Origin of the sequence: Kitasatospora sp. NPDC058162 (genome assembly GCF_042884005.1) — a bacterium.
In the GTDB taxonomy this organism is placed as follows: Bacteria; Actinomycetota; Actinomycetes; order Streptomycetales; family Streptomycetaceae; genus Kitasatospora.
The window spans coordinates 57,307-98,202 of the sequence record NZ_JBHVUS010000028.1 but is presented as its reverse complement, the minus strand read 5'-3'; the positions used below and the strand labels follow the sequence as shown (position 1 = coordinate 98,202).

The window sequence follows — 40,896 nt, the reverse complement described above, 5'->3', positions numbered from 1 at the left end:
GCCGTGGCCCCCCCCGGGGGCGCCGGCGCACCTCCCCGGCGATGTGGGGGGTGGCCCCCGGGGGCGCGACCCGGCTCTTCGCATGGTGCCGGTCGGGCACTGCCGGTCAGGCGTTTCGACGGTGGCACCGCGCCTTCACCGTGACACCCCGCCCCGGAGCGACCGGAGCGGCCGGAGTGTCGCAAGGGTTTCCTTCAATTCGTTTCCCGCCACGCTGGGCCGCGCTCATGCATTTCCGGTACGTAGGCGAGGACGGCGTGGGCACGGTCCCGGGAGACGGCACCGTGCCCAGGCGTGGGCCCCGGCACGGCCCGGGCGGGCCGTGCCGGGGCGACGCGGTGCGCTACCGCCGGCGGGCGGTGATCAGGCGCTGCAGGACGATGAAGACGAACAGCAGGGCGCCGATGACGATCCGGGTCCACCAGGAGCTGAGGGTGCCCTGGAAGCTGATGATGGTCTGGATCAGGCCGAGCACCAGCACGCCGAGCAGGGTGCCCAGCAGGTAGCCGGAGCCGCCGGTGAGCAGGGTGCCGCCGATCACCACGGCGGCGATCGCGTCGAGTTCCAGGCCCACCGCGTGCAGGCCGTAGCCGGAGAGCATGTAGAAGGTGAGCAGGACGCCGCCGAGCGCGGAGCAGAAACCGCTGATCGCGTAGACGGTCGTCTTGGTCCGCTGCACCGGCAGGCCCATCAGCAGCGCGGACTGCTCGCTGCCGCCGAGCGCGTACACGTTCCGCCCGAACCGGGTGTAGTGCAGGACCACGAAGGCGACGGCGACCACCAGCAGTGCGATGACCGCGCTCGGTGAGACGAACAGGTCGCCGAGCGGGATCCGGGTCTGCGCCATGGCGGTGTACTGCGGGTCGGTGATGGAGATCGACTCGACGCTGATCGTGTAGCACAGGCCGCGGGCCAGGAACATGCCGGCCAGGGTGACGATGAACGGCTGGATCTCGAAGACGTGGATGATCCAGCCCATCAGCCAGCCGCCCGCGGTGCCCATCAGCAGGACCAGCGGGATCACCAGCAGCGGCGGCCAGCCGTGCTTCTCGACCAGCCAGGCGGAGACCATGGTGGACAGCGCCACCACCGCGCCTACCGACAGGTCGATGCCGCCGGTCAGTACGACGAAGGTCATGCCGACCGCGACGACCAGCAGGAAGGCGTTGTCGATCAGGAGGTTGAGCACGACCTGGCCGGAGAAGAAGCCGTCGTACTGCGCCGACCCGACGGTGAACATCGACACCAGCAGGACGGAGGTGACCAGCAGCGGGACCTGTCCCCGCACTCTGGTCAGCAGGGCGTTGGCGTTCACGCGCCGACCTCCCGGTTGGTGGTGGTGACAGGATTGGTCCGGGCTCCGCTCCGACGTCCGGCGCCGCCGCGCCTGGCGACCTTGGCCCGGAAGTTCGGCGACTGGATCAGGCAGACCGTGATCACGACGAACGCCTTGAAGACCAGGGTGGTCTCCGGCGGGATGCCGATGGTGTAGACGGTGGTGGAGAGGGTCTGGATGATCAGCGCGCCGAGGACCGTGCCGCCGATCGAGAAGCGGCCGCCGTTGAGCGAGGTCCCGCCGATCACCACCGCGAGGATGGCGTCGAGTTCGATCCACAGACCGGCGTTGTTGCCGTCGGCGGCCGAGACGTTCGAGGACACCATCAGGCCCGCCAGTGCCGCGCACAGCGCGCTGAACACGTAGACCAGGGCGACCAGGCGCATCGCCCGGATGCCGACCAGCCGGCTGGCCACCGGGTTGCCGCCGACGGACTCCAGCAGCAGTCCGAGCGCGGTGGAGCGGGTCAGCAGCACGGTGGCCAGCACCACCACGGCGCTGAGCAGGATCGCGAACGGCATGGTCAGCCAGTAGCCGCCGCCGATCAGCTGGTACGGCTCGCTGGTGATCGTGATGATCTGGCCGTCGGTGATCAGCTGGGCCAGGCCTCGCCCGGCGACCATAAGGATCAGGGTGGCGATGATCGGCTGCACGCCGATCCGGGCCACCAGCACCCCGTTCGCGACGCCCAGCAGCACCGCCGTGCCGAGTGCGATGCCCACCGCGCCGAACACCGTACCGAGGCTCGCCGGGTCGGCTGCCTCGCTGATGTGCTGGCAGGCCAGCGCACCGGCGATGGCGACGGTGGAGCCGACCGAGAGGTCGATGCCGCCGGTGGCGATCACCAGGGTCATGCCCAGCGACACCAGGATCAGCGGGGCGCCGAAGTGCAGGATGTCGACCGTACTTCCGTACAGGTGACCGTCCTTGAGGTGGACGGCGAAGAAGTCCGGGGTGAAGGCGAGGTTGGCGAGCAGCAGCACGGCCAGCACCACGGCCGGCCAGAACAGCCTGGACCGGGTCACCGCCCTGGCCCACGGGGTCGTCGGTGCCGTGGTCATTCTTCCGCTCCGCTCGCGATGGTGGCCAGGACGCGCTCCGGGGTGAGCTCGCCGTCGTTGTCGAGCTGGGCGACCATCCGGTGGTCACGCAGCACGCCGACCCGGTGGCTGAGCCGCAGCACCTCCTCCAGTTCGGCGGAGATGAACAGCACCGCCATGCCCTTCTCGGCGAGGTCCGCGACCAGCTTCTGGATCTCGGCCTTGGCCCCGATGTCGATACCGCGGGTGGGCTCGTCCAGGATCAGCAGCTTGGGGTCGGTGATCAGCCAGCGGGCGAGCAGCACCTTCTGCTGGTTGCCGCCGCTGAGGTTGCGCACCAGCGCCTCGGGGTTGCCGGGGCGGATGTCCAGGGCGCGGATCCAGCGCAGCGCGTACTGCTCCTGCGCGGTGCGCGACAGCGGGCGCGTCCAGCCGCGGGCGGCCTGCAGCGCCAGCACGATGTTCTCCCGGACGGTCAGTTCGCCGACCAGGCCCTCGGTCTTGCGGTTCTCCGAGCAGAACGCGATGCCGTGGGCGATCGCGTCACGCGGGTTGCGCAGGTCGACCTCGGTGCCGTTGATCCGCACGGTGCCGCGGTCCTTGTGGTCGGCGCCGAACAGCAGCCGGGCCGCCTCGGTCCGGCCGGACCCCAACAGGCCCGCGAGGCCGATCACTTCGCCGGGTCGGATGGCGAGGTCGTACGGCTCCACGGCACCCTTCCGGGCCAGGCCCTCGGCCTGTAGGAAAGCCGGGCCGGCGACCGGGGCGGAGCGCTCGCCCCGCTGGCCGCCCGCGAGTTGGTCGAGTCCGGCGAGTTCGGCGCCGATCATCCGGGAGACGAGTTCGACCTGGTTGAGCTCGCTGGTCAGGTACTCGCCCTCCAGCCGGCCGTTGCGCAACACCGTCATCCGGTCGCAGATCTCGTAGATCTGGTCGAGGAAGTGCGAGACGAACAGGACGGCCACGCCCTGGTCGCGCAGCCTCCGTATGACGGCGAAGAGCTGGTTCACCTCGTCGCGGTCCAGGCTGGAGGTCGGCTCGTCGAGGATCAGTACCTTGGCGGAGACGTCGACCGCGCGGACGATCGCCACCAGTTGCTGGACGGCGATGGAGTAGCTGTTCAGCGGCGCGCCGACGTCGATGTCCAGGTCGAGTTCTCGGACCAGTTCGGCTGCCCGGCGGCGCATCGCCGCCCAGTCGATCAGGCCGAACCGGCGGGGCTCGCGCCCGATGAAGATGTTCTCCGCGACCGACAGGTTCGGGCAGAGGTTCACCTCCTGGTAGACCGTGCTGATGCCGGCCTGCTGGGCCTGCAGCGGCCCGGCGATCCACACCTGCTCGCCGGCCAGCACCACCTCGCCGCCGTCCGACGGGTGGACACCGGTGAGCACCTTGATCAGCGTGGACTTCCCGGCGCCGTTCTCCCCCATCAGGGCGTGCACCTCACCGGGGAAGAGCCGGAAGTCGACCCCGTCCAGCGCCACCACCCCGGGGAACTCCTTGCGGATACCCCGCATTTCCAGGACCGGTTGCTGACGCACCCCGGTTCTCCTCTCCTCGTGCGACCCGGCCCACCGGGGAGCGATCCGCCGATCGCTCCCCGGGCCGGCCGGGCCGGTCAGTACTGGCGGGTGGGCAGGGCCGCGGTGGCCTGCTCGGGAGTGAAGGTGCCCTCCTCGGTCTTGATCCGACGCGGCACCTGCTCACCCGCCTTGACCTTCTTCACCAGGTCCATCAGCTGGTCGCCGAGCAGCGGGTTGCACTCGACGTCGTAGTTGATCTTCCCCTGGGTCATCGCGGTGAAGGCGTCCTTGACTCCGTCCACGGAGACGATCTTGATATCGGCGCCCGGCTTCTTGCCGGCCTCCTCGATCGCCTGGATCGCACCGAGCGCCATGTCGTCGTTGTGCGCGTACAGCACGTCGATCTTCGGCTGGGACTTCAGGAAGGCCTGCATGACCTCCTTGCCCTTGGCGCGGGTGAAGTCGCCGGTCTGCGAGGCGACCACCTTGAACTTCGGGTCGCCCTTGGTGGCGTCCGCGAAGCCGGACTTGCGGTCGTTGGCCGGCGCCGAACCGGTGGTGCCCTCCAGCTGGACGATGTTCACGTCGCCGCTGCTGCCCGCGTACTCCTTGACCAGCCAGTCGCCGGCCTTCTTGCCCTCCTCGACGAAGTCCGAGCCGAGGAAGGAGACGTACAGCGACTCGTCCTTGGAGTCCACCGCGCGGTCGGTCAGGATCACCGGGATGTGCGCGTCCTTGGCCTCCTTCAGGACGGTGTCCCAACCCGACTCCACCACCGGCGAGAAGGCGATCACGTCGACCTTCTGCTGGATGAACGAGCGGATCGCCTTGATCTGGTTCTCCTGCTTCTGCTGCGCGTCGGAGAACTTCAGCTCGATGCCGGCCTTCTTCGCCGCCTCCTGGATCGACTTGGTGTTCGCGGTGCGCCAGCCACTCTCCGCGCCGACCTGCGAGAAGCCCACCACGAGCTTGTGGCCGGCCCCCTTGTCGGCCGAGCCCCCACCTCCGCCGGAACCGCACGCGGTGAGGACGGCAACCATCGCACCGGCGGCCAGGACCGACGCAACTCTCTTGGACATGTGGGGACTTCCTCTCGGGATCGTCGATCGCGCGAACGGCACCGGCTGTGTGAACGCGAGGTATCGTCGCCGTTTCGCTCGGGACCGATTGTTAACGCTAACAATTGACCCCGGCAAGGCCTCCGCGCCGTGTTACCCAATCTTGACCAGGACGGACCGGCTACCGGAGGTGCTCTCAGTCCGGTATCCACGTCGGCCAGTTGACGCCCGGAGCACCCGCCCCCTGCCGTTCGGGACCGGAACCACCGGACACGCCTCGGAGCCGATCGGGGCAGGTCGCGGCAGCTCATCGGCACACGACCGGGATCCCGGTCGGTAGAGGTCGGGCGATCGCCCGGGGCGCTGAGGCGGTCGGCGTGACAGGCCCACGCCGGCCTGGGCGGGCGGCTTCCTGCCGGCTCCGCCGGCCCTGGCCCGGGCGCGCAGGCCACGGCCGCACAATGGCCGTGCCGGGCCCAGGGGCGCTCCCGCCCCTGGGCCCGGCACCCGTCAGAACCATCGGCACCCTGCTCCGCCCGCTGAATCGCACTGCGGACGACCGCCGGTGCCCCGGCGGCTCAGCCCCAGGGCTGGGCGACCAGCCAGCTGGTGTCGGCAGCCCAACTGGTACTGCTGTCCCATGCGTTGGAGCCGCCGTTGTCGGCGATGTAGGCGGTGTAGTTGTAGTGGCGGAGGTACTTCGTCGGGAAGTTGACGGACCGGAAGGAGGTGCCGACCCCGCTGTTGCCAGTGGTGGGGCAGAAGGTGGCGTCCTGCGCGAAGGAGCCGACGCCGCTGTCGAAGTCCAGGTAGAGCTCGTAGTTGTAGTGGTGCAGGAACTGCCCGGGGCTGTTGGCGGACTCGAAGGACAGGCAGGAGGAGTCGGCCAGGCCTGCGCGGACGATCCAGGTGGCGTCGGCCTTGTCGTTGGCCGAGCTGGCGGAGCCGGTGTCGGAGATGACGACCTTGGAGTCGGTGTCGTTGTGGCGGAGGTAGTGGGACGTGCAGCAGGGCGCGGTGGTGGCCTGCAGGGAGATCCGGGAGCCGGGGGTCAGCGTGCCGGTGCCGGTCGAACCGCTGTTGTAGCCCGCGGCGGTGATGTTGGCCTGGACCGCGTTCTCGGTGGCGTCCGACGGGTAGCCCTGGGTCATGACCCCCTCGTAGAAGGTGCCTTGGGCCCACTTGCTGTTGTCACCGCCGATGCCGAGGATGATCGCGCCTTCCTTGTGCATCGGGTCGTAACCGGTGGCGTTGGGGCGTGCGCCGTTGTAGAAGGTGGACAGACCGCCCGACTGGGCGTCACCCCCGCGGAGGGCCCACTGGTTCGGGCCGCCCTTGAGCATGGCGGTCAGGAATCGGTTGCTGACGCTGGGGTCATTGGCGTTGAACCCTCGGTTCACCCCGGAGAACAGGCCGTTCTCCAGGTCTGCCATGACCCACGGGCCATTGCCGCTGCCCGAGCCCCAGCTCTTGTTGTTGCCGAAGTAGAGGGCCTCCATGTGGCCGTTGCCGGTGTCCAGGTTGTTCGTCTCGGCGTTGCCGTAGTCGAAGCAGCAACCGCCGTTGAAGTGCGTGCCGTCGAAGATGGCGTACATGCCCTCGGGCTGGTCGCCGGTGGCGATGCCGTTGGTGTTGTTGTTGCGGTAGCCGGTCCCGGGGGCGACATAGACGCCGTACGCCTTGTGGCCGGCGACGGTGACCGGCGCCTCGACGGCGTTGGCGAGGTTGTCCGGCCCGCCGGCCGCCCCGCCGGCGGGCGCCTGGGTGAGGTGGTTGCCCTTGCCGGACTGGTCGTAGAGGACGGTGATGACGCAGCTGGTGCCGGCGCAGAAGGAGTCCTGCGCGGCGGCGTCGGCGTAGCCGCCGGCGCTCAGCAGGCCGATGTCCCTGGTCGCATTGTCGACCGCGCGCCTGACCTGGTACAGCGGGCCGTTGTACGTCCCGTACAGGGCCCGGGTGGTGCTGTGCGCCGCCACGCACGGCGTGCCGCCCGCGGCGTAGATGTCACACGGCCCCTGGGTGGCGGCCTGCGAGGGAGTGGCCGTGGCGGTGAACAGGCCGGCGGCGAGCGCAGCGGTGGTACCGGCCGCGAGGAACGCGTGCCGGAGGCGGTTCAACCACGGTTTGATCATGAGGAGTTCCTTCACTGGGTGGGGTGGGGGTGGGGCGGGCGCCGACGAACCTCCCGGTGTCCGGCTGCGCGGACGGCTCGGGTTGCGCTGACGCCTGCGGGTCCGGTGCGGCTTCTGCCCTTCTGGGCACCGGACCCGGCACAGGGGCTGCTGGTCAGCTCCGGGGAGAGGCGGCGAGCCGGCTGGTGTCCTGGGCCCACGACGAAGGGCCGTCCCAGGAGTCGGTGCCGCCGTTGCTCGCGACGCGGCCGGCTTAGCGGCAGTGGCGGACGTACCTCTCCGGGACGTTGAAGGACTTCGGGGAGTAGTCGGCGCCGCTGGTCCCGTGCTGGGCGCAGAAGGTGGCGTCGGCGGCGGAACTGCCGAACGTCACCGGCGTTCCGCCCACCGCCGGCGTTCGCCAGGCGCGGCTCAGCCGTGTTCGGGTGGTCATGAACGAACTCCTTCGCGGGTGGGGGAAGGAAGAAAGCGTCCAATATTGTTAGCGCTAACAACAATGGTCGAGAAAAGGTGAACCAGGCCCGTCGAGAAAGCTCCTGGCCAGCTGCATCGACCATCACTATGGCCAGACGCCCCGGCACCGTCAAGACGTCTGGGTGTTAACGCACACAATCCCCCGAAGAGTTGTCTCCGCCGACGGCCTCCGTGTGGGGTGGGGACCGGGGTGGCCGGAGCCGGGAATGGGGACGGGTCCCCGCACGCCCGTGCGGTGGCGTGCGGGGACCCGTGTCCTTGGGGCCGGCTGTCCTGGGATGGCCAGGTGTCAGGCCGGGTAGGGCAGTTCGGCTTCCGGGGTGCCGGCCGGGCTGGTGTACAGGGCGCCGTCCGGGCCGCCGATCCGCAGCTGCCAGGGGTGCGGGCTGTCGGTGGTCACCCGGAGGCGCTCGCCGGTGCGGCGCAGGTGGAAGCGGGCGCTCTCGCCGGGGCCGTCGGAGCGCGGGATCACCACGGTGCTCTCGGCGCCGTCGGCGAAGGCGTGCACCCGCAGTTCGACGCCCTCGGCCCAGGCGGAGACCGGGCGCTGGTCGTCCGCGGCGAGCGGGACGACGGAGTCGGGACGGGCGAGCAGCGGCAGGGTGTGGAAGCCGTGCTGTTCGCGCACCCAGCGCGGGCCGATGACCTGGTCGCCGGTCAGGATGTTGGTCCACGTCCCCTCGGGTACGTAGTAGTCGACCGTGCCGTCCTCGGTGAAGACCGGGGCGACGAGCAGGTCGTCGCCGAGCAGGTACTGCCGCTCCAGCGTCGCTGCGGCCGGGTCGTCGGGGAACTCCAGCACCATCGCGCGCATCACCGGGACCCCGGTGGCGTGCGCCTGCTGGGCCGCGCGTTGGAGGTAGGGCGCCAGGCGGTGCTTGAGCAGGGTGAACTCGCGCGTGACCTCGACGGCCTCCTCGCCGAAGTCCCACGGCACCCGGTAGGACTTGCTGCCGTGCAGGCGGCTGTGCGAGGAGAGCAGGCCGAACTGGGTCCAGCGCTTGAAGACGGCGGGGGTGGGTGTGCCCTCGAAGCCGCCGATGTCGTGGCTCCAGAAGCCGAAGCCGGACAGGCCCAGGGACAGTCCTCCGCGCAGCGACTCCGCCATGGCGTTGAAGTGCGACTCGCAGTCGCCGCCCCAGTGCACCGGGTACTGCTGGCCGCCCGCGGTCGCGGAGCGGGCGAACAGCATCGCCTCCCCCTCGCCCCGCTCCTCGCGCAGCAGCCCGAACACCGCCTCGTTGTACAGGTGGGTGTAGTAGTTGTGCATCCGCTCGGGGTCGGAACCGTCGTGCCAGAGCACGTCGGTGGGGATGCGCTCGCCGAAGTCGGTCTTGAAGCAGTCCACGCCGACGTCCAGCAGGGTGCGCAGCTTGTCGAGGTACCAGGTGGTGGCGGCGGGGTTGGTGAAGTCCACCAGGGCCATGCCGGGCTGCCACAGGTCCCACTGCCAGACGGTGCCGTCCGGGCGCCGCACGAGGTGGCCCTCGCGCATGCCCTCGGCGAAGAGTTCCGACTTCTGCGCGATGTACGGGTTGATCCACAGGCAGATGCGCAGGCCCTGCTCCTTGAGGCGCGCCAGCATCCCCGCCGGGTCCGGGAAGGTGTCCTCGTCCCAGCGGAAGTCGCTCCACTGGTACCCGCGCATCCAGAAGCAGTCGAAGTGGAAGACGCTGAGCGGGATCCCGCGCTCGGCCATCCCCCCGACGAAGCGGTTCACCGTGGCCTCGTCGTAGTCCGTGGTGAACGACGTGGTCAGCCACAGGCCCAGCGCCCACGCCGGGGGCAGCGCGGGGCGGCCGGTGAGCGCGGTGTAGCGCGTCAGGACCTGCTTGGGAGTCGGACCGTGGACGACGAAGTACTCCAGCGACTGGTCCTCGACACTGAACTGCACCTGGCCCACCGACTCGGAGCCGACCTCGTAGGACACCCTGCCCGGATGGTTGACGAAGACGCCGTAGCCCCGGTTCGTCAGATGGAACGGGATGTTCTTGTACGCCTGCTCGCTGCTGGTGCCGCCGTCCGCCTGCCAGATGTCCACCACCTGGCCGTTGCGCACGAACGGCGTGAACCGCTCCCCCAGGCCGTACACCAGCTCGCCGACGCCCAGGGACAACTGGCCGAGCATGTGGTGGCGGCCCTCGGCGTCGGTGACGAAACCCGTGCCGCGCTCGCCCACCGTGGTCAGCACCCGGCCGCCCGCGGTGAACTCCAGCCGCCACGGCTCAGCAACGTCGACCCGCAACGTCATTTCACCGGAGCTCAGTTCCACCACGTCGCCGTCCCGGCGCACCTTCCCACTGCCCTCCTCGGCGCCGGGCAGCGCGAACTCCGGCCCACCCCGCACCGAACCCGCGTGGTGGGTGACGCGCACCCCGATCACACCCTCCGCCGGCGACCAGCACTCGACGGTCAACAGCGGGCTGTTGAGCGTGTCACCACGACCACGCACATGCCTGACCGGCGCGAACAAGGTCAACCGGCCCTCACCGGTACGGACATCCGCGACCTCGGTGGCATACCGCGCCGTGACACCCGGACGCATCAACCAGTAGCCGTCGGTGAACTTCATCGGACAGGTTCCTCCGTCCGCGCACCATGCGCGGTGATCAGACCCCGGAACCAGTCATGACTGTTCTTCGGGGTACGGGCCAGAGTGTCGTAGTCGACGCGGACCAGACCGAAACGCTGCTCGTAGCCGGTGTCGGAGCGGGTGTCCGAGCCGGTGTCGGAGCCGATCGTGCGGCTCACCCTCATGAGGTCCCTCGGTGAGCCGAGCAGGGGTCTCGGTGGTGCGGTCACCACGTCGGCGCCAGCCCGCGCTCGCGCAGCCAGGCCAGCTGGACGGGCGGGTTCGAGCCGCAGCCACCGGCGTGCTCGGCGAACGGCCACACCGTCATCGTCCGGTCCTCGCCCGCGTAGTGGTTGAACGCCGCATAGACCGTCCGCGGCGGGCAGACCGGGTCCATCAGACCGACACTGAACAGAGCCGGAGCACTGGCCCGCCGGGCGAAGTCGACGCCGTCGAAGTACGCCAGGGTCGCGAACGTCGGCCGCACCCGCTCCCGACTGTGCCAACGCAGATAGCTGACGAGCTCCTGGTACGGACCGTCCAGAGAGGTCCGCGCGCCCTCAACGTAGTCGCACAGGAACGGCACGTCCGGCATCACCGCCGCCACCCGGTCCCCGCTGAGCCCCGCCACCGCCAGGGACAACCCACCACCCTGGCTGCCACCCGCCACGACGATCCGGCCGGCATCGAGACCGGGCAACTGCGCAACGGCGTCCACCGCACGCACACAGTCGGTCATCAACCGCCGGTAGTAGTGGTTCTCCGGGGACTCGATGCCCTTGGTCATGAAGCCCCCGACCCACTGGGTGCCCTCTCCCACGCCCCGGTCCGGAGTGTCGTGGCCCTGCCCCCGGCTGTCGACGACCAACTGGGCATAGCCGGCCGCGGACCAGAACAGGTGCTCGGTGGGCAGCCCGCGGCCGCCGCTGTATCCCATGTAGGTGACGACGACGGGCAACGGGCCTTCCGCGTCGCGCGGGCGCAGCAGCCAGGCGGCCACCGGCTCGCCGTTCCAGCCCGGGAACCGTACGTCGTCGACCTCCACGGTGCGCAGTCCGTACTGCTCGGTGACACGTTCGGCCTTGACCGCGCCGCCGTGGGAGCGGGCTTCGGCGAGGGTCCGTTCCCAGAATGCGTCGAAGTCCTGCGGGGCGGTCGACTCGGGCCGGTAGCCGACGAGTTCGTCGGCACCGAAGTCGGTGACGGGCATGAGGGGTTCCTCCGGGTGTTGCGAGTTCGAGGTCAGGTAGTGGGGCGTGAGCAGTGACATGCGGGCCGCCTCCGGGCGGCTGGTGACTGCGGGTCGGCGCCCCGGCGGCGGGCGGGATCGCCCCGGGCGGTGAGCCGGGCTGGAACGAGTGGCGGCCCGTCTTCCCCGGGGACGGGCCGCCGGTCTGTGGGGCGGCAGGCCTCAGCCGGCCGCACCGAACCGGAAGGAGGAGAGCCGGTAGTCGCCGTGCAGGGTCAGGCTCAGGTCGTGCACGCCGTCGAGCGGGGCGGCGAGGTCGGCGGTGACCGTCGTCCAGGCGTAGCGATCGCCGGTCACGGGCACCTCGACCTCGGCCACCACCCGCCCGCCGGCCCGGACGTCGAGCCGGGCCGGTCCCGTCTCCCCGCCCTCGCGGGCGGTCTCGACCTCGACCCGGACGGCGCCGGAGAGGTCGACCTCGCGGAACAGCAGCGTCGCGGGCTGCCCGGGGTCGGTGGGGGTCACGGCGTCACCGTCGGCGCGGGTGGCGTCGACGATGGTGATGTCGGTGTGGTCGTCGAAGTCGATGGCCTGGACGCTCCGTCCGACGATGGCGCGGGGGGTCGGCGCCGCCCCGGTCACGGTGAGCGGCACGACGAGGACCTCGTCCTCGGCCGACCTCGCCACGACGACCTCGTAGCCGCCGGGGTCGACGGCGAAGGCGCCCGTGGCGACGTCCCAGTGGGCGAACCGCTCGGCCGGCAGCCGGAACGTCAGCTCGCGGCTCTCCCCCGACTCCAGGCGGACCTTGCGGAAGTCGGCCAGGCGCAGCCGGGGCGCCTCGTAGCGGGCGTTCAGGGCGCGGACGTAGACCTGGACGACGTCGCTGCCGGCGCGCCGGCCGCGGTTCTCCACGGTGACGGTGAGGTCGACCGCGCCGTCCGGGCCGATCGACGGCTGCGACAGCCGCGGGTCCCGGTAGGCGACGTCGGTGTAGGAGAGCCCGTGGCCGAAGGGGTAGAGGGTCGCGCCCCGGTGGTACTGGTAGGTCCAGCCGGCCTTGATGATGTCGTAGTCGAGCGGGGCGGGCAGCGGGTCGTCGCCCCGGTACCAGGTCTGCGGCAGGCGGCCGGCGGGCTCGGCCCCGCCGAGCAGCACCGCGGCCAGCGCGTGTCCTGTTTCCTGCCCGCCGTGGGACGTCCACACCACGGCGGGCAGGTGTTCGTCGGCCCAGTCGAGGGCGTACGGATAGCTGCTCATCACGACCAGGGCGGTGTCCGGGCGGGCTTCGGCGACGGCGCGCAGCAGTTCCTCCTGCCCCTCGGGCAGGTCGATGTCGGCGCGGTCCTCGGTCTCGCGGCCGTTGATCAGCGGGTGGTTGCCGAGGACGACCACGGCGACATCCGCGTTCGCGGCGGCCGCCCGGGCCTCGGCGATGCCGTCGCGCACCAGCTCGCGCTGCCAGCGCTCGGCGTCCTCCGCGCTCTCGGCGGTGACACTCACCCGGCCGTCGGTCGGGTCCACGGCGGCGTAGCGCCCGGTGAAGACCGATCGCAGCAGCACCGTGTCGGGGCCGTCCGGTTCGATCCGGAAGGTCTCCTTGATGAACCAGCTCTTGATCACGTCCTGGCCGGCCGCCAGGCCGTCGTCGTCCTGGAGGGACAGGAACCGACCGGTGTCGGCGGCGCGCAGGGTGGTGGCACCACCGCCCCAGTCGGTCACGTCGAAGGCGGACTTCCCGAGCAGTTCACCGGTGGTGCGCGAGCGGAGGGTGATGCGGTCCGAGCCCTCCACCGGGACGACCTCGCCGCCGTGGGCGCCGAGGGCCGCGGCCAGTCCGGTGGCGATGCCCACCTGGTACGGCAGGGTGCCGCTGTACCAGTCCTCGAAGAGGGTGTCGGCGAGCGGGCCGATGACGGCGATCCGAGGTGCGCTGGCCGGGTCGATCGGCAGCAGGCCGTCGTTCTTGAGCAGGACGGTCGACTCGGCGGCCGCCCTCCGGGCCAGGGAACGGTGTTCGGGGCTGTCGATCACCTCGGGGCCGATGCCCGCGTACGGGTCCAGTTCGGGGTCGAACTCGCCGAGCCGCAGGCGCACTTCGAGCTGCCGACGAACGGCGCGGTCGACGTCGGCCTCCTCGATCAGGCCGCGGTCCAGCGCCTCGCGCAGTCGGCCGATCACGGTGGCACTGTCCTCGCCGTGGTCGGTGAAGTTGTCGATGCCGGCCTTGAGCGCGGCCGCGTGGCCCTCGGCGTGGTCGTCGAAGTAGTGCTCCGGGTCGACCAGGTTGGAGGGGGCCTCGGCGTCGCTGACCACGAACAGCTCGTGGCCTGTCTGCCGGGCCCAGCGGCGCAGCTCGACCTCGATCAGCGGACTGACGTGGCAGGGGCGGCCGTTGACCAGGTTGTAGGCAGCCATCGCGCCGGTCGCGGCGCCGGAGGCGACGACGGGACGGAAGGCGGCGAGGTCGTACTCCTGGAGGACGCGCGGGCGCACTCCGGAGGAGGTGGTGCAGCGGTCGTCCTCGTTGTTGTACGCGAGGAAGTGCTTGAGCACCGGCGCGGTCCGCAGGTAGTCCGGGTGGTCGCCGGAGAGGCCCCGGCAGAACGCCTCGCCGACCCGCGCGGTATGCACCGGGTCCTCGGAGTAGCCCTCCTCGTTGCGCCCCCAGCGCGGATCGCGCAGCAGGTTGAGCACGGGGGCCCAGGCCTGCAGGGAGTTGGGCCCGCGCTCGGGGCTGCCGACTGCCGGCGAGCGGTGGTAGTGGAAGGCCCGCAGCTCGGTCGAGACCGCCTCGGCGACACCGCGCACCAGGTCCTCGTCCCAGCTGGCGCCGAGGCCGACGGCCTGCGGGAAGACCGTCGCCACGCCGAGCCAGGAGACTCCGTGCAGGCCCTCGCTGCCGGTACGGAACGGGCCGACACCCAGGCGCGGCACGGCCGGCGCGTACTGGTGCAGCATCGCGAGCCGTTCGTCGAGCGTGAGCCGCTGGAGCAGGTCGTCGACACGCTTGCGTGGGGCGAGCGTGGGGTTGCGGAAAGCAGGCAGGTCGGCTGCGGACACCGGCACGGAACTCACGTGGAATACCCCTCGGACAGCTGGGCTCAGTGGTCAAGTCGAAGCGCCTCGACGCTGACACGGCCCAAGTGGCCTGTCAACTACCCAGGAACCAAAGGACTTTGATTTTGTTCAGCCTCTTGCTCAACCGGTAACGCGTCGTTAGTCTCGCCGAAACATTCAAGCGCTTCGACGCTTCGACGGAGAGGGGCCACGCCACCATGAGATCCGGGTTGAATCGCAGGAGCTTTCTGACCACCGCCGCCACGGTCGCGGGAGCCGCCGCGATGGCACCCCTGCTGTCCGCCTGCGGCGGCGGCTCGGACAAGAAGGCCGCGGCGAACACCAAGGAAGGCCTCAAGGCCGCCCTCCCGACCTACGTACCCGACACCAACGCGGTCAAGCCGGACATCGCCTCCGTACAGGGCACAGGCGACGCTGCGACCGACCCGGCCTACCTCTCCTACCCGGCTTCCCCTCCCACCAGCGTCTCCGGCGTTCCGGGCAAGGGCGGCAGCTACACCGCGATCACCCCGCTGTGGGGCACGGCCCCACCGGTCGGCAACTCCTTCTACCAGGCGATGAGCAAGGCGCTCGGGGTCGAGCTGACCGTCAAGCCGACGGACGGCATCAACTACAACACGATCATCCCGACGATGACCGCCGCCAAGAAGCTGCCGGACTGGATCAACCTGCCGGCCTGGCTGAACTCCAACTTCAACACCGGCGGGCTGGTCGGCACCCAGCTCGCGGACCTGACCCCGTACCTGTCCGGCGACAACATCAAGAAGTACCCCAACCTGGCCGCGCTGCCCACCGGTGCCTGGCAGCACGGCGTCTGGGGCGACAAGCTCTACGGGATCCCCTGCTTCTCCACCAGCTTCGGCATCCCCGGCGCCACCTTCTACCGCCGGGACGTCCTCGAGGCCCGGGGCATCACCGCCGACCAGGTCAAGTCCGCGGACGACCTGATGAACATCGGCAAGGAACTGACCGACGCCAAACGGGGCGTGTGGGCCTTCGACGACGTGTGGACCTATCTCCAGTTCGCCTGGGGCGTTCCGATGAAGTGGAGGGTCGACAACGGCAAGCTGGTCCACCCGTTCGAGACCCAGGAGTTCCTGGAGGCCCTCGACTGGCACAACCGCCTGGCCACCTCGGGCTACATGCACCCGGACGCCCTCGCCGGCGACGTCTCCAACGGGAGCACCCGCTTCTACAGCGGGAAGACGCTCATCGGGGGCGGCGGACTGGGCGCGTGGAACCTGTCCGACCACCAGTCCGGCACCGCCGCGGACCCGAACTACCGGCGGGGCGCGTTCAACGCCATCACCGCCGACGGCAAGGGCACGCCGGTGATCTACATGGGCGCCGCCGCCAGCATGATCAGCTACCTCAACGCCGCTCTGAAGCCGGAGCAGATCCAGGAACTGCTCTCAGTCGCGAACTACCTCGCCGCGCCGTACGGCACGGCCGAGTACACCATGGTCAACTACGGCGTCGAGGGCGTCCACCACACCCGGGTGAACGGCATGCCGACCTTCACGGAGGAAGGGAAGAAAGACGTCCAGGTGACGACCTACTCGTTCCTGGCCGCCTCCGGCTCCGTGATCAGCAACCCGGGCGGCGAGCAGGTCACCAGGGACTACGCAGGCTGGTCGGCCGCCAACGTCAAGTACCTCACCAAGCCGCCCTTCTGGGGCATGAACCTCAGCATGCCCCAGGCCATCGCCTCGGCCGATGCCGCGCAGAACGTCAACGACACCATCAAGGACTGCTACCACGGCAAGAAGAAGGTCTCCGACGTGCAGGACGCCATCGCCAGCTGGCGATCCGGCCCGGGTGAGCGGCTCAAGCAGTGGATGACCGACAACGTCCTCAACAAGTACGGCACCGGCCAGTGAGCACCGCGGCCCCGAAGCGCCCGGCCGAGCCTGCGCGGCTCACCTGGCGGACCAGGCTGCGGCGCGACAAGTCCCTCCTGCTGATGACGGTCCCCGCGGTCGTCCTGCTCCTGGTGTTCAACTACGTGCCGCTGTTCGGCATCGTCACCGCCTTCCAGGAGTACGACCCGCTGGTCGGGGTCTGGCACAGCGAATGGGTCGGCTTCGACCAGTTCCAGCAGCTGTTCGGCGACCCGGCGTTCTGGGCCTCGATGAAGAACACCCTCTACCTCAGCTTCGTCCAGCTGGTCCTGTTCTTCCCGATCCCCATCGCCCTGGCCCTGCTGCTCAACTCGGTGATCAGCGAGCGGATCCGCAACTTCTTCCAGTCCGTGGTCTACCTGCCGCACTTCTTCTCCTGGGTGCTGGCGGTCACGATCTTCCAGCAGATGCTCGGCGGCGCCGGCGTGCTCAACCAGTTCCTGCGCCAGCACGACATCGGCACCTGGGACATCATGACCAACCCGCACACCTTCGCGCTGCTGGTCACGTCGCAGGCGATCTGGAAGGAGGCGGGCTGGGGGATCATCGTCTTCCTCGCCGCACTGAGCGCGATCAACAGCGAGCTGTACGAGGCCGCGGCGGCTGACGGCGCCGGACGGCTGCGGCGGATGTGGCACATCACGCTGCCGGGCCTGCGCGGAGTGATCGTGCTGATGCTGGTCCTGCGGCTGGGCAACGCCCTGTCCGTGGGCTTCGAGCAGTTCCTGGTCCAACGCGACGCCGTCGGCCACGAGGCCGCGGACGTCCTGGACACCTTCTCCTTCTACTACGGCATCGCCACCGGCGGCTACAGCTACGGCGCGGCGGCCGGGCTCTTCAAGAGCGTGGTCTCCCTCCTGCTCATCTGGGGTGCCAACCGGCTGGCGCACGCCTTCGGCGAGGACGGGCTGTATCGCAAATGACCAACGCACTCACCATGGGATCCCGGCGGGAGAAGCGCCGCCGGGCCGCCACGGCCGCCAGGCGCCGGGCCGGCTCCGCCCGTCCGCCCTGGGACGAGCCGCCCACCGCCGTCGGCCAGGCCGCCAAGGGCCTCACCCTCGGCGGGATGCTCGCCGTCATCCTGGTCCCGCTCTACATCATCGTCCTGACCAGTTTCTCCACCCCCGGCGCCATCAACCGGGCCGGCGGCCTGGTGATCTGGCCGGACGGCCTGACCACCGAGACGTACCGCCAGATGCTCAGCGACTCGACGATCATCACCGCGCTGGGGGTGAGCCTCGGGATCACCGTGGTCGGCACCGCGGTGTCCATGGCCGTCTCCGTCCTGTGCGCCTACGGGCTCTCCCGGCCGCGCTCCCTCGGGCACCGCTTCGTCCTGCTGCTGCTGATCATCACGATGTTCATCAGCGGCGGTCTGATCCCGAGCTTCCTGGTCGTCACCGGCCTCGGCGGCTACGGCCAGTGGTGGGCGCTGATCCTGCCGAGCGCGGTCTCTGTCTTCAACATCCTGGTGCTGCGCGCCTTCTACCAGGAGACCTCCTCCGAGCTGATCGACGCAGCCCGGATGGACGGCGCCGGCGAGTGGCGGATCCTGTGGTCCGTCGTCCTGCCCACCTCACGCGCCGTCACCGCCGTCACCGCGCTCTTCTACGCCGTGGGCTACTGGAACTCCTTCTTCAACGTCATGCTCTACATGCCGACGGACAGCGAGAAGTGGCCCCTGCAGTACGTGCTGCTCACCTACGTCAACCGGGCCAACGGCCTGCCCGGCTCGGTCAACTCCGGCTTCGGGCAGACCCACGCGCAGACCGCACCGCTGTCGCTGCAGATGGCGGTCGTGGTCCTCACCCTGGTCCCACTGGTGATCGTGTACCCGTTCGTGCAGAAGCACCTGCGTGCCGGTGTCCTCACCGGCGCGATCAAGGGCTGAGCGATCCGAACCGGTCCGGCGCGCCCCGCCGGGCCGGGAAACGCAGTTGACCCCGCTTCCGGAAGGACGGCACCCAGATGGACATCCGCCGACTCACGGACCGCCTCGGCGGCCTCGCCTACGGCGGGGACTACAACCCCGAACAGTGGGACGCCCAGGTGTGGAAGGAGGACGACGAACTGATGCGCCGGGCGCGCGTCAACCTCGCCACCATCGGCGTCTTCTCCTGGGCCCTGCTGGAACCCGAGGAGGGCAGGTACGACTTCGAGTGGCTCGACGCCCACCTCGACCGCCTCCACACGGCGGGCGTCGCGGTCGACCTGGCCACCCCCACCGCGTCCCCACCGCCCTGGTTCACGCCGGCCCACCCGGACGCCCTGACCGTCCGCCCCGACGGCACCCGGCTGACCCACGGCAGCCGGGACACCTACTGCCTCACCGCCCCCGCCTACCGTCAGGCCGCCCGCCGCATCGCCGGCGCCCTCGCCGAACGCTACGGCGAACACCCGGCACTCGCCCTGTGGCACGTCCACAACGAGTACGTCACCCTCTGCTACTGCGACCACACCGCCGCCGCCTTCCGGGTCTGGCTGCGCGCCCGCCACGGCTCCCTGGACGCCCTCAACGACGCCTGGGGGACCGCCTTCTGGAGCCAGCACTACACCTCGTGGGAGCAGATCCTCCCGCCCCGCACCAGCCAGTGGCACCACAACCCCGGCCAGGACCTGGACTACAAGCGCTTCTGGTCGGACGAGACCCTCGCCGCCTACCGCGAGCAGCGCGACGCGATCCGCGCCCACAGCGACCGGCCGGTGACGACCAACCTCATGGTGCCCGGCTACCAGAACCTGGACCTTTGGGCGTTCGGCCGCGAGGTCGACCTGGTCTCCATCGACCACTACCCCAACGCGCCCGGCGTCGACGCCGCCGCCCACGCCGCCTTCGACGCCGACCGGGCCCGCTCCTTCGCCGGCGGCGCCCCCTGGCTGCTGATGGAATCGGGCACCAACACCGTCTACGTCGGCGACCGCATCCTCCCCAAGGAGCCGGGGGACATCCTTCGCCACTCGCTTGCCCACATCGCCCGCGGCTCGGAGGGCGCGCTGTTCTTCCAGTGGCGCCAGTCCCGGGCCGGCGCCGAGACGTGGCACTCGGCGATGGTCCCGCACGCCGGGCCCGACAGCCGCATCTTCCGCGAGGTCACGGCCGCCGGGGAAGCCGTCGCCCGGCTCGGTGAACTCGCCGGCTCCACCGTCCGGGCCGACGTCGCCGTGCTGCACGACTCCGACGCCTGGTGGGCGATGAACGTCGACGGGCTCCCCTCCAGCGAGCTCGGCTACTACCCCGCGCTGCGCCGCGCCCACCGGGCGCTGTGGGACGCCGGACTGACGGTCGAGTTCGCCCACCCCGAACACGACCTGAGCCGCTACCGGGTCGTCCTCGCCCCCGCCCTGTTCCTGCTCACCGACGCGGGCGCCGAGAACCTGCGCCGCTACGTCGCCGACGGCGGCACCCTGCTCGTCCAGCACTTCGGCGGCATCGTCGACGAGCACCTGCATGCCCGGCTCGGCGGTTACCCGGCCGCACCGCTGCGCGAGGCACTGGGCATCCGGGTCGAGGAGCACCGCCCGCTGCCGAAGGGCGAGGAGATCGCGCTCTCCGACGGCTCGACGGGCTCCTCCTGGAGCGAGTCCCTGCGCACCGACGGCGCCGAGGTCATCGCCGCCTACACCCACGGCATGCTCGACGGCAGCCCGGCGCTCACCCGCCACGCCTTCGGCTCCGGCCACGGCTGGTACCTCTCCACCCGCCTCGACGACGCCGGCTACGCCGGCCTGGTAGGCCGGCTCCTGACGGAGGCCGGGGTCGTCCCGGAGCTGCCGGGCCTGCCGACCGGCGTCGAGGCCGTCACCCGCCACGCCGCGGACGGCCGCGGCTGGCACGTGCTGATCAACCACCGGACCGAGGCCGTTCCCCTGCCGCAGCCCGGCCACGACCTGCTCACCGACGCGACGCTCGGCGAACTGGCGCCCGGAGGCTGCGCGGTCCTGCGCAGGCAGTGAACGCTCCCCCGTCTCCCCCGCCCACCGAGGAAGGCCACCGATGAGCGACCCGCACGAGACGATCCGCTGGGGCCACGGCGCCCTGGAGCTGGAGGTCGACCTGGGCGAGCACGGCCCGCCGCGGCTGACCCGCCTCGGCGCACCCGGTGAGAAGAGCGCCGCACCCCGCCCCGGCGCGCCGCTGCCGCTGGTGGAGGTGACGACGGCGGACCTCGGCCGCTACTGGTCGGGCCGCCACCTCGTCAACAGCGCCCTCGGCGGACGGTTGCGCCACCGCTCCCACCGTGCGACCCGCGACGGCGACTGGCACGTGCTCACCGTCGAACTCCACGAACCGGCGAGCGGCTTGACCGCCGAGGTGGTCTACCGCTCCCTGGACGGCCTGCCGGTGCTGCGCAGCGAGGTGCGGCTGCGCAACGAGGGGCCGCGCACGCTGCACCTGGAGTCGGTCGGCTCGCTCGTGGCGGGCTGCCTCACCGGGGGCGACCCGGTGGATCTGGACGACGCCGACCTGTTGTGGGCGGAGAACGAGTGGTTCGCCGAATGCCGCTGGCACCGCCAGCCGCTGCGGGTGTCCTCGCCCGAGCGCAGTGGCCGCGTCCACACCACCTCCGGCCGCAGCACCCGCGTCGTGGCCGGCCAGGGCGTCTGGTCCAGCTGCGGCCACCTGCCGATGGGCGGTCTGACCGACCGGGAGTCCGGCCGCACCTGGCTGTGGCAGATCGAGCACAACGGGGGCGGCTGGCGCTGGGAGTGCGGGGTGCGCGACGACACGGCGTACGCGGCACTGTACGGCCCGAACGACGCCGACCACGGCTGGCGCCACCCGCTGGAGCCCGGCGCCGAGTTCCGTACCGTACCCGTGGCGCTCGCACTGGCCACGGACGGCGGGCCCGACGGCGCCTTCGCCGCCCTCACCGCGTACCGCCGGGCCACCCGCCGCCCGCACCCCGACCACCACCGGCTGCCGGTGATATTCAACGACTACATGAACTGCCTGATGGGCGACCCGACCACGGCCAAGCTGCTGCCGCTGGTCGACGCCGCCGCCGAGGCCGGCGCGGAGTACTTCGTCATCGACGCCGGCTGGTACGACGACGGCGACAGCTGGTGGAGCTCCGTCGGGGCCTGGGAGCCGTCGGCCTCCCGCTTCCCCGGGCCGAGGGGGATCCACGAGGTCCTGGACCGCATCCGCGAGCGGGGCATGGTCCCCGGTCTGTGGCTGGAGCCGGAGGCGGTCGGGGTGGACAGCCCGGTCGCCCGGTCCCTTCCGGAGGAGGCGTTCTTCCGCCGCGACGGACGGCGGGTGGAGGAGGGCGGCGGCCGGTACCACCTGGACCTGCGCCATCCGGCCGCCCGGGCCCACGTGGACGCCGTGGTGGACCGCCTGGTCGGTGAGTGGGGCGTCGGCTACCTCAAGCTGGACCACAACACCGACCCGGGCTCCGGCACCAGCAGCCACCCGGGAGAGGCTCCGGCGGCCGGTCTGCTCGGCCACAACCGGGCCCAACTCGCCTGGCTGAACGGCATCCTGGACCGGCACCCCGAGCTGGTGATCGAGAACTGCGCGTCCGGCGGCATGCGGATGGACCACGCCCTGCTCTCCCGGCTCCAGCTGCAGTCCACCAGCGACCAGCAGGACCTGCTGCGCTACGCGCCGATAGCGGCGGCGGCCCCCACCGCCGTCACGCCCGAGCAGGGCGCCGTCTGGGCCTACCCGCTGCCCGAGGACTCCCCCGACGAAGTGGTCATCACCATGGCCAACGCGCTCCTCGGCCGCATCCACCTCTCCGGCCGCATCACCGAACTCACCGAAGAGGCAAGGGACTTGGTTCACGAGGCGGTGGCCGTCCACAAGGCGATCCGCACCGACCTACCACAGGCGCTGCCCGCCTGGCCGCTCGGACTCCCGGACTGGGAGGACCCGTGGATCGCCCTGGCGCTGCACGCCCCGGACACCACCTACGTCACCGCCTGGCGCCGCTCCGGCGAGGAGAGCGTCAGGGATCTCGACCTGCACCGGCTGGCCGGCGCCGAGGTCCGCGTCGAGGTGCTCTACCCGTCGTCCAGCCAGGCCCGCGCCACCTGGCACCCGGACGCCGCCGAACTCACCCTGACCCTGCCGGCGGCCCCGTCCGCCGTTCTTCTCCGCCTCACCAGGATGCCGAGCGAACGGAGTTGACGATGCCTCAGGTATCCGCGCGCGCCCCACCGCGCCGGCCCGCATCCGTACGGAGCACGCTTCGCGTCCGGGCCCGACCCAAGCAGCCGCAACCGGGCCTCTGCCGTCCAGAACGCGGGAGTTCGTTTCCCCACTCGAACACCACGCACCCCCACCCCACTGGAGGGACGCAATGAAACGGTCAGTCCGCTCGTGTCATGATCGCGCCATAGCCGCCGCGGCGGCCCTGTCGCTCGCGGTCACCGGCGCGATCGCCGTCGTCGCGCCGCACGCCGCCGCCGCACCGCCCGCCGTCACGGCGAGCACCGCGTCGGTGTCGGTCGACGCCGCCCTGCAGCTCGCCACCGTTCCCGCCACCGGCGTCGGCGTGAACATCCCGGTCTACGACGCCGGCATGAACGCCGCCACCACCCCCGGTCTGCTCAGCACGGCCGGCATCAACACCGTCCGCTACCCCGGCGGCAGCCACTCCGACGTCTACCACTGGCAGACCGGCACCGCCGACGACGGTGCGTACGTCGCTCCCAACACCGGCTTCGACGCCTTCATGGGCACCGTGCGCGCCGCCGGAGCGCAGCCGATCATCACCGCCAACTACGGCTCGGGCACCCCCCAGGAGGCCGCCGCCTGGGTCCAGTACGCCAACACCACCAAGGGCTACGGCATCAAGTACTGGGAGATCGGCAACGAGGTCTACGGCAACGGCGAGTACGGCGCCAAGTGGGAGTACGACACCCACAGCAGCAAGAGTGCCACGACCTACGCGAACAACGTGCTCCAGTACGTCTCGGCGATGAAGGCGGCCGACCCGAGCGTCAAGATCGGCGCCGTGCTGACCACCCCCGGCTACTGGCCGGACGGCATGGTCGGTCCGGGCGACGCCATGGACTGGAACCACACCGTCTTGTCGATCGCCGGCTCGAAGATCGACTTCGCCATCGTGCACGCCTACCCCACCAGCACCAGCCCGGCCGACCTGCTCACCAAGCCGCAGGCCCAGAACGCCGGCATCGCCGGCGCCGTGCGTTCGCTGATCAACCAGTACGCCGGGACCAACGCCCCCAACGTCGGCATCGCGGTGACCGAGGCGAACGCCCAGGCCTACCTCGACACCTCCCCCAACGGACTGTTCGCCCCGGACAACTACCTCACCTGGCTGGAGAACGGCGCGTTCAACGTGGACTGGTGGGACCTGCGCAACGGCACCGACTGCACGAAGGTGACCACGGTCGAGGGCGCCACCGACTACAACGACGGCGGCATGGTCTCCAGCGGCTCCCCCTGCGAGCCGGCCGCCGACATGCCCTTCCCCGCCTACTACGGCATCCAGATGATCAGCAAGCTCGGCGCGCCCGGGGACACCCTGGTCAAGGCCGCCAGCTCGTCCTCGCTGCTCACCGCGCACGCCGTCCGCCGCGCCGACGGTGACGTGGACGTCATGCTGATCAACAAGGACCCGAACAACGACGCCACGGTGAACCTCTCCTACACCGGGTTCACCCCGTCCTCCGCAACCCCGACCGTCCACTCCTACCTCAAGAACGCCCGCGGGATCGGCACGGCCCAGTCCGGCAGTGCGACCACCCAGACCGTGCCCGCCTACGGCATCACGGTCGTCCAGATGCACCCGACCAGCGCGGCCTGCCGGGTCGTCTACAACAAGAACGAGTGGCAGGGCGTCATGGTCGGCTCCGTCACCGTCGTCAACAACGGCCTCGGCCAGGTCAACGGCTGGTCCCTCGGCTTCGACTTCCCCGGCGACAACGGCATCACCAACAGCTGGAACGCCTCGGTGTCGCAGAGCGGCCGGAGCGTCAGCGCCGGGAACGTGTCCTACAACGCCGCCGTCCCGCAGGGCGGCAGCGTCCAGTGGGGCTTCAAGGCCACCTGGTCCAGCAGTGACGCCAACCCCTCCGCCTTCCGGTTCAACGGCGCCTCCTGCGCGATCGGCTGAACCCGATGAGCCGGTGGTGCCCCGGGCCCCGGACCTCTCCAGGGCCGCGGGCCCCGGGCACCACCACCCAGATCCGCACCTCCGAAAGGAACCGACCACGTGTCAGACCAGCCTCAGCCGACCGGCACCCTTCCCAACCCGGTGATCCCCGGCTTCCACCCGGACCCGAGCGTCTGCCGCGTGGGCGACGACTACTACCTCGTCTGCTCCAGCTTCGAGTACTTCCCCGGCATCCCCGTCTTCCACAGCCGCGACCTGTTCAACTGGACGCAGATCGGCAACGCCCTCGACCGGCCGAGCCAGCTGCGCCTGCCGCGCGAGTCCCCGTCCTCCGGCGGGATCTACGCCCCGACACTGCGCCACCACGACGGCCGCTTCTGGCTGATCGTCACCAACGTCAGCGGCGACGGCAACCTGCTCTTCACCGCCACCGACCCGGCCGGACCCTGGTCCGACCCGATCCGGCTGCCCGGCGTCCACGGCATCGACCCGGACCTCGCCTGGGACGAGGACGGCACCTGCTGGTGCACCGTCGCCGGCGTCTCCCAGGTCCGCCTCGACCCGACGACCGGCGAGACCATCGGCGAGCCGCAGCGGATCTGGTCCGGCGCACCCGGCGCCGCGGCCCCCGAGGCCCCGCACCTGTACCGGATCGGCGAGTACTGGTACCTGATGATCGCCGAGGGCGGCACCGAGCGCGGCCACGCCGTCTCCATCGCCCGCGGCACCTCGCCCTCCGGCCCGTTCGAGCCGTGCCCGTCCAACCCGGTGCTGACCCACCGCGGCATCAAAAACCCCATCCAGAACACCGGGCACGCCGACCTCGTCCAGGCGCCCGACGGCTCCTGGTGGATGGTGCTGCTCGCCGTCCGGCCGCGCGGCGGCACCCCGGCCTGGTACGTGCTCGGCCGGGAGACCTTCCTCGCCCCGGTCGAGTGGGTGGACGGCTGGCCGGTGGTCGGCCGGGTCGCTCCCGAACTGCCCACCCCGGCCTGGCCGCTGCACCCCGCGCCCGCAGTCCCCGCCCGGGACGACTTCGACCAGGCCGAGCTGCACCCCCAGTGGATCTCGGTACGGAGCCGTCCCGAGCACCTGTGCTCCACGAAGGAGCGTTCCGGCTGGCTCACCCTGCGCGCCGCGGGCGCCTCCCTCGACGAGAACGACGTGGTGTTCGTCGGCCGGCGCCAGCAGCACCTCGGCTGCCGGGCCCGCACCCTGATCGACCCCGCCGGGGGCCGCGGCGGCCTCGCCGTCCGGATGGACGAGGACCACCACTACGAGATCGAGGCGGCCGACGGCGAGGTGAAGGTCTACGCCCGGATCGGCTCGCTGCGCACCGAGGTCGCCACCCGTCCGGTGCCCACCGGGCCCGTGGTGCTCGGCGTGGACGTCGTCCCGCGCGAGACGCGCGGCCCGCGCACCGGCCCCGACGACGTCGTCCTCGGCATCGAGGAGCCCGACGGCACCTTCACCGTGCTCGCCGCCCTCGACGGGCGCTACCTGTCCACCGAGGTGGCCGGCGGCTTCACCGGCCGGGTCATCGGCATGTACGCCGCCGAAGGCACCGTCCACTTCGACAGGTTCGACTACGAGCCCCTCCCGCTCCCCTGACCACCCGTCAGGGGCTCCCCCACCCGTTCACCCGAAAGGGACACACCGTGAACGACGCACGACGGACCGCCCGCCCGCGCAGCCGCCGCCTCCACCGCACAGCCGGCCTCGTGGTGGCCCTGGTCACCACCGGCGCCCTGTGCGGCGGCACGGCGATCGCCGCCCCCGCCGACCAGCCCCAGGCGGCGGCCGAGGCCGCTGGCGCCAGGGTCCCGCACGACCCGATGGCCGCCGTGGCCCAGATGCAGCCCAGCTGGAACCTCGGCAACACCCTCGACGCCATCCCCGACGAGACCTCCTGGGGCAACCCGCTCACCACCAAGGCCACCTTCGACGGCCTCAAGGCCCAGGGCTTCCGCAGCGTCCGGATCCCCGTCACCTGGTACCCGCACCAGTCCGCCACCGCCCCGTACACCATCGACCCGGTGTGGATGAAGCGGGTCAAGCAGGTGGTCGACCTCGCCCTGGAGGACGGCCTCTACGTCGAGATCAACGTCCACCACGACTCGTGGCAGTGGATCAAGTACATGTCCACCGACCACGACAACATCATGGCCCGGTTCGACTCCACCTGGCAGCAGATCGCCACCACCTTCAAGGACGAGCCGCGCACCCTGCTCATGGAGAGCATCAACGAACCGCAGTTCGACGCCGCGACCGACGCCCAGAAGACCCAGTACCTGCGCGAGCTCAACACCTCGTTCCACAGCATCGTCCGCAACTCCGGCGGCAGGAACAAGGACCGCCTGCTCGTCCTGCCCTCGGAGGAGACCAACAACGCCCAGCACTGGCTGGACGACCTGTCCACCACCATGGGTTCACTCAACGACCGCAACCTGGTCGCCACCGTGCACTACTACAGCTGGTACCCGTTCAGCGTGAACATCGCCAACGACCCGACCTACGACGCCAAGGCCCAGTCGGACCTGACCGAGGGCTTCGCCCGCGTGCACGACACCTTCGTCGCCAAGGGCATCCCCGTCTACCTCGGCGAGTACGGCCTGCTCACCTCGCCCTACTCCGGCGTGGTCGAGCGCGGCGAGATGCTCAAGTACTTCGAGCACGTCAACTACGAGGCGCGGCGCAACGGCATGACCTCCGCCGTCTGGGACGCCGCCAACGACTTCCTGAACCGTTCCACCATGCAGTGGATGGTCCCCGAGATGAAGGACCTGATCCAGACGTCCTGGCGGACCCGCTCGGGCACCGCCTCCACCGACAACATCTTCCTGCCGAAGTCCGGCCCCATCACCGCGCAGACCATCACCCTCAACCGCAACGGCCAGTGGTTCGCCGGCCTCTGGCAGGACGGCCTCCCCCTCATCCCCTACCTCGACTACACCCTCGACGGCGACAAGCTCACCCTGACCGCCGACGCCCTCACCCGCCTCGCCGGGGACCGCGCCGCCGGCATCAACGCCACCCTCGAAGTCCGCTACTCCGACGGCGTCCCGTGGAAGCTCTTCGTACGCTCCTACGACAAGCCGACCATGGCCGACGCCACCGGAACGCTCGACGGGCTCACCATCCCCACCCGGTTCAACGGCTCCCTGATGGCCAACGTCCAGTCCACCTACGCCGACGGCACCGCCGCCGGCCCCGCCTCCTGGACCACCTACCAGTCGTTCGACAACCTCCGCGCCGACTACGGCGCCAACACCACCACCCTCAGGCCCGACTACGTCAAGTCCCTCAAGGACGGCGTCCCGGCGACGTTCACCTTCCGCTTCTGGACCGGCGACACCGTCACCTACACCGTCACCAAGACCGGCAACACCGTCACCGGCACCGCCTCCTGACCACTGTTCCTCACCCGCCCCGGCTGCCTCCTTCCCGGCAGCCGGGGCCCGTCACGTCCGGAGATGCCCACCCATGTTCCAGTTGCCCCCGCGCGTGCTGTTCGGCGCCGCCTACTACCACGAGTACCAGCCGTACGAGCGACTCAAGGAAGACCTCGACCTGATGGCCGGGGCGAAGTTCACCGTGATCCGGGTCGGCGAGTCCGTCTGGTCCACCTGGGAGCCTACGAGCGGCCGCTTCGACCTCGACTGGCTCACCCCCGTCCTCGACGGCGCCCACGAGCGCGGCATCGCCGTCGTCCTCGGCACCCCCACCTACGCCGTGCCGCCATGGCTGGCCCGGCAGTACCCCGAGATCGCCGGCGACCGGGAGACGGGCCGGCCCATGGGCTGGGGCGCCCGCCAGGAGGCCGACTTCTCCCACCCGGCCTTCCGCCACCACGCCGAACGCGTCACCCGGGCGATCCTCGGCCGCCACGCCGCGCACCCGGCCGTCATCGGCTTCCAGGTCGACAACGAGCCCGGCCTGCGCCTGCCCCTCAACGAGGGCGTCTTCCAGCGCTTCGTCGACCACCTGCGCCACACCTACGGCGACGTGGAGACGCTCAACCGGGAGTGGGGCCTGGTCTACTGGTCGCACCGGCTCTCCACCTGGGCCGACCTCTGGCGGCCCGACGGCAACCAGCAGCCGCAGTACGACGTCGCCTGGCGGGCGTTCCAGGCCCGCCAGACCACCGAGTTCGTCGCCTGGCAGGCCGACATCACCCGCGAGTACGCCCGCCCCGACCAGTTCGTCACCACCTGCCTCGCCTACAACCACCCGGCGATGGAGGACGACGAGATCACCGACGCCCTGGACGTCACCGCGGGGAACCCGTACTACGACATGCAGGACGCCCTCACCCTGCCCGACCCCACCCCGGACGACCACGAGCAGTGGTGGAAGACCACCGGCGTGTGGGCGCTGTACCAGAGTGCCGACCGGATCTTCTCCTCCCGCCAAGAACCCTTCCTCGTCACCGAGACCAACGCCCAGGCCATCAGCGGCACTTCGGAGAACCACCCGGCCTTCGACGGCCAGTGGCGCCAGGCCGCCTGGGCGCTCGTCTCGCGCGGCGCGCGGATGATCGAGTACTGGCACTGGCACACCCTGCACTTCGGCGCCGAGACGTACTGGGGCGGGATCCTGCCGCACAGCGGCAAGCCCGGCCGGGTCTACGCCGAACTCGCCGGTCTCGGCGCCGAGTTCCAGACCGTCGGGCCGCTGGTCGCCGGGATCGAGCCCGACGCCGACATCGCGATGGTCTACTCGATGCCCAGCAAGTGGCTGATGCAGAAGTACCCGCCGCTGGCGAAGCCGAACGGCGATCCGGACCCGACCTCCTACCACCGCATCTTCGACCCCTTCTACCGCGGTGCCTTCGAGGCCGGCCGCCAGGTGCGCATCCTGCACGCCCGCCAGCTCCACGACGCCCGGGGCGAGCGCGCGGGTCTGGCAGCCGACGAGGCCGCCCGGCGCCACCCCGTGCTGGTCGTCCCCGGCCTCTACCTCGCCGAGGATTCCCTGCTCGACTGGCTCGCGGCCTACGCCGGGGCCGGCGGCCACCTCGTCCTCGGCCCCCGCACCGGCTACGCCGACCAGGAGGCGCGGGCCCGCCACGAGACCGCCCCGCCGCGGCTGACGGCCGCCGCGGGCGTCCGGTACGACGAGTTCAGCAACCTGACCGCGGACCTCCCCGTGCGCTCCGCCCCCGGCAGTCCGCTGGACCTGACGGCGGGCGCCGTCGCGACCCGCTGGGTCGAGGGCCTCACGGCCACCGACGCCACCGTGCTGGCCGGCTACGAGCACCCCCACTTCGGCCGCTGGCCCGCCGTCACCACCCGCGCCCACGGCGCGGGCCGGGTGACCACCGTCGGCACCGTGCCCGGCCGCGACCTCGCCCGGGAGCTCGCCGCCTGGCTGGCCCCGGCTGCCGTCGGCGCCTGGCGCGACCTGCCCGCTTCCGTGACCGCGACGACCGGCACCTCCCCGGACGGACGCCGTATCCACGTGGTCCACAACTGGAACTGGCAGCCCGTCGACGTCCCGGCCCCCGTGGCGCTCACCGACGTCCTGAACGGCACCGCCGTCACGGCCGGCGAGCCGCTCTCCCTCGGCGCCTGGGACGTACGGGTGTTGGTCGCGAACTGAACGCGAAGGCGGCGCACCTGCTCGGCGGCGTCCGAGGACGAGGAACCCCGGCCGCCGCGCGGCCGGGGTTCCTCAGGACGCCGGGTACCGGTTCCCGGGTGGAGCGGGCGGAGTCAGCGCTGCAGGGTGAGCACGCCCGGCCGGTACGGCAGTTGGATGTAGGAAGTGCCGTCCGAGTTGGGGTTCCTGCCCTGGTAGAGGAGCTGCAGGTTGCAGGGGTCGACGGTCATGGTCTGGTCGGGGTTGTTGCGGACCAGGTCGCCGTGGCTGATGTCGTTGGTCCAGGTGGCACCGCTGTTGGCCAGGCCGGCGAAGGGGTTGCTCGCGGTGGCGGCCTGCGGGGTCCACGAGCCGTTCAGGCTGGTGGCGGTGAAGGAGCGGAAGTAGCGGTGCTCGTTCGCGTCCCGGGCCTCGACGATCATGAGGTACTGGTTCTGGCCCTGGACCTTGTAGACCTGGGGCGCCTCGAACAGGTTCTGCACCGTGTCGCTCATGACCGTGGTGTACGAGGAGCCGAAGTTGCCGGGGAAGTTGCCGATCGGCATGCTGGCCCGGTAGATGCTGCCGTTGTCACCGGCGAAGAACAGGTACATGTTCTGGTCGTCGGCGATCAGGGTCGGGTCGATCGGGCCTCCGGTGGGGAGGCTGCCGGTGAACAGCGCCTGCGGCGCCGACCAGCCGTTGGGGTTGGTGGGGTCGCTGGACGTGCGGTAGGTGAAGGGCCAGGCGGTGCCCCACCCAAGTGAGGCCAGCACCCAGGTGTTCTTGGGCGCGAAGTAGAACAGCTGGGGCGCCACCGCGGACGATGACATGACGGTCTGGGTGGCCGAGGCCATGTCCGACCAGTTCGTGAAGGGAGCGAATCCCATCGACTTCCACGACGTTCCGTCGGAGTAGGTCGCGTAGACCAGGTGCTTGCCGTTGTAGACCACGTCGGTGAAGTCCTTGAGCGCGGCTCCCCCGTTCACCGGCTCCGCCAGCGGACCGGTCGAGGTCCACCGGTACGTCGACGGGAGAGCACACGTGGTACCCGTCCCGGACAGGCCGGTCCACTGCTGGTTGCCGGCGCCGCTGCAGTTCCAGAGCTGCACCGCCGTGCCGTTGGCCGTACCGGCGCCCGACACGTCCAGGCACAGCCCGGACTCCACGCCGACCACCGTGCCGTCGGCGTTCACCCGCCACTGCTGGTTCGCGGCGCCGGTGCAGGACCAGATCTCCACCCGGGTGCCGGCCGTGGTGGCGTGGCCCGGAACGTCCAGGCACTTGTTGCCGTACACGGTCAGCTGGTTGGCGGACGTCACCGTCCACTGCTGGTTGGTCCCGCCCGTGCAGTCCCAGATCTGCAGGAGCGTGCCGTCGGCCTGGCCGCCGTTCGACACGTCGAGGCACCGACCGGAACCCGTACCACGCAGGGCACCGCTGGTGGCCGCCTGCGCCGGAACTGCGACGAGCATCGCCGCCAGCGCCACCACGGCCGCGACCACGGAGGTGAGCACTACGGACGGAGGTCTGCGGTTGGAACCCTGTCCGGGCATGGGGATCTCCTTCTCTGAGACGTGCAGCTTTCACACGGCTCGTTGTTGTTTACATGCGTGCAACCTGACGGCGCGCGCCAGGAGTTAGGATCGGCCGACGAGGAAGCCTCACGTCTGCCCGTGGACCTCGGAAGCCCCGCACGAGCGCTTCTCCCGGCAGGAGCGAGGGAGCGGACGCAGGGGTACACCCCCGGCCGGCCGTGGGCGGAGGTGTTGCCGTCGGCCGATTCGGCGAGGGCGGACCGCGGCTCAAATGTTAACGCTAACAATCCAGGGGCGAAGTAGGCCTCCTGTCGGCAGGCGACGAGATCTTCGATGTGAGCGGAGTCAATACCCGCCCGCCTGGGCACGTCAAGATGTCTGCAACGACTTTCGCAACCGGGGCGGCCGACCCCCACACCACGCACACCGCCGTCGCCCCGACCGGTCCTTGGGCACTACCTGCCGCAGTGTCATCTTTCGGTCGACGTGGCCGGCCTCCACAGAGCCGTGAAGATCCGCAGCAGGTTGGAGCCACTGCTGTAGGCCACTGCTTGGTGACGGAGCCCGACGCGACGCTGCCGCCCCCGTCGAGCGGTAGCACCAGCTGCTGTCGGAGATGCTGTCGTCGGTCAGCCAGTACGGGGTGGTGAGGTCCGCCGGGCCGCCTCGCTCGTAGTCGAGGACCTCGGAGAAGCCGTCGTGGTGCTCGGCGACCGGCCCGGCGAACTCGGCGTCGGCGCCGGCGAACAGCTCTACGTGACCGGCCTCCAGCCGAGCCTGCTCCTGGAGGGGCTCGGCGCTGCGGTGGAGCTGCTGCAGGGTGATTCCGCCGCCGTGCAGGACCTCATCGAGGTGCGGCGGGAGGGCCGAGGGGCGAGGAGCGCAGCGCCGCCCCCGACGCGCGGCCCGCCGTGCCTACGGGACGAGCCGGGCGGCACGGATGCCGCGTGGGGACACCCCGAGTTCACGACGGCAGGTCTTGTTGAACGCCTGGAGGTCGGGAATGCCCACCGAGGCGGCGACAGCCGGGATGGAGAGCGTGGTGGCGTGCAGGAAGTGCCGTGCCCGCTCCATCCGCCGGGCCCGGATGTAGCCGACCACCGTCTCTCCCGTGGCAACCCGGAACAGCCGCGTCAGGTGGTTGTGGGAGACGCCGACCGTCTCCGCGATCTCCGGCACCGTCAGGGGCTCGGTCAGCCGCGCCTCGATCAGGGCCACTGCGGCTGCCACCGCAGGATGGACGGCCTGCGCGCTCCGTTCCCGTGGCGGGGTGAGCCCGGCGATCCGCCACAGGGCACCCCACACCTCGGCGACCGCCCGCGCGGGCGTGTGCGGCCAGGCGGCCAACGCCTGCTGCAGCTGCACGGTGAGGAAACCCAGTTCCGGACCGGCCTGCTGGATCACCGGAATACTCCTGGCCGCTCCCCCGACTCCCAGCCGGAGGTGGACGTAGAGGTGCTCGGAGCGGCCTCGGTAGCGGTAGCGGACTTCGGTCCCGGGCGGTACGAGGCTGACCCGGCCGGGACGGATCGAGTGCTCGGTACCGTCGACCGTCAAGTCGGCCTCGTAGCCGTACAGATGGAGCTGCCACAGATCCGGCAGCGAGAACACGTCCTCGTGGCCTGCCGGCCCGTGCACGCCGGTGCCGACGGCGGCGACTTCCGGCGGCTCGTCGAGATGGGCGATGGCCGAGTGCATGGTCACGTGTTCTACCACGGCGTCCGCAGCCCGATCCAGGGGTGTGCACCTCGGCTCACCCTCGGGCGGCATGGTGATAATCGACCACAACTGGGTGAACCAGGCCCACGCGGCGGGACCGCGGGCAGGCCTAGCGTGGCCGCCATGGAGAACGAACAGGAACTGCTCAGCTCAGTACAGATGGCGCGCTTCGTCGCGCGCGGATCGCTGCGGCTGGACGCGGTGGTCCCGGCGTCGCTGAACGCCGAGGGCCTGGAGGTGCTGGCCGACGACGTGCCGCCGGTGCCGTACGGGACACCACTGTCCGCGGCCTACCCCGAAGGCTCGTTCGTCCGCAGGCTGCTCGAACTGCCGCGGGTCGCAGGGGCCCTGCGCAGCCTGGTCGGCCCCGAGCCGTGGGTGGACCACCACTTCGTGCACACGCGCGAACCTCACGGCGGCGAGGCCCAGGCGCTGCACGGGGATGCCATCATCGACGTCCGGCCGGACGCCTTCGACGTGCAGCTGATGTACTACCCGCAGGCGGTGACGCTGGAGATGGGCGGCACCCTGAGCGTGCCGGGCAGCCATCTGCGCCGGATCAACGAGTCGGACACCGGCCGCTACCAGAACCTGCGCGGCCAGGACCGGCTGGTCTGCCCGGCCGGGACGGTGGTGTTTCTGCACCACGGCCTCTGGCACGGGGGCCGGCGCAACGACAGCGACACGCTGCGCTACATGTTCAAGATCCGCTTCAATCCGACGGTGCGCCAGCAACGGCTGTGGGACACCTCGGATCTCCACGATCCGCAGGTGGACGCGGAGTTGGACGCGATGTTCCCGTGGTACGAGGGAGCGACCGGTCGCCTGGAGCGGTACAACCGCATCCTGCTGTGGCGGGCGCTGACCGGCGACGACAGCTACGACCTCGACCACTGGGTGACCAGGGTCTCCAACCGCCCCCAGGGGAAGGCATCATGACGACCGACACGACCACCACGACCGACACGGCCCGGCAGCAGGTGCTGGTGCTCTACCTGTCCAACTCCGCACTGGACTCCTCCGTCGTCGGCTGGGCGAGGTACGACGGCACCGGCCGCACCTCTCCCACCACCGGCGACAGCGACGAGCCGCCGTACAGGACAGGAGTGGCGGCGCTCCGGGACGGCTGGCGGCTGTTCCAGGCCGCTCAACTGATCCCGCCGCACCCGGGTCATGAGTACGATGTCTCCTTCCTCAAGCACGAGTTCTTCTTCGAACGGATCGTCGACGCCCCGGCAGCGGAGTGACGATGACGCCCCTTCGGGCCACGGTGACGGGTGCCGCCCCCGTGCCCCCCGGCCGCCGCACTGCCGAGGGTGCGCCCCGGCTCGCGCCGTGCACTGGATTAGGACCATCCCCTGAACGAGGACGAAATGACTGAGGCGAATCTCGTCGTGCTGTCGGCCGCTGACGCGGCCCTCACGCTCGACACCACCGGACCGGAACTGCCCCGGGTGCTGCACTGGGGCGCCGATCCCGGCTTCCGCGCCGGCGACGCCGCGCAGGTCCTCGACGCCATGGGCCGCACCCGGCACCACCAGGCCGGGAGCCTGATGCCCTCCCAGGGTCAGGGCGCGGGCTGGTTCGGACGTCCGACCCTGGCCGGGCACCGCGACGGCCGGGTCCGCCCTCCGCGCTTCGAGCTCGCCGAACCGGTCGCCGTACGCGCCGAGGACGGCCGGGGCGGCACCGTCGACGTGCGGGCCCAGGACCCCGGCGCGGGGCTCGCGCTGCACACCGAACTGCGGATGACCGAGCAGGGCGTGGTGCGGCTGCGCCACACCCTGACCAACACGGCGGCGGACACCTACACCCTGGAGGTGCTGGCGTGCGTGCTCCCGGTGCCCGCCCACGCCGCGGAACTGCTGGACTTCACGGGCCGCTGGGCCCGTGAGCGCTCCCCGCAGCGAGCCCCGCTGCGGCACGGCGTGTGGTCGAGGGAGAGCCGGCGCGGCCGCACCGGCTTCGACGCCGGACTGCTGCTCGTCGGCACCGAGGGCTTCGGCTTCCGGCACGGCGACGTCTGGGGCGTGCACCCCGCCTGGAGCGGCAACCACGTCCAGTACGCGGAGCGCCTCGCCGACGGGACGACCGTCCTCGGCGGCGGCGAACTGCTCGCCGCGGGTGAGATCCGGCTGGCGGAGGGCGAGTCGTACCGGACCCCGTGGGTGTACTTCGCTACCTCCGGCACGGGCCTGGACGGGATCAGCCGCGGCTTCCACGACCTGCTCCGCAGCCGCCCCCAGCACCCGAACACCGCCCGGCCCGTCACCATGAACATCTGGGAGGCCGTCTACTTCGACCACGACCCCGAACGGGTACGCACCATCGCGGACACCGCGGCGACGGTCGGCGTGGAGCGGTTCGTCGTGGACGACGGCTGGTTCCGCCACCGCCGCCACGACCGCGCCGGCCTCGGCGACTGGTACGTCGACGAGAAGGTGTGGCCCGACGGGCTGCGCCCGCTCGCCGACCACGTCCACGGGCTCGGCATGCAGTTCGGCCTCTGGTTCGAACCCGAGATGGTCAACCCCGACTCCGACCTCGCCCGCGCCCACCCCGACTGGTTCCTCGCCGACCTCGAACGCCTCCCGTACGAGCAGCGCACCCAGCACGTCCTGGACGTCGCGCACCCCGACGCCCACGCCTACCTGCTGGAGCGGATCAGCACCCTCGTCGGGGAGGTGGGCATCGACTACATCAAGTGGGACCACAACCGCGACCTCGCCGACGCCGTCCACGACGGTCGCCCCGGCGTGCACGCCCAGACCACGGCGGTCTACCGGCTCCTGGACGAACTGCGCGGCCGCCACCCCGGGCTGGAGATCGAGTCCTGCTCCTCCGGCGGCGCCCGCGCCGACCTCGGCATCCTCGAACGCACCGACCGGATCTGGGGATCGGACAACATCGACCCGATCGAACGCCAGGCCATCCAGCGCTGGACCGGCCTGCTCCTGCCCTACGAGCTGATCGGCTCCCACGTCGGCTCCTCCCCCGCCCACATCAGCCACCGCACCACCGCCCTCGCCTTCCGCTGCGCCACCGCCCTGTTCGGCCACGCCGGCATCGAGGCCGACATCTCCGGCTGGCCGCGGGAGGACCTGACCGCGCTCGCCGCGTGGATCGACGCCTACAAGCAGCTGCGGCCGCTGCTCCACCGCGGCGACGTCGTCCGCACCGACCACCCCGACCCGGCCGCCTGGGTCCACGGCGTCGTCTCACGGGACCGGGCCCACGCCGTCTTCGCGTACATCCAGCTGGAGACCTCCGCCGCCGAGAACGGCGCGCCCGTACGCCTCCCGGGCCTGGAGCCCGAGACCCGCTACGTCGTGCGGGTGCGCCCCGAGCTCTCCTCCCCCGAACACACCTGGCCCGCCTGGGCTCGGCGCACGGCCGCGCTCACCCTGACCGGCCGGTACCTGGCACAGGTCGGCCTGGCCGCTCCGGGCCTGACCCTCTGCCCCGGCCAGGCGCTGGTCGTCGAGGCGCAGGCACAGCCGTCGGCCTCGTAGGAGTGATCCTCCGCCCCGGCTGCAGGAGCAGGACCCCGGCAGCCGGGGCGGAGGTGTGCCGAGGGCTCCGGCGAGCTCTGGTTCACGCCGCCTCCGGCAAGTCCGGCTGGCTGCAAGCCTCTTGACGCACCGCCACCGTTTCCTTAGGTTGAACCAGGAATCGAAGCGCTTCGATCCGACTCATCCGACCGGCAACCACCGCATCGAGCCGCTCACGGAGCGCCGCGGCGAGGCGCGCCGACGGTGGAGGAAGCACTCGGGCACCAGCCGTCCCGACGGGCCCGCTCGCCCCCGACCGCCCCCGACCGCCCCCGGGCCGGCGTCTCTCGGCCGGTCGGCCCCCCTGTCCACCACGTTTCTCGGGAGCACACCCGCCATGACCACGGTCCCGTCCGACCACCGCCTTGCCCGACGCCCGTTCCCGACGGGCTTCGCCTGGGGCGCAGCCACCGCCGCCTACCAGATCGAGGGTGCCACCACCGAGGGCGGCCGGACCCCCTCGATCTGGGACACGTTCAGCCACACCCCCGGCAAGACCGAGAACGGCGACACCGGCGACACGGCGGTGGACCACTACCACCGCTTCCGCGAAGACGTCCGGATCATGGCCGACCTCGGCCTCACCTCCTACCGCTTCTCCATCGCCTGGCCCCGCGTCCAGCCCACCGGACACGGCCCCCTGTCCGACCACGGCCTCGACTTCTACCGCGCCCTCACCGACGAACTGCTGGAGCACGGCATCACCCCCGCCGCCACGCTCTACCACTGGGACCTCCCCCAGGAACTCGAGGACGCGGGCGGCTGGCCCGCTCGCGACACCGCGTACCGGTTCGCCGAGTACGCCGCCCTGACCGCCGAGGCCCTCGGCGACCGGGTGTCCACCTGGATCACCCTCAACGAGCCCTGGTGCAGCGCCTTCATGGGATATGCGGCCGGCGCCCACGCCCCCGGCCGCACCGACCCGGCGGACGCGCTGCGCGCCGCGCACCACCTCAACCTCGGCCACGGCCTCGCCGTCGGCGCGCTGCGCGCCGCACTGCCCGCCGACGCCCGACTCTCCGTCTCGCTCAACCTGCACGCCGTACGACCGCTCACCGACAGCCCGCAGGACGCGGAGGCGGCCGGCCGGATCGACGCCGTCGGCAACCGGATCTTCACCAGCCCGATGCTCAAGGGCCGCTACGACGACGACCTCCTCAAGGACACCGCCCACCTGGTCGACTGGGACGCCCTGGTCCGCGACGGCGACCTCGCCGAGATCTCCCGCCCGATCGACCTGCTCGGCCTCAACTACTACTCCCCGACCGTCGTCTCCTCCCCCGCCGAGGGCCAGCGCCTCCCGCGCGAGGACGGGCACGGTACCGGCTCGCACTCGGTGTGGCCGGGCGCCGAGGACGTCGCCTTCCACCGCGCCAACGAGAACGTGACCGCGATGGGCTGGCCGATCGACCCGACCGGATTGTCCGACGCCCTCACCGCCCTGCACCGCGAGTTCGGCCTGCCCCTGCTCGTCACCGAGAACGGCGCCGCCTTCGACGACACCGTCGCCCCCGACGGCAGCGTCCACGACCCCGAGCGCACCGCCTACCTCCGCGGCCACCTCGACGCCGTCGCCGACGCCATCGCCGCCGGCGCGGACGTCCGCGGCTACTACCTCTGGTCCCTCCTCGACAACTTCGAGTGGGGCTACGGCTACAGCAAGCGCTTCGGCGTCGTCCACATCGACTACACCACCCACAAGCGCACCCCGAAGTCCAGCGCCCGCTGGTACTCCGAGGTCATCCGCCGCGGCGGACTGGACTAGGTGTACTGACCACGGAGGCGGGTGACAGGGCTCACGGCGGACCGCAGTCAGCCGCGGTCCGCCCCCGTATCCACGCGTTCCGGCGGGAAGCGCGACCGCTCCTTCCTGCGTCAGGCCTCAGGGGGTGTCAGCCGGGCCACGACGTCGGCGCCTTCCCGGACGAAGACCGGGATGCGCTCCAGCGGGGCATCGGCGTCCAGCGTCGTTCCGCCCTCCAGCACACCGCCGGTGGCCGGGTCGCACCAACGGGTGCCGGACGGCAGGTACACCCGGCGGGCCCGGACGCCCGCCTCGTACACGGGTGCCACCAGCAGGTCGGGGCCGAGCAGGAACTGGTCGTCCACCTCCCAGGCGCGCTCGTCCTCGGGGAAGTCGAAGAACAGCGGTCGCATGGGCGGGGCGCCGGTGCGGTGGGCATCCTCGGACAGGCCGTGCAGGTACGGGCGCAGGCGCTCGCGCAGCAGGAGGTGGTCGCGGAGGACGCCGTACGCCTCCGCCCCGTACGACCAGACCTCGTTCGGCCCGCCGGTCATGTCCGTGGCGAAGGCGGGGTAGTTGGGTGCGCGGTCCCCGTGCAGCCGCATGACCGGGCTGAAGGTGCCGTACTGGAACCACCGGATCAGCAGCTCACGGTACGCCGGGTCGTCGGGGTCGCCGCCGAAGAAGCCGCCGATGTCGGTGTTCCACCAGGGGATGCCGCTCATCGCGACGTTCAGCCCCGCCCTGATCTGGCGCCCGAGGGAGTCGAAGGTCGTGGGGATGTCACCGGACCACAGCAGGGCCCCGTGGCGCTGGCTGCCCGCCCACGCCGAGCGGACCAGTGACAGCGGCCGGTCCTCGCCCACCGTGCGCAGGCCCTCGGCCACCGCACGGACGTGCTCCAGCGGGTAGAGGTTCGCGGCCTCGGCGGCCGGCCCGGCCGCGTAGACGGCGCGATCGGCGATGCCCGCGGGCACGTCGGGTTCGCAGGCGTCCAGCCAGAAGCACGCCACCCCCACCGAGCGGTAGTTGTCGTTCAGCCGCCGCCACAGTTCGGCGCGGGCTCCGGGGTGGGTGGCGTCGTAGTACGCCATCGGACGGATCAGAGCCTGCCCGCTGTGCCGGGACGGCCACGGGAAGGTCAGCAGGCCGCCGCCCGCGTCCCGTACGAGGTGCCCGGCCGAGCGGAGCCCGTCGTACGCGTCGCTTCCGGGCTCGACGGTGGGCCACACCGAGACGGCGAGCTTCACTCCGACCTCCGACAGCTCCTCGACCATGGCGGCGGGGTCGGGCCACTCGCTCTCCTCGAAGCGCCAGTCGCCCATCCTCGGCCAGTGGAAGAAGTCGCAGACGATGACGGACAGCGGAAGTCCGCGTTCCTTGTACTCCCGTGCCACGGCGAGGAGTTCGTCCTGGGTGCGGTAGCGCAGCTTCGACTGCCAGAAGCCCGACGCCCATTCGGGCAGCAGGGGCGGACGGCCGGTGGCCAGGGTGTAGGCGTCCAGGATCCGGGCCGGGGTGTCACCGGCGGTGATCCAGTAGTCGATGCGCCCGCCGCCGTCGGCGGTCCACCGGGTGGTGTCGGCGCCCAGTTCGACGCGGCCGGTGGCGGGGTTGTTCCAGAGCAGTCCGTAGCCGCGCGAGGAGTGCAGGAAGGGGACGGCCGCCACGGTGTTGGCCTGGACGAGGTCGATCACACAGCCCTTCTGGTCCAGGCGTCCGTGCAGGTGCTGCCCCAGGCCGTGCAGCCGTTCGCCGGCGTAGGCCTCGAAGGACTGTTCCGTCCGGCCGCCCGCCGCGTGGACGCGGGATCCGGCGTGGTGGGTGTGCGGGCTCCGCTCGGCGAGGAGTTCGCGGCCCGACACGGCGTGGTGGAACCTCAGTCGGCCGTCCGCCGAGGCCTCGACGGCGATGCGGCCGTTGACCAGGCGGGCACAGCCGTCGTCCGAGACGGACGCTTCGGCCTGCGGGCAGGACGAGGGGGCCTCCAACGCCCCGGGGGCGGCGGGATCGATGCTCCCGGACGCGGCGCGCACCCGGAGGGCGTCCTGTCCCCAGGGCTCGATGCGGAGGACTTCTGCGGCGGTGTGCCGTTCCAGGCCTCCCGCGCGGATGCTGTAGGACATGGGTGGTTCCTCTGTTCACGTGGCGAGTGGATGCCGTCGGATGCGGGCGGATGCGGGGCCCCGTGCTTGGGGATCGGACCGTGGACGACGAAGTGCCGTACACCAGCTCCCCACCCCCAGGGGCAACTGGCCGAGCATGTGGTGGCGGCCCTCGGCGTCGGTGACGAAACCGGTGCCGCGCTCGCCCACCGTGGTCGGCACCCGGCCGCCCGCGGTGAACTTCATCGGACAGGTCCCTC

General features: G+C 71.1%; 26 protein-coding genes and 2 pseudogenes (1 of these 28 only partly in view). 14 read left to right on the top strand and 14 right to left on the bottom strand.

Going from position 1 to position 40,896, the window contains the following annotated elements:
• Positions 1–343: 343 nt before the first annotated feature.
• The 10 genes and pseudogenes from yjfF to ACFVXG_RS34295 form a co-directional block, all read right to left on the bottom strand.
• Positions 344–1,315, bottom strand: coding sequence for a galactofuranose ABC transporter, permease protein YjfF (gene yjfF / locus ACFVXG_RS34340; RefSeq protein ID WP_387933284.1), 972 nt, complete (start codon positions 1,313–1,315; stop codon positions 344–346).
• Positions 1,312–2,397, bottom strand: a complete 1,086-nt coding sequence (locus tag ACFVXG_RS34335) for an ABC transporter permease (protein WP_387933282.1) — start codon at positions 2,395–2,397, stop codon at positions 1,312–1,314. The genes yjfF and ACFVXG_RS34335 overlap by 4 nt, the downstream gene beginning before the upstream one ends.
• A complete protein-coding gene (locus ACFVXG_RS34330) occupies positions 2,394–3,893 on the bottom strand; it encodes a sugar ABC transporter ATP-binding protein (protein WP_387933316.1) in 1,500 nt (499 codons plus the stop codon). The genes ACFVXG_RS34335 and ACFVXG_RS34330 overlap by 4 nt, the downstream gene beginning before the upstream one ends.
• Before the next feature lie 101 nt (positions 3,894–3,994).
• Positions 3,995–4,978 carry an ABC transporter substrate-binding protein gene (locus ACFVXG_RS34325; RefSeq protein ID WP_387933280.1) on the bottom strand — a complete coding sequence of 328 codons (984 nt, stop codon included), beginning with the start codon at positions 4,976–4,978 and terminating at the stop codon, positions 3,995–3,997.
• Between the two features lie 557 nt (positions 4,979–5,535).
• Positions 5,536–7,089, bottom strand: a complete 1,554-nt coding sequence (locus ACFVXG_RS34320; protein WP_387933278.1) for an alpha-L-arabinofuranosidase B — start codon at positions 7,087–7,089, stop codon at positions 5,536–5,538.
• A 253-nt stretch (positions 7,090–7,342) separates the two neighbouring features.
• Positions 7,343–7,522, bottom strand: coding sequence for an AbfB domain-containing protein (locus ACFVXG_RS34315; protein WP_387933276.1), 180 nt, complete (start codon positions 7,520–7,522; stop codon positions 7,343–7,345).
• A gap of 330 nt (positions 7,523–7,852) precedes the next feature.
• A complete protein-coding gene (yicI, locus tag ACFVXG_RS34310; RefSeq protein WP_387933274.1) occupies positions 7,853–10,135 on the bottom strand; it encodes an alpha-xylosidase in 2,283 nt (760 codons plus the stop codon).
• Positions 10,132–10,263, bottom strand: a pseudogene (locus ACFVXG_RS34305) (family 1 glycosylhydrolase); the annotation flags it as partial. The pseudogene ACFVXG_RS34305 and the gene yicI, both read right to left, overlap by 4 nt.
• 98 nt (positions 10,264–10,361) lie before the next feature.
• Entirely contained in the window at positions 10,362–11,345 is a 984-nt protein-coding gene (locus ACFVXG_RS34300; RefSeq protein ID WP_387933272.1) for an acetylxylan esterase, read from the bottom strand.
• A 201-nt stretch (positions 11,346–11,546) separates the two neighbouring features.
• Positions 11,547–14,402, bottom strand: a complete 2,856-nt coding sequence (locus ACFVXG_RS34295) for a glycoside hydrolase family 3 C-terminal domain-containing protein (protein ID WP_387933270.1) — start codon at positions 14,400–14,402, stop codon at positions 11,547–11,549.
• A 212-nt stretch (positions 14,403–14,614) separates the two neighbouring features.
• Here ACFVXG_RS34295 and ACFVXG_RS34290 point away from each other — a divergent pair, with 212 nt between their 5' ends.
• The 9 genes from ACFVXG_RS34290 (at position 14,615) to ACFVXG_RS34250 (ending at position 30,000) form a co-directional block, all read left to right on the top strand.
• The gene (locus ACFVXG_RS34290) at positions 14,615–16,285 is read left to right on the top strand and encodes an ABC transporter substrate-binding protein (RefSeq protein WP_387933268.1); all 1,671 of its coding nucleotides are present in this window, start codon (positions 14,615–14,617) and stop codon (positions 16,283–16,285) included.
• Positions 16,282–17,229, top strand: coding sequence for an ABC transporter permease (locus ACFVXG_RS34285; RefSeq protein ID WP_387933267.1), 948 nt, complete (start codon positions 16,282–16,284; stop codon positions 17,227–17,229). The genes ACFVXG_RS34290 and ACFVXG_RS34285 overlap by 4 nt, the downstream gene beginning before the upstream one ends.
• Positions 17,226–18,200: a carbohydrate ABC transporter permease gene (locus ACFVXG_RS34280; protein WP_387933265.1), complete on the top strand. Its 975-nt coding sequence runs from the start codon at positions 17,226–17,228 to the stop codon at positions 18,198–18,200. Before ACFVXG_RS34285 ends, ACFVXG_RS34280 begins: the two co-directional genes overlap by 4 nt.
• Before the next feature lie 77 nt (positions 18,201–18,277).
• Entirely contained in the window at positions 18,278–20,263 is a 1,986-nt protein-coding gene (locus ACFVXG_RS34275) for a beta-galactosidase (protein ID WP_387933263.1), read from the top strand.
• Positions 20,264–20,303: 40 nt separating this feature from the next.
• Positions 20,304–22,445 (top strand): glycoside hydrolase family 36 protein, encoded by a 2,142-nt coding sequence (locus ACFVXG_RS34270; RefSeq protein ID WP_387933262.1) that lies wholly within the window; start codon positions 20,304–20,306, stop codon positions 22,443–22,445.
• A 172-nt stretch (positions 22,446–22,617) separates the two neighbouring features.
• Positions 22,618–24,399, top strand: coding sequence for a cellulose binding domain-containing protein (locus ACFVXG_RS34265; RefSeq protein ID WP_387933260.1), 1,782 nt, complete (start codon positions 22,618–22,620; stop codon positions 24,397–24,399).
• Positions 24,400–24,498: 99 nt separating this feature from the next.
• A complete protein-coding gene (locus tag ACFVXG_RS34260) occupies positions 24,499–26,010 on the top strand; it encodes a glycoside hydrolase family 43 protein (RefSeq protein ID WP_387933258.1) in 1,512 nt (503 codons plus the stop codon).
• 47 nt (positions 26,011–26,057) lie between these two features.
• Positions 26,058–27,809, top strand: a complete 1,752-nt coding sequence (locus tag ACFVXG_RS34255; RefSeq protein WP_387933256.1) for a cellulase family glycosylhydrolase — start codon at positions 26,058–26,060, stop codon at positions 27,807–27,809.
• Positions 27,810–27,882: 73 nt separating this feature from the next.
• Positions 27,883–30,000, top strand: coding sequence for a beta-galactosidase (locus ACFVXG_RS34250; protein ID WP_387933254.1), 2,118 nt, complete (start codon positions 27,883–27,885; stop codon positions 29,998–30,000).
• 113 nt (positions 30,001–30,113) lie between these two features.
• Here the strand turns inward: ACFVXG_RS34250 and ACFVXG_RS34245 are convergent, their stop codons facing one another.
• Complete coding sequence (locus ACFVXG_RS34245) at positions 30,114–31,535, bottom strand: non-reducing end alpha-L-arabinofuranosidase family hydrolase (RefSeq protein ID WP_387933252.1); 1,422 nt, start codon at positions 31,533–31,535, stop codon at positions 30,114–30,116.
• Between the two features lie 729 nt (positions 31,536–32,264).
• Between ACFVXG_RS34245 and ACFVXG_RS34240 the strand changes: the two are divergent.
• A pseudogene (locus ACFVXG_RS34240) lies at positions 32,265–32,378 on the top strand (GntR family transcriptional regulator); the annotation flags it as partial.
• A 54-nt stretch (positions 32,379–32,432) separates the two neighbouring features.
• Here the strand turns inward: ACFVXG_RS34240 and ACFVXG_RS34235 are convergent.
• On the bottom strand, positions 32,433–33,215 hold the full coding sequence (locus ACFVXG_RS34235; protein ID WP_387933314.1) for a helix-turn-helix transcriptional regulator: 783 nt from the start codon (positions 33,213–33,215) through the stop codon (positions 32,433–32,435).
• 144 nt (positions 33,216–33,359) lie between these two features.
• Between ACFVXG_RS34235 and ACFVXG_RS34230 the strand changes: the two genes are divergently transcribed.
• The 4 genes from ACFVXG_RS34230 to ACFVXG_RS34215 all read left to right on the top strand — a co-directional run bounded on the left by ACFVXG_RS34230 (position 33,360) and on the right by ACFVXG_RS34215 (position 38,552).
• Positions 33,360–34,175: a phytanoyl-CoA dioxygenase family protein gene (locus ACFVXG_RS34230; RefSeq protein ID WP_380408112.1), complete on the top strand. Its 816-nt coding sequence runs from the start codon at positions 33,360–33,362 to the stop codon at positions 34,173–34,175.
• Positions 34,172–34,483 carry a hypothetical protein gene (locus tag ACFVXG_RS34225; RefSeq protein ID WP_387933250.1) on the top strand — a complete coding sequence of 104 codons (312 nt, stop codon included), beginning with the start codon at positions 34,172–34,174 and terminating at the stop codon, positions 34,481–34,483. Before ACFVXG_RS34230 ends, ACFVXG_RS34225 begins: the two co-directional genes overlap by 4 nt.
• A gap of 126 nt (positions 34,484–34,609) precedes the next feature.
• Entirely contained in the window at positions 34,610–36,748 is a 2,139-nt protein-coding gene (locus ACFVXG_RS34220; protein ID WP_387933248.1) for an alpha-galactosidase, read from the top strand.
• Positions 36,749–37,124: 376 nt separating this feature from the next.
• Positions 37,125–38,552, top strand: coding sequence for a GH1 family beta-glucosidase (locus tag ACFVXG_RS34215; protein ID WP_387933246.1), 1,428 nt, complete (start codon positions 37,125–37,127; stop codon positions 38,550–38,552).
• A 110-nt stretch (positions 38,553–38,662) separates the two neighbouring features.
• Here the strand turns inward: ACFVXG_RS34215 and ACFVXG_RS34210 are convergent, their stop codons facing one another.
• Complete coding sequence (locus ACFVXG_RS34210; protein WP_387933244.1) at positions 38,663–40,657, bottom strand: TIM-barrel domain-containing protein; 1,995 nt, start codon at positions 40,655–40,657, stop codon at positions 38,663–38,665.
• A gap of 221 nt (positions 40,658–40,878) precedes the next feature.
• Positions 40,879–40,896, bottom strand: the 3' end of a protein-coding gene (locus ACFVXG_RS34205; RefSeq protein ID WP_387933242.1) for a GH1 family beta-glucosidase. The gene runs 1,383 nt beyond the window's last position; the window shows 18 of its 1,401 coding nt (coding positions 1,384–1,401); its start codon lies off the right edge, out of view — the gene reads right to left on this strand; its stop codon occupies positions 40,879–40,881.

Bases quoted from the DNA above. Each gene is read 5' to 3' on its own strand.
- ACFVXG_RS34335 (WP_387933282.1), bottom strand. From the start codon at position 2,397: ATGACCACGGCACCGACGACCCCGTGGGCCAGGGCGGTGACCCGGTCC.
- ACFVXG_RS34330 (WP_387933316.1), bottom strand. From the start codon at position 3,893: ATGCGGGGTATCCGCAAGGAGTTCCCCGGGGTGGTGGCGCTGGACGGG.
- ACFVXG_RS34325 (WP_387933280.1), bottom strand. From the start codon at position 4,978: ATGTCCAAGAGAGTTGCGTCGGTCCTGGCCGCCGGTGCGATGGTTGCC.
- ACFVXG_RS34320 (WP_387933278.1), bottom strand. From the start codon at position 7,089: ATGATCAAACCGTGGTTGAACCGCCTCCGGCACGCGTTCCTCGCGGCC.
- ACFVXG_RS34315 (WP_387933276.1), bottom strand. From the start codon at position 7,522: ATGACCACCCGAACACGGCTGAGCCGCGCCTGGCGAACGCCGGCGGTG.
- yicI (WP_387933274.1), bottom strand. From the start codon at position 10,135: ATGAAGTTCACCGACGGCTACTGGTTGATGCGTCCGGGTGTCACGGCG.
- ACFVXG_RS34300 (WP_387933272.1), bottom strand. From the start codon at position 11,345: ATGCCCGTCACCGACTTCGGTGCCGACGAACTCGTCGGCTACCGGCCC.
- ACFVXG_RS34280 (WP_387933265.1), top strand. From the start codon at position 17,226: ATGACCAACGCACTCACCATGGGATCCCGGCGGGAGAAGCGCCGCCGG.
- ACFVXG_RS34275 (WP_387933263.1), top strand. From the start codon at position 18,278: ATGGACATCCGCCGACTCACGGACCGCCTCGGCGGCCTCGCCTACGGC.
- ACFVXG_RS34270 (WP_387933262.1), top strand. From the start codon at position 20,304: ATGAGCGACCCGCACGAGACGATCCGCTGGGGCCACGGCGCCCTGGAG.
- ACFVXG_RS34265 (WP_387933260.1), top strand. From the start codon at position 22,618: ATGAAACGGTCAGTCCGCTCGTGTCATGATCGCGCCATAGCCGCCGCG.
- ACFVXG_RS34250 (WP_387933254.1), top strand. From the start codon at position 27,883: ATGTTCCAGTTGCCCCCGCGCGTGCTGTTCGGCGCCGCCTACTACCAC.
- ACFVXG_RS34245 (WP_387933252.1), bottom strand. From the start codon at position 31,535: ATGCCCGGACAGGGTTCCAACCGCAGACCTCCGTCCGTAGTGCTCACC.
- ACFVXG_RS34235 (WP_387933314.1), bottom strand. From the start codon at position 33,215: ATGCACTCGGCCATCGCCCATCTCGACGAGCCGCCGGAAGTCGCCGCC.
- ACFVXG_RS34230 (WP_380408112.1), top strand. From the start codon at position 33,360: ATGGAGAACGAACAGGAACTGCTCAGCTCAGTACAGATGGCGCGCTTC.
- ACFVXG_RS34225 (WP_387933250.1), top strand. From the start codon at position 34,172: ATGACGACCGACACGACCACCACGACCGACACGGCCCGGCAGCAGGTG.
- ACFVXG_RS34220 (WP_387933248.1), top strand. From the start codon at position 34,610: ATGACTGAGGCGAATCTCGTCGTGCTGTCGGCCGCTGACGCGGCCCTC.
- ACFVXG_RS34215 (WP_387933246.1), top strand. From the start codon at position 37,125: ATGACCACGGTCCCGTCCGACCACCGCCTTGCCCGACGCCCGTTCCCG.
- ACFVXG_RS34210 (WP_387933244.1), bottom strand. From the start codon at position 40,657: ATGTCCTACAGCATCCGCGCGGGAGGCCTGGAACGGCACACCGCCGCA.